This window comes from Bordetella parapertussis (genome assembly GCF_020735925.1).
GTDB classification, from domain to species: domain Bacteria; phylum Pseudomonadota; class Gammaproteobacteria; order Burkholderiales; family Burkholderiaceae_B; genus Bordetella; species Bordetella pertussis.
This window is the reverse complement of the sequence record NZ_CP085971.1, coordinates 2,391,002-2,445,710: the sequence shown is the minus strand read 5'-3', so window position 1 is coordinate 2,445,710 and position 54,709 is coordinate 2,391,002. Positions and strand designations below refer to the sequence as shown.

Sequence of the window (54,709 nt, the reverse complement as noted above, 5' to 3'; positions counted from 1 at the left end):
TCCTGGCAGGGCCCGGCCCAGGCCGCGTTTCCCGACCAGCCCATCAAGCTGGTGGTGCCCTTCGCGCCGGGCGCCACGATCGGCCCGCTCGCGCAGCTGGTGTCCGAGCAACTGTCCAGCGACCTGGGCACGCCGGTGTACACCGAGTTCAAGACCGGCGCCGGCGGCAACATCGGCGCCGATATCGTGGCCAAATCGCCGGGCGACGGCTATACGCTGCTGCTGGGCACGATCAGCATCCTGACCATCAACCCGTCGCTGTACCCGGACTTGCCGTTCGATCCGGTCAAGGACTTCAAGCCGGTGTCGATGCTGGTCACCACGCAGAACATCCTGGTCGTCAACCCCGAGAGCAAGATCCAATCGGTGGCGGATCTGGCCGACTATGCCAGGCAACATCCTGGCCAGGCCACCTTCGGCTCGTCCGGCACCGGCAGCACCATGCACCTGGCGGGCGAACTGTTCAGCACCACGGCGCAGGTCAAGATGACGCACGTCCCGTACCGCGGCGGCGGACCGGCCAGGTCGGACCTGCTGGGCGGGCGGCTGACGCTGATGTTCAGCGACCTGAGCGCGGTCCCCATGGTGCAGGCCGGCAAGCTGCGCGCGCTGGCCGTGACCGGGTCGCAGCGCGACGGCCGCATCCCCGATATCCCGACCATGCAGGAAAGCGGCATGAAAGGCTTCGATGTCGAACCCTGGTATGGCCTGGTGGCGCCCGCGGGCACGCCCGACGCGGTCATCGCCAGGCTCAACGCCAGCGTGCGCAAGGTGTTCGACAAGCAGCAGGTGCGCGACGCGCTGCAGAACATCGGCCTGCGGCCGGCCAGCGACCTGTCGGTGGCGTACATGGCCGGCAAGATCGACAGCGACCTGGGCAAGTGGGCACCCATCGTCAAATCGGTCGACATGAAAACCAACTGATGAGCGGCCCGGCATGAAGACGCAAGCAACAGCCGGCGATGGCGCGGCGGTGGTGGCCATCGCGGGCGGAATGGGCGCGCTGGGCAGGGCGCTGGCGCAGCGGTTCAAGCAGCGCGGCGACCAGGTCGTCGTGCTGGACCAGGCCACCGGCGCCGCCGGCCTGCCGCAGGCGGGCGCCGACCTGGCCTTGCTCGACGTCGATCTCAACGACGTCGCCAGCACGCGCCATGCCTTCGACACGATCGCGCGCCGGTTCGGCCGGCTCGACGCCCTGGTCAGCGTGGCCGGCGGTTTCCATCACGAAACGCTGGCCGAGGGCAAGGTCGAGGCCTGGGACCGCATGTACGCGCTCAATCTGCGCACCGCCGTGGTGGCCTGCCAGGCCGCGCTGCCGCTGATGCTGGCGCGCGGCGCCGGGCATGTCGTGTGCATCGGCTCGGACGCCATCGGGCGCGCGCACGCCGGGCTCGGGGCGTATGCCGCGTCCAAGGCGGGCGTGGCCGAACTGGTCAGGACCCTGGCCGCCGAAACCCGCGACCAGGGCATCGCGGCCAACGCGGTGCTGCCCGGCACCCTGGATACCCCGGGCAATCGGCGCGCCATGCCCGATGCCGATTTTTCCCGCTGGGTGTCGCTCGACGCGGCGGCGGCGCTGATCCTGTTCCTGGCCTCGCCGCTGGCCGCCCAGATCAACGGCGCCTGCATTCCGATCGTGAACCGCTGCTAGAGCGCTATGCGGCGGCGCTGCAGTGGGCCGCCAGCAGCCTGGAGAATACGTGGATGGACGAGGAGGCCGGATTGGACGCGTCGCTCGTGCAATAGAAATCGACCGCCGGCGCGCCCTGCGGCAGCGCAATCTGGCCGATCGTGTCGCGATCGTAGAAATCCGCCAGGAAAGTGGGCACGAAACCCATCCCCATGCCGGCGCTGATCAAGGACGCCACCGTGGCCACGTGGCAGACCTCCTGGCGGCGCAGGGCATGCGCGCCGACCTCCAGCAGGTACCGGTCGACGACCTGCTGGACCGCGTTGGAGTCCGGCAGCGCCCACAGTACGATATCGTGCTGGCGCGCCCAGTCTTCCACCCCCGCGATCTCCAGGCCCGGCGGGATCAGCCTGCCGGGACCGGCCAGCCGCAGCGCCATGCCGAAGATGTACTCGCTCTTGAGCCGCGAGGCGCGGCGCATATAGGTGCCGTAGGTCGCGTCGAGCCTGCCGGTCTCCACCATGTCGTGCAGCACTTCCAGTTCGGCGTCCACGACCTCGCACGAACGGCCCGTGCATTGCTGGAACTCGCGCATCACGGCCGGCAACACCGTGCTGGCGATCAAGGGCGACACCCCGACGCGGATCCCGCCTTGCTGGCGGCGGTTCAGCGCGGACAGCTCCAGCATGCCCTTGTTGAGGCTTTCGACGGCCTGGCGGGCATAGGGCAGGAACTGCGTGCCGGCCTGGGTGAGGGCGGTCGCGCGGTTCGAACGCTCGAACAGCCGGATTCCGACCTGCGTCTCCAGTTCGTTGATCATGGAGCTCAGGCCCGCCTGGGTGACGTGCAGGGTTTCGGCCGCGCGCGTGAAGCTGCGGACCTCGGCGACCAGCAGGAAGGCTTGGAGCTGGCGGGTGGATACTCTCATGTCGGTTGGGCCCATGCTTGTCGGCCCCGTCTTTTATCATGGCGTCGATGCCGCCGGCCAGCCAAGCCTGGGAAGGACGCGGTGTCGGTCGGATTCAACATTCCAACAGGAGCAGTCCGCCTTGTCTCTCTATTACCGGATCAGTTTCGTCCTGAGCGTGCTGGCGCTCGCGGCCTGGGCGATCGCCGTCACGCTCTACAAGGCCCCGCGTCACGGCGACGGCTACGGGCCGGACCCGCTCGGGGTCTTGCTTTTCCTGGCGCTGTGGCCGGTGGGCCTGCTGCTGGCGCATTCCGGTCTGCTGGCGTGCCTGGTGCGCGGCCAGCGGCCCGCGTCGATCCTGCAAGGCCGGCACGGGGTCGCCATCCATCTCGCGCTGGGCGCGGGTTTCCTGGCTTACGCGCTGTACAGGGTCTAGCCGGGCCTGATGGGCTGGCCAGGGCGGGCAGCGAAGCGGCATGCATGCGGGCAACAGTCGATCCGCCGGCGCGCCCATCTCGTACTTTACATAATATACATTATGCGAATTATCGAAAGGCTAGTCCGGGCGCGCAAGCGCCCTGGACCCGGCCTGCGCGCTCAGGTTTCCAGCCGCACATGCTCGATGCGGTGCCGTCCGTTCTTCTTGGCCGCATAGAGCTGCTGATCCACGGCCTTGATGAAGCCGGCCGGCGCCGTCTGCCCGCCGGGCACCACCGTGCCGGCTCCGATGCTGACCGTGACGCGCCGACCGTGCGGCGACAGCGCGTGCACGATGGACTTCTTCTCGATCAATCGCTGGCAGCGCTCGGCGACCTTGCGGGCCACCTCGGCGTCGGCTTCGGGCAGCAGCACGACAAACTCCTCGCCGCCGTAGCGCGCCACGAGATCGCGCGGACCGTCCAGCGCCAGGCTCAGCGTCTGGGCGATCTCCACCAGGCATTCGTCGCCCTGGGTGTGGCCATACAAGTCCGTTGTATTGCTTGAAATAATCGACGTCGAACAACAGCATGGACAGCGGCTGGCGTTCGTGGCGCGCCCGCTCCCACTCCAGGTCGAAACTGCTGTCGAAGCGGCGCCGGTTGGCGATGTTCGTCAAGCCATCCTTGAAGGACAGCACTTCCAGCTCCTTTTGCAGCAGCAGCTTTTCTTCCGTCTTCTTGCGTTCGGTGATGTCGAACATGAAGCCGATCAGCGCCTCTGCCTCGCCCTTGTCGTTGCGCACCACGTGCACCACGTCGCGTATCCACACATAGCCGTTGTCCTTGGTCAGCGCCCGGTAGTCCGCTTCATGGTCCTGGCCGGCCTGGGATTGGGATACGCAGTAATTCACCACGTATTCGCGGTCCTCGGGATGCATGCGCATGGCCCAGTCCTCGACGCTTACCCAGCTGTCGGCGCTCCAGCCCAGCAAGGCCTCGATCTGGGGGCCGATATAGGTGAATTTCATCGTGGCCCAGTCGATCTTCCAGGGAATCGCCTTGGTCGACTCGAGCAAGGTTCGGTACACCGCGCTGTCGTTGAACAGCGTGCTTGCGTCAGGCATATCCAGCCCTTTTCGATACATATTGATACGCTACTGTAGCCCGAAGACGGCGGTTGCGAAAGAGAATTGAACGATCGGTTAGCATGCTGACGTGATGGTTGAATTCATGCATAATCGGTGCGCGTTCCCTGCGAGTCTTTCGTGCCGCCATGGATCGGATGGCGCCCTGGAATGCATCACGACCTGCCTGCATGGGCTGAAAATGCTGTTCGACGGACTGCGCCAGACCCGGCGCGCGCCCGACGACCTGGATGCGCGGCTGCAGAGCCAGCTGGGCGTCTGGCTGGCCTCCACCGGCCTGGGCCGGATCGAATGGGGCGCCAGCCACGGCATCGGCCACCAGCTTGGCGCGGTGGCCGCGGTGCCCCATGGGCATACCTCGTGCGTCATGCTGCACAACGTGATGCGCCATAACCTGTCGCATACCGCCGAGCGGCAGGCGCTGATTTCCGCCACGCTGGGCCAGCCCGGCGTGCCGGCCGCCGACCTGATCGAGGCGCTGGCGCGCGAGCTGGGCATGCCGACGCGGCTGCGCGAAGTGGGGGTCGAGCGGGCGCATTTCGAGGCCATCGCCGCCGGCGGCATGCAGAACATGATGGTCCGCAGCAATCCGCGCCCTATCGCCTCGCCGGCCGATATCGTGGCGATCCTCGAACAGGCGTATTGAGGCGGCGGCGCCGGCTCCCGGCCGGCGCGCGCGGGCACGGGCCTTGCTGACCGGCGGGCGTGAAACGGAACTACGCCCGCAAAAGGAGTACGCTGGACCCAACGAGGCGGGCTCGCCGCCCGCCGTCGTCCGCCCACCGCGATTTGGGGGATACGAGCATGCATGCCCGCGTCCCGAGGCTGGTCGCCGATTTATTGCACCTATTGCGCCTGTTGGGCTGCCTGGCCGCCCTGCTGCTGCCGGCCGCCTGGGACGGCGCGCGCGCGGCCGACAGTGCCGCCCCGGCGCCGCGCACGGCCGTGGTGCTGTCGCTGGACGGGATCGTCGGGCCGGCCAGCGCCGACTACGTGTCGCGCGGTCTGGCCGGCGCCGCCGCGCAGCATGCGCTGGTCGTGCTGCGCATCGACACCCCGGGCGGACTGGAGATGCGTCGATGCGCGAGATCATCCGCGCCATCCTGGCCTCGCCCGTGCCGGTGCTGGCCTATGTGGCGCCGGGCGGCGCCCGGGCGGCCAGCGCGGGGACCTACATCCTGTACGCAAGCCATGTGGCGGCCATGGCGCCGGCCACCAACCTGGGCGCGGCCACCCCGGTGTCGCTGGGCGGCGGCTTCACGCCGTCGGACGACAAGACAGAGCCCGACAAGACGGACGCCAAGGCGCCGGCCGATGGCGGCAAGCCGGCCACGCCGCGCAATGCCGCCGAATACAAGGCCATCAACGACGCGGTGGCCTATATCCGCGCGCTGGCCGATCTGCGCGGCCGCAACGCCGACTGAGCCGAGCAGGCGGTGCGCGAGGCGGCGTCTCTGTCGGCCAGCCAGGCGCTGGCGCGAAATGTGATCGATATCGTGGCCGAGGACACCCCCGCCCTCCTCGCCCAGGCCGACGGCCGCACGGTGCGCGTGGGCGCGGCCAATGTCGTGCTGCACACCAGCGGCCTGGCGCTGGTCGAGCGCGGGCCCGACTGGCGTACGCGCCTGCTGGGCGTGATCACCAATCCCAATCTGGCGCTGATCCTGCTGATGGTGGGCGTGTACGGGCTGATCTTCGAATTCATGAGCCCCGGCGCGCTGTTTCCGGGCGTGCTCGGCGCCATCTGCCTGTTGCTGGGCCTGTATGCCTTGTCGGTGCTGCCGCTGAGCTACGCCGGCGCGGGCCTGGTCGCGCTGGGCGCGGCGTTGATGGTGGCGGAGATCTTCACACCCTCGCTGGGCGCGCTGGGCGTGGGCGGCGCGCTGTCGTTCGTGCTGGGCGCGACCATGCTGGTCGACGCGGATACGCCCGCCTACGCGGTGTCGCTGCCGCTGGTGGGCGGCGTGGCGGTGGCCAGCCTGGGGCTGACTTTCCTGATCGCGCGGCTGGCGCTGCGCTCGCGGCGCGCGCCGCAGGTCAGCGGCGCGCAGGGCCTGGTCGGCCGGCGCGGCCGCGTCCTGAGCTGGGAGTACGATCAGGGTTACGTCGCGGCCGACGGCGAACGCTGGCGCGCGCGCGGCCCGGCCGGCCTGGCCGCCGGCGACGCCGTGACGATCCACGCCGTGCAGGGCGTGACGCTGCATGTGGCGCCGGAGCCGCCGGCGCCGCAAGCGCCCTCCCGCCCGTGACCCGCGGGCGGCCCCCGACTACCCTTTCCTTCCGGAGTGCGCCATGTTCATGAACCTCGCTTTCTACCTCCCCATCCTCGTGCTGTTGCTGGCCCTGATCGCACTGGCCGTGCGCATCCTGCGCGAGTACGAGCGCGGCGTGATCTTCACGCTGGGGCGCTTCACGGGCGTCAAGGGGCCCGGCCTGATCCTGATCATCCCCGTGGTGCAGCAGATGGTGCGGGTCGACCAGCGCACGTCCGTCTTCGACGTTCCCAGCCAGGACGTGATCTCGCGCGACAACGTGTCGGTCAAGGTCAACGCGGTGATCTATTTCCGGGTGATCGATCCGGAGCGCTCGGTGATCCAGGTGGAGAACTTCCGCCAGGCCACCAGCGAGCTGGCCCAGACCACGCTGCGCTCGGTGCTGGGCAAGCACGACCTGGACGAAATGCTGTCCGAGCGCGACAAGCTGAATATCGACATCCAGGAGATCCTCGACGCGCAGACCGATGCCTGGGGCATCAAGGTCGCCAATGTGGAAATCAAGCATATCGACCTGAACGAAAGCATGGTGCGCGTGATCGCGCGCCAGGCCGAGGCCGAACGCGAGCGGCGCGCCAAGGTCATCAACGCCGAGGGCGAGGAGCAGGCCGCGCAGAAGCTGCTGGATGCCGCGCGCACGCTGGCGCAGCAGCCCGAGGCGATGCAGTTGCGCTATCTGAGCACGCTGGCCGTGATCGGCGCGCAGAACAATTCCACCGTGGTGTTCCCCTTCCCCACCGACCTGGCCGGCGCGCTGGGGCGCTGGGCGCAGAAGCAGTAAGGCCCGCCGGCGCTGGCCGTGCGCCGGGCCTACAGCATGTGGGCGAGGAATTCGCGCGTGCGGGGATGCTGCGGCGCGTCGAAGAAGCGGTCGGACGCGGCTTCCTCGAGGATGCGGCCTTCGTCCATGAAGACGACGCGGTGCGCGGCCTTGCGGGCGAAGCCCATCTCGTGGGTGACGACCAGCATGGTCATGTGCTCGTCGGCCAGCTGGCGCATGGTGCGCAGCACTTCGCCCGTGAGCTCGGGGTCGAGCGCCGAGGTGGGCTCGTCGAACAGCATGATGTCCGGCTCCATGGCCAGCGCGCGGGCGATGGCCACGCGCTGCTTCTGGCCGCCCGAGAGCCGGCCGGGGTAGTTGTCGCGCTTGGCCAGCAGGCCGACCTTGCGCAGCAGCTCTTCGGCCTTGGGGATCACGGCGTCGCGGCGCAGGCCCTTGACCGTGACCGGCGCCTCGATCACGTTCTGCAGCACCGTCATGTGCGGAAACAGGTTGAACGACTGGAACACCATGCCCATCTTGCGGCAGAGGCGGCGCACGTCGGCATCGGCGGCGTACTGGCTCTTGCCGCCGGGCACGGCGCGGAAATCCATGCGGTGTCCGATACCGGCAAGCTGGTCGTCACGCTCGAAGCCCACAGCACAGGCGAAATGCTGGAGCGCATCGCCGCCGTGCAGGGCCAGGACGGCGTGCTCGCTTCGGCGATGGTCTATCAACATATCGATACTTTGGACTCGATGAACGAGGAGATTGACGATGTCAATGGCTCGTAGGGATTTCATCAAGCAGACCGCCGCCGCGGCCGCCGCCACCGTGGCCGGGGTGCCGTTGACGGGGTATACCCAGAACATCGTGACCGAGTCCGAGGCCGCCAAGCTCAAGTGGTCCAAGGCGCCCTGTAGATTCTGCGGCACCGGCTGCGGCGTGAACGTGGCCGTCAAGGACAACCAGGTAGTGGCCACGCACGGCGACTTCAACGCCGAGGTCAACAAGGGCCTGAACTGCGTCAAGGGTTATTTCCTGTCCAAGATCATGTACGGCAGCGATCGCCTGACGCAGCCGCTGTTGCGCATTAAGGACGGCAAGTACGCCAAGGACGGCGAGTTCGCGCCCGTGTCCTGGGACCAGGCCTTCGACGTGATGGCCGAGCAGTTCAAGCGGGTGCTCAAGGACAAGGGGCCGGAAGCGGTCGGGATGTTCGGCTCGGGCCAGTGGACCGTGTGGGAAGGCTACGCCGCGCTCAAGCTGATGAAGGCGGGCTTTCGCACCAACAACCTCGACCCCAACGCGCGCCACTGCATGGCCTCGGCCGCGGTGGGTTTCATGCGCACCTTCGGCGCCGACGAGCCGATGGGCTGTTACGACGATATCGAAAACGCCGACGCGTTCGTGCTGTGGGGCTCGAACATGGCGGAGATGCACCCCATCCTGTGGACGCGCGTCACCGACCGGCGCCTGAGCGCGCCGGCCACCAAGGTGGCGGTGCTGTCGACCTTCGAGCACCGCTCGTACGAGCTGGCCGACCTGACGCTGACGTTCGAGCCGCAAAGCGACCTGGCGATCCTCAACTACATCGCCAACCACATCATCCGGACCAAGCGCGTCAACCGCGACTTCGTCGACAAGCACACGGTGTTCCGCGAGGGCAACGCCGATATCGGCTATGGCCTGCGCCCCGAGCACCCGCTGCAGCAGGCGGCCAGGAACGCCGGCGACGCGGGCGGCTCCAAGCCGATCACCTTCGACGACTTCGCGCGCTTCGTCTCCAAGTACGACCTGGAATACACCGCCAAGCTGAGCGGCGTGCCCAAGAACCGCCTGGAGGAGCTGGCCGAGCTGTACGCCGACCCGAAGGTGCGCGTCACCTCGTTCTGGACCATGGGTTTCAACCAGCACACGCGCGGCGTGTGGTGCAACAACATGGTCTACAACATCCATTTGCTGACCGGCAAGATCTCCACCCCGGGCAACAGCCCGTTCTCGCTGACCGGCCAGCCCTCGGCCTGCGGCACCGCGCGCGAGGTGGGCACCTTCTCGCACCGCCTGCCGGCCGACCTGGTGGTCACCAACCCCGAGCACCGCCGCCACGCCGAGGAGATCTGGAAGCTGCCCGACGGCACGATTCCGTCCAAGGTGGGCGCGCACGCCGTGCTGCAGAACCGCATGCTCAAGGACGGCAAGATCAACGCCTACTGGGTGATGGTCAACAACAATATGCAGGCCGCCGCCAACCTGATGAACGAGGGCCTGCCCGGCTACCGCAACCCCGAGAACTTCATCGTGGTGTCCGACGCCTACCCGACGGTCACCACCCTGTCGGCCGACCTGATCCTGCCGGCGGCCATGTGGGTGGAGAAGGAAGGCGCCTACGGCAACGCCGAAAGGCGCACCCAGTTCTGGCACCAGCTGGTCGACGCCCCGGGCCAGGCGCGCTCGGACCTGTGGCAGCTGGTGGAATTCTCCAAGCGCTTCAAGGTCGAGGAAGTCTGGCCGGCCGACCTGCTAGCCAAGAAGCCCGAGTATCGCGGCAAGACGCTCTACGACGTGCTGTTCGCCAACGGCAAGGTCAACCAGTTCCCCAACACCGAGCTGGACCCGGAGTACGCCAACCAGGAGGCGCAGGCCTTCGGCTTCTACCTGCAGAAGGGCCTGTTCGAGGAATACGCCGAGTTCGGCCGCGGCCATGGCCACGACCTGGCGCCGTTCGACGTCTACCACAAGGCGCGCGGCCTGCGCTGGCCGGTGGTCGACGGCAAGGAAACCCTGTGGCGCTACCGCGAAGGGTCCGATCCCTACGTCAAGCCGGGCACGGGTTTCCAGTTCTACGGCAACCCCGACGGCAAGGCGGTGATCTTCGCCCTGCCCTACGAGCCGCCGCCCGAGGCGCCGGACAAGGAGTACCCCTTCTGGCTGTCGACCGGCCGCGTGCTGGAGCACTGGCACTCGGGCTCGATGACGCGGCGCGTGCCCGAGCTGTACAAGGCCTTTCCGGAGGCGGTCTGTTTCATGCACCCCGACGACGCCCAGGCGCTGGGCGTGCGGCGCGGCGTCGAGGTCGAGGTGGTGTCGCGGCGCGGCAAGATGCGCACCCGCGTGGAGACGCGCGGACGCGACAAGCCGCCGCGCGGCCTGGTGTTCGTGCCATGGTTCGACGCCGGCCAGCTGATCAACAAGGTCACGCTGGACGCCACCGACCCGATCTCGTTCCAGACCGACTTCAAGAAATGCGCGGTCAAGATCGTGAAGGTCTGACCAGGACAGGGAGACAGCCATGAGCTTACGCACCGCCGCCATCGTCCTGTCCGTCGCGCTGGGCGCTGCCGCCTGGGCCGCGCCGCCCCTGCCGCTGCAGGACCCCATGCGCGGGCCCACGCCGGTGGCCGACGAGACCAATCCGCCGCTGATGAGCCCGGTCGAGAACAAGGATATCCGCCGCGTGCGGACCTACTCCATGCAGCCGCCGACCATTCCGCACAAGATCGACGGCTACCAGATCGACAAGAATTTCAACCGCTGCCTGGCCTGCCATGCGCGCGTGAACACCGAGGAGACGCAGGCGCCGCCGCTGAGCGTGACCCACTACATGGACCGCGACAGCAACGTGCTGGCCGAGGTGTCGCCGCGCCGCTATTTCTGTGTGCAATGCCACGTGCCGCAGGCCGAAGCGCGCCCGTTGGTGTCCAATACCTTCCAGGATATCGACGTGATCCTCAAGCGCCTGACGGCGCCGAAACCGGACCAGAAATGACGGGCGGGTGCCAGCCATGAGAGAACTCATCAAGCGCTATTGGGACATCATCCGCCGCCCCAGCGTGCATTTCAGCCTGGGCTTTCTGACCGTCGGCGGCTTCGTCGGCGGCATCCTGTTCTGGGGCGCCTTCAACACCGCCATGGAGCTGACCAACACCGAGCAGTTCTGTACCGGCTGCCACGAGATGCGCGACAACGTGTATGCCGAGCTCAAGGGCACCATCCACTACACCAACCGCTCGGGCGTGCGCGCCATCTGCTCGGACTGCCACGTGCCGCACAACTGGACCGACAAGATCGCCCGCAAGACGCAGGCCTCCAAGGAAGTCTGGGGCAAGATCTTCGGCACCATCAATACGCGCGAGAAGTTCGTCGAGAAGCGGCTGGAGCTGGCCCAGCACGAATGGGCGCGCCTGAAGGCCAACGACTCGCTCGAGTGCCGCAACTGCCACAACTACGAATCGATGGACTTCACGCGCCAGAGCATGCGCGCGCAGAACATGCACTCGACCTATCTGGCGGACAAGAGCAAGACCTGCATCGATTGCCACAAGGGCATCGCCCACACGCTGCCGAGGATGCCGCCGGACCAGACCTCGCTGGCGCCGCCCGCGGCAGGCCCGGCGCGCGCGGATACCGGCCATGCAGAACGCTGAGGCCGCGCCCGCCCTGCTGGCCGCGCACGGCCTGGTGGGACGGCGCGGCGGCCGCCGGCCGCTGGACCTGAACCTGCGCCCGGGGCAGCTGGTGCATGTGCGCGGCGCCAACGGCAGCGGCAAGACCAGCCTGCTGCGCACGCTGGCCGGACTGCTGCGGCCGCGGCGCGGCGAGGTGCGCTGGAACGGCGCCGACATCCATGCCGACCTGCCCGGCTACTACCTGCACATGGCGCACCTGGGCCACGACAATGGCTGCAGCGATGCGTTGACCGCGCGCGAGAACCTGCGCTACGCGCTGCACGTGGCCGGCGCCCCGCGCGCCGAGCCGGAACTGGAGCGGGCCTTGCGGGACTGGGGCCTGGCCGCCGGCGCCGACGCGCCGGCCGCGCGCCTGTCGCAGGGCCAGGGCCGCCGGCTGGCGCTGGCGCGCGTGATGCTGTCGCGCAAACGGCTGTGGCTGCTCGACGAGCCCGACGCCGGCCTGGACGCCGCCAGCCTGCAGCGGCTGCACGGCATGCTGGACGCACACCTGGCCGGCGGCGGCGCGGCCGTGCTGGCTTCGCATCGCGGCGGCGGCGCCTGGGCCGGTTGTACGCAAACCCTGGAACTGGACGAATACGCGCATGCTGAAGTCGTTGGCGCAGATTGCCTGGCGTGAGCTCCGGCTGGCCTGGCGCAGGCCGGCCGATACGCTGGGCGCCACGCTGTTTTTCGTGGTGGCGGGCACGCTGTTTCCCTTGGCGCTGGGTCCGGATCCGCAGCTGCTGGCCGCCATCGGCCCGGGCGTGCTGTGGGTGTCGGCCCTGCTAGCGATCCTGCTTTCGCTGCAGCAGCCCTTCGTCCACGACCACGGCAGCGGCGCCCTGGAGCAATTGCTGGTCTCGCCCCATCCCCTGCCGGTGCTGGTCGGCCTGAAGCTGGCGGCGCACTGGCTGGCCACCTGCGCCCCGCTGATCCTGGCCAGCCCTTTCCTGGCGCTGCAGTTCGGGTTGTCGGCCCAGGCGGTCGGCGTGCTGGCGCTGTCGCTGCTGCTGGGTACGCCCACGCTGGCCTTGATAGGCGGGCTGGGCGCGGCCCTGACGCTGGGCCTGCGCGGCGGCGCCCTGCTGCCGCTGGTGGTGCTGCCGCTGTACGTGCCGGTGCTGATCTTCGGCAGCGGCGCCGTGGCCGCCACCGCGTCCGGCCTGGGCGCCTGGCCGCAATTGTCCCTGCTGGGCGCATGCCTGTGCCTGGCGATCCTGTTGTGCCCGTGGAGCGCCTCGGCGGCGCTGCGCGTGGCGTTGGAGTAAGCCCGCCATGTCGAAATCATCGGCCGCCCTGCCCGTGCGCGACCGCCCCGCCGGCGGTCGCGGCTGGCTGCGCTATGCCTCGCCCGCCGTCTTCTACCCCATGGCCGGCCGCTGGGCGCCGCGCCTGGGCGCGCTGGCCGCGCTGCTGGCGGCCGCCGGACTCTACCTGGGGCTGGCGGTGGCGCCGGTCGACAGCCAGCAAGGCGAGGTCTACCGCATCCTGTTCGTGCACGTGGCAGCGGCCTGGATGTCGATGTTCCTGTACCTGGTCATGGCCGGCTATGCCGCGCTGGGGCTGGTCTACAACACGCGGCTGTCGTTCATGATGATGCGGGCGCTGGCGCCCACCGGCGCGCTCTTCACCGCCGCAACCTTGTGGACCGGGGCCTTGTGGGGCAAGCCGACCTGGGGCGCCTGGTGGGTCTGGGACGCGCGCCTGACCTCCGAGCTGATCCTGCTGTTTCTCTACCTGGGCTTCATGGCGCTGCAGGCGGCCGCCGGCGACACGCGGCGCGCCGACCGAGGCGGCGCCATCCTGCTGCTGGTGGGCGTGATCAACATACCCATCATCTATTTCTCTGTGACCTGGTGGAACACCCTGCACCAGGGCGCCTCGATTTCGCTGACCGCCGCGCCCAGCATGGCGCGCATCATGGTGGCGGCCACCCTGTTGATGGTGGCGGCGTTCTGGGCCTACAGCGCCGCCGTGGCGCTGGCGCGCGTGCGCGTCGTCATCGCCGGCCGCGAACCGGCCGCGGCGGCCGGCGGCCCCTTGTCGCGGGAGGGCTCATGAGCTGGGACGCGCTGTTTTCCCTGCAGGGGCACAGCCCCTATATCCTGGCCGCCTATGGCGGCGCCGCGCTGTTGATCGCGGTCGAACTGGCCGTGCTGTGGCGCGCCGCGCGGCGCCCGCCCACCGGAGGCGACGATGACGACGCGTAGAGGCCGCCGCGCGCTGCTGATCGCCGGCGGCGTGGGCCTGCTGGCGCTGGCCGCCGCGCTGGTGCTCAATGCGCTGCGTTCGAACCTGGTGTTCTTTTTCAGTCCCACGCAGGTGCACGCGCACGAGGCGCCGTCCAGCGGCAGCTTCCGCGTCGGCGGCCTGGTGCGCGCCGGCTCGGTCGAACGCGCCGCCGACGGCCTGACCCTGCGTTTCGTCGTCACCGATACGGTGCGCGAGGTGCCGGTGGCCTATACCGGGCTGCTGCCGGCGCTGTTTCGCGAAGGCAAGGGCGTGGTGGTGGCGGGCACCATGGGCGCCGACGGCGTGTTCCGCGCCACCGAGGTGCTGGCCAAGCACAACGAGAACTACATGCCGCCGCAGGCCGCCGACGCACTCAGGCAGGCGGGCGCCCTGCCGAGCGCCACCTTGCAGACGGAGGCGCGATGATCCCGGAAATCGGCCTGTTCAGCCTCATCCTGGCGTTGCTGGTTGCCATCGTGCAGGGCGTGCTGCCGCTGGTGGGCGCATCGACCGGCTGGCAGGCCGGCCTGCGGGTGGCGCGGCCGGCCGCCGTCACCCAATTCTGCCTGGTCACCGTGGCCATGGGCTGCCTGGCGTGGTCGTTCCTGGACAACGATTTCTCGGTGCTGTATGTGGCGGGCAACTCGCACGCCGACCTGCCCGCCGCCTACCGCTTCGCGGCGCTATGGGGCGGCCACGAGGGATCGCTGCTGCTGTGGCTGTACCTGCTGACCGCCTGGACGCTGGCGGTGGCGCTGCACAGCCGCGCGCTGCCGCCGGCCTTCGCGGCGCGCGTGCTGGCCGTCATGGCCTGGATCAGCATCGGCTTCCTGCTGTTCCTGCTGTTCCTGTCCAATCCGTTCGAGCGCCTGATGCCGCCGGCGCAGGCCGGACGCGACTTGAACCCCTTGCTGCAGGATCCGGGCATGATCGTGCATCCGCCCATGCTGTACATGGGCTATGTGGGCTTTTCGGTGGCGTTCGCCTTCGCCATCGCCGCGCTGCTGTCGGGCGAGCTGGACGCCATCTGGGCGCGCTGGGTGCGGCCCTGGACCTTGCTGGCCTGGATGTTCCTGACCATCGGCATCCTGCTGGGCAGCGCCTGGGCCTACTACGTCCTGGGCTGGGGCGGCTGGTGGTTCTGGGATCCGGTCGAGAACGCCTCGTTCATGCCGTGGCTGGCCGGCACGGCGCTGATCCATTCCCTGATCGTCACGGAGCGGCGCGGCGCCTTCCGCAGCTGGACGGTGCTGCTGGCCATCGCGGCGTTCTCGCTGAGCATACTGGGTACTTTCCTGGTGCGCTCCGGCGTGCTGACCTCGGTGCACGCCTTCGCGGTCGATCCCGGCCGCGGGCTGTACATCCTGGGCTTCATGACGCTGATCGTGGGCGGCTCGCTGGCCCTGTACGCCTGGCGCGCGCCCACCGTAGGCCTTGGCGGGGGCTTCGCCCTGCTGTCGCGCGAATCGCTGCTGCTCAGCAACAACGTGGTGCTGGCCGCGGCTACCGGCGCGGTGCTGCTGGGCACGCTGTACCCGGTGGCGCTGGACGTGCTGGACTGGGGCAAGATCTCGATCGGCCCGCCCTACTTCGAGGCGGTGTTCGTGCCGCTGATGACGCCGGCGATCTTCCTGATGGGCGTGGGACCGATGGCGCGCTGGAAGCACAGCGCCGTGCCGGACCTGGCGCAGCGCCTGCGCATTGCCTTCGGCGTGAGCCTGGCCACCGCGCTGACGGTGCCGCTGGCCTGGCCCGGCGCGCGCGCCTGGCCAGGCTCGCCGCTGATCGTATTGGGCCTGTGGCTGGCGGCCTGGTCGGTCGCCAGCGCCGCCGCGCATGCCTGGCAGCGCCTGGCCGACGGCGAAGGCTCGTGGGCGCGGCGCCTGCGCCGCCAGCCGCGCGCCTGGTACGGCATGCTGCTGGCGCACGCCGGCGTGGGCGTGTTCATCGCCGGCGTGACGCTGGCCAATGGCTATGAGGACAAGCAGGAATTGCGCATGGACATCGGCGCCACGCAGGCCGCCGGCGGCTACCAGTTCACCTTCGCCGGTATCGCGCCGGCCGCCGGCCCCAACTACCAGGCCGAACGCGCCCGCTTCGTGGTCACGCGCGACGGCCGGCCGGTGGTCACGCTGCATCCCGAGAAACGCCACTACACGGTGCAGGGCATGCCGCTCAGCCATGCCGCCATCGACACCCGCTTTACCCGTGACCTGTTCGTGGCGCTGGGCGAGCCGGTCGGCCAGCGGGCCTGGACGGTGCGGCTGCAGGTCAAGCCCTTCATGGCCTGGATCTGGTCGGGTTGCGTGCTGATGGCGCTGGGCGGCCTGATGGCGGCAACCGACCGGCGCTACCGCCAGTGGCGCGCCGCCGAAGCGCGCCAAGCGGTGACGGCGGTGGCGCGGGAGGCCGGCTGATGCTGCGCTACCTGTTGCCGCTGGCGGCCTTTCTGGCCATGGCCGCGTTCCTGGCGCTGGGCCTGGGGCGCGACCCGCGCGCCCTGCCCTCGGCCATGCTGGACAAGCCGGCCCCGCCCATCGGCCTGCCGCTGCTGCAAGGCGACGGGCGGCGGCTGGAAGTCGCCCAGCTGCGCGGGCGCGTCTGGGTGCTCAACGTCTGGGCTTCCTGGTGCGCGCCCTGCCGCGAAGAGCTGCCCTTGCTGCAGGAAGTCGGACCGCGCGACGCGGTGCCCATCTACGGGCTCAACTACAAGGACAAGCCCGAGGACGCGCGCGCCTGGCTGGCCCGCCACGGCAATCCGTACGTGGCCTCGGCCAGCGACGTGGACGGCCGCGTCGGCATCGAGTACGGCGTCTATGGCGTGCCGGAAACCTTTGTCATCGACGGGGCCGGCCGCATCCGCTACCGCCAGCTCGGCGTGTTGACGCCGCAGATCTGGCGCGAGCGCCTGCTGCCCGTCATCGAGGGCCTGCGATGAGGCGCGCGGCCCTGCTGCTGGGGTTGTGGCTGCTGCTGGGCGCCCCGGCGGCGGCCGATATCGCGCAGCGCGAGCTGCGCCTGGCGCACTCGCTGCGCTGCCTGGTCTGCCAGAACCAGACCCTGGCCGAATCCAACGCGCCGCTGGCGCACGATATGCGCGCCCTGATCCGCCAGCAGCTGGCCGATGGCCGCAGCGACGAGGAAGTGATGCAGTTCTTCGAGGACCGCTACGGCGATTTCGTGCGCTACGAGCCGCCCTTCAAGCCGGCGACCTGGCTGCTGTGGCTGGGGCCGTTCGCCCTGCTGCTGGCCGGCTTCGTGGTCCTGTGGCGCGCGCTGGCGCGCCGCCCCGGCGCGGCGCCGCTGACCGACGCGCAGCGCGCCCGCGCCGAACGCTTTCTGGACGAGGAATCATGACCGCGCTGTGGCTGATCGTGCTGCTGTTGCTGCTGGCCACGCTGGCGGCGCTGATCCTGCCCATGCTGCGCCGCGAGCGCGCGGCCGGCCCGGCCGACGCGGCGGCCACGGTGCGCGCCTTCTACCAGGCGCAGCGCGCGCAGCTGCAGCGCGAACTGCGCGAGGGCGCCTTGACCGCCCAGGCCCATGCGCGCGCCGAGGAAGAACTGCAGCGCGAATTGCTGCAGGCCCTGGACGCGCGCCGCGACACCGCGCCCGCGCCGGCGCGGCGCGCCAGCCTGGCGGCGGCCTGCGCGCTGAGCGTGGCCGTGCCGGTCGCGGCCATGCTGCTGTACCAGCATCTGGGCGACCCGCGCGCGGCCGCCTCGATGATGCTGGCCGCGCCGCAGGACGCCCACGCCGAGGATGCCGCGCAGGACATGACCCAGGCCATCGGCGCGCTGGCCGAGCGCCTGCGCCGCCAGCCCGACGACGCCGAGGGCTGGTACATGCTGGCGCGCTCGTACGAGACGCTGGGGCGCTATGACGACGCGGTCGCCGCCTATATGGAAACCGTGCGCCTGGTGCCGGACCAGCCGGCGCTGCTGGCCGACCTGGCCGACGCCTTGCTGTCGGCCAATGGCGGCGCGCCCGACGCCAAGTCCGAGCGCGTCATCGCCCAGGCGCTGGCCTTGCAGCCCGACCAGCCCAAGGCGCTGGCGTTGGCAGGCATGGCGGCCTTGCGGCGCGGCGACGCGGCGCAGGCCCTGGCGCACTGGCAGCGCCTCAAGACGCTGCTGCCGCCCGATTCGCCGGCCGCCGCGCAGATCGACAACAACATCGCGCAGGCGCGCGCCATGGCCACGGGCGCGCCGCCCGCGCCCGCGCCGCAGGCGGCGGCGCCGGACAGCCTGGCCGGCCATGCGTCGATCGCCGCGGCGCTGCGCGCGCAGGTGGCCGATACCGATACCGTGTTCATCCTGGCGCGCCCGGCCGACGGCGGGCGCATGCCGCTGGCCATCCTGCGCAAGCAGGTACGCGAGCTGCCGCTGGACTTCACCCTCGACCGCGCCCAGGCCATGTCGCCGGCGGCCACGCTGGCCCAGGCGAGCACGGTGGACGTGGAAATCCGCGTGAGCCGCGCCGGCGCCGCCGAGGCCCGGCCTGGCGACCTGGTCGGCGTGCTGCGCGGCGTGGCGGTGGGCAGCCGCGGCCTGCGATTGGTGGCCGACACGGTGGTGCGCTGACGCGCGCTTGCGCCATTGCCGCCCAGCCCATACAGTGGCGGGGCCGGCGCCTGCCGCCCTGTCCGAGGAATAGCCGCCATGCCGTCTTGCCGTCCACGCCTTGCCCTGGCCTGCCTGGCCGTCCTGCTGGCCGTTCCTGCCGCGCCTGTGCTGGCCGCGCCATCGGGCGCCGCGCCCTGCCCGCCCGCCGCACAGGCCGTCAGCGCGCCGCTGTCGAGCGGCGGCGCGGTCGTCGTCAGCAACGGCGCCTGCGAGCCGGCTTCGATCGGCTCGTACGTCGTCAACCGCTACGACGACCTGGACGCCGGCGCCTTTCGCGCCGGGCTGGCCATCGCGCGCGACGGCGTGCTGGTGGAATGGGCGCTGGACGAACGCCAGGGCAAGCGCGTGCTGCGACTGGTCAGCGAAACCGCCGGTTCGGGCGCGTACCGCAACACGCAATACATCGAACTGACCGGCGACGGCGGGCTGCGCCTGCTCGACAGGCCGTAAGGCAAAGCATTGCGCCGCCCGGGCGCTGAACGGCGCGTCGGCTTGCCCTGCCGCGCCATCGCCCCGAGAATGGCTGCTTCGGACTTTTTCATGCTTTGCAGAAGGAAACCCACATGTCTGCCATCACCCGCATTGCCAGCCCCCTGCCCCTGCCCTTTTCGCGCGCGACCATCGCCGGCGGCTTCCTGTTCCTGTCCGGCCAGATTCCGATGGACGCCAACGGCCAGGTGGTGCGCGGCGATATCCGCGCCCAGACCGACGCCGCCATCGCCCGCATACGCGAAACGCTGGCGCTGGCCGGCGCCGGTCTGCAGGACGTGGTGAAGGTGACGGTGTGGCTGTCCGATCTGGCGCTGTTCGCCGATTTCAACGACGCCTACAAACAGCACTTCCAGGACGGCTTCCCGTGCCGCAGCACCGTCGAAGCCAAGCTGGCCATGGAAGTGGACGTGGAGATCGAGGTCCAGGCCTGGATCGGCGACAAGACGCCGCGCGGCGGCGCGAGCTACACGCCGGGGCCCGTGTCGGAAGCCTAAGCCTGCTTCCCGCGTGCCTGTCCCCGCATGGGGACTGGCTCGCGCTGAATCCGGGGTGCCTGTCCCCGCGGGGACAGGCACACTGCCGTACGCCATGAACGCTAGCCTGCCAAGACGGTATCTGTCCCCGCAGGGACAGGCAGCGCGGGCGACGGGCTACTTCCACGCCTCCTCGCGCTGCTTGACCAGCGCGGTAAGGGTCTGGTTGACCGGGGCCTGGATGCCGGCGCGGGCCGCCTGCCTGGGGATGGCGCCGTTGATGTAGTCGATTTCGCTGACGCGCCGCTGTTCGTGGTCCAGCATGACCGACGGCTTGGCGCCGCGGATGCGTTCGCCGAATGCGCGCACATGCGCCACCGGGTCTTCCACGGCGACCGGCACGCCCAGCGCGCGCGCGACGTTCCAGGCTTCGGTGGCGGCGGCCTGGCTGACCGCGCTGGCATGCGGAGCATCCAGCACTTCGCCGATGGTCAGGCCGGTCAGCGTGCACGGCGCGCTGTAGGCGACGTTGCAGATCAGCTTTTCCCATTGCATGGCCGGCAGGTTGTCGACCGCCTGCGCGTTGTGAAGCCCGCGCCGCGCCACACTTCGGCGATGCCATCCAGCTTCTCGGCGCCGAGGCCGGCGTAGGCGCCCATGCGCACCGCCGACATGCCGTTGTGGTGGACATGGCCCGGACCGCTCAGCGAGGCGCCGAAGGCCGCCGCGATGCCCACGGCCAGGCGCTCGGCGCCGATGGCCTCGGCCACGCTGTCGGCGCTGCCCAGGCCGTTCTGGATGGTCAGCACCAGGGTGTCGGGACCGAGCATGGCGCGCGCCTGCGCCGCGGCGCTGCCGGCCTGGGCCGCCTTGACCGCGATGATGATCAGGTCCACGGGTTCGGCCGGGGCCTCCCGGTAGGCCCGCAGGCGCGCCACGCGGTCGCCGCTGGCGCCTTCGACGCGCAGGCCCTGTTCGGACATGGCCTGGACGTGTTCGGCCCAGCGGTCGACGACGATGACCTCATGGCCGTTGGCCGCCAGCAGGCCGGCGTACACCGAGCCCATCGCACCGCATCCCATAATTGCAATCTTCATGATTTCTTCCTTACGCCTTGCCGTGCGCCAGTACGGAGATGTACGGCGCCAATTCTTGTTTCTGTTCCAGCCCGAAGCCCGGCGCGTCGGTCGGCCGCACCTGGCCTGCGCCCAATGCGCACGCCGCGGGGTAGCCGCCGAAGGGCTGGAATACGCCCGGATAGGCCTCGCAGCCGCCCAGCCCCAATCCGGCGGCGATGTGCAGGTTGATCAGGTGGCCGCCATGCGGGTGCAGGCAGGAGCGCCCGAAGCCGGCCGCCTCGACCGCCGCCATCATGCGCAGGTACTCGGTCAAGCCGTACGACAGCCCCGGGTCCATCTGCAGGATATCGCGGCCGGGCCGCACGCCGGCGAAATGCAGCAGGTTCCTGACGTCGGGCAGCGAGAACAGGTTCTCGCCGGTGGCGATGGTGCCCGCGTAGGCCTGCGCCACCAGGCTGTTCAGGTGGTAATCGAGCGGGTCGCCGATTTCCTCGTACCAGCGCAAGCCATAGGGCTCGAGCGCGCGCGCATAGGCCAGCGCGGTATCCAGGTCGAAGCGTCCGTTGGCGTCGACCGCCAGGTTGGCGCCCTCGCCCGCCACGCCGAGCGCGGCCTCGATGCGGGCCAGGTCGTCGGCCAGCGAGGCGCCGCCGATCTTCATCTTGAACTTGACGAAGCCCTGGTCGAGATAGCCGCGGAACTCGTCGCGCAGCCGCTGCAGCGGATCGCCGCTGTCGTAGTAGTAGCCGCCGGCCGCATAGACCTGGGTGGCGCCGGCTTGCGCCGGCCGTCCGACGTGGCGCGCGATGGTGCAATAGGCGGGCTCGTCGCGCAGCTTGGCGTTCAGGTCCCAGAACGCCAGTTCCAGCGCGCCCACGGCCGCCGCCCGGTCGCCGTGCCCGCCCGGTTTCTCGTTGCGCAGCATGATGGCGCTGGCGCGCGCCGGGTCGAACGCCTGCCCGCCGTCATCGAGCAGCTCGTGCGGCGCGGCCTGCAGCAGGCGCGGGATGAAGCGCTCGCGCATCAGCCCGGGCTGGGCGTAGCGGCCGATCGAATCGAAGGCGTAGCCGATGAGCGGCCGGCCGTCGCGCACGACGTCGCTGACCAGGGCGACCAGCGAGACCGTGTGCTCGGCGAAACTGACCAGCGAGTTGGAGATGTTGCCCTGCAGGGGAACGGCGATTTCTCGTATGGCGGTGATGCGCATGGATACTGGATAGGAAGGGTTACTGGACGGTGATGCCGGCGGCTTGGATGATCTGCGACCAGCGCTGCGTATCGGCCTTGATGAGTTCGGCGAACGCCGCCTGGGTATCGACCACGGGCCAAGCGCCCAGCTCCACCATGCGTTTCTTCATGTCTTCGGTCTGCAAGGCGCTGGCCAGGGCGGCGTGGATCTTCTCCAGCACGGGCGCGGGCGTGCCGGCCGGCGCCAGCAGGCCATACCAGCTGGGCGAATCGAAGTCCTTCACGCCGCCTTCGGCGATGGTGGGCACCTTGGGCGCGCCGGGAAAACGCTGTCCCGAGGTCACCGCGATGGCTTTCAGCTTGCCGTCGCGCAGGAACGGCTCGGCCACCGCCAGGCCGGTGATCAGCAGCGGGATCTGGCCGGACACCACATCGGAGATGGCCTGGGCGCCGCTCTTGTAGGGAATGTGCGTCATGCTCATGCCAGTGGCGCGGTTCAGGCGCTCGCCCACCAGGTGGCCCATGCTGCCCGCGCCGGCGCTGCCGAAGTCCAGGCGCGCGTCGGGCTTGCCGCCCAGCTTCACCAGTTCGGGCAGCGTGTCGGCCTTGACCGCGGGGTTGGCGACCAGCACCAGGGGCACGACCGCGATGCGCGAGATGGGCGCGAAGTCGCTTTCGGGCTTGAATGGCAACTGGCTGTACAGCGTGGGGTTGATGACCAGGGTGGCGTCGGCGGCGAACAGCAGCGTATAGCCGTCGGGCGCGGCCTTGGCCACGGCGTCGCTGCCGATGTTGCCGTTGGCGCCGGGGCGGTTCTCCACGATGACGGTCTGCTTGAGGGCCTCGCCCAGTTGCTGGCCCAGCACGCGGCCGAGGATGTCGGTGGTGCCGCCCGCGCCGAACGGCACGATGAGCCGGATCGGGCGCTCGGGATACGGGGTCGCCGCGCCTGCCGCGGGCACGGCCGCGGCCCACAGGCCCAGCGCCGCGAACAAGGCGGCGGTCTTGCCGCGTACTCGCTTGATGCTATTCATGGTTGTCTCCTCGCTGTGTCGGCGCTACGATGTTTTTCTTAGTGCACACGTTTGCACTAATCGAACTACAATTAGCCAGAGTTAGGGCGTCAATACAACAGAACATACTGGTTTACCCGATACATACTGCCACGATGAAAATTTCATACGTGTGCACCAAGGAGGCAGAATGACCCCGTCCACCCCGTCCGGCGCCGCCAGTGCGCCGCCGCGCACCCTGTTCGACCGCCTGTGGGACAGCCACCACGTGGCCGACCTGCCCGACGGCCGCAGCCTGATCCACATCGACCGGCACCTGCTGCACGATCTTTCCAACCCGCAGGCCTTCTCCGCGCTGCGCGCGCAGGGCCGCACCGTGCACAGTCCGGCGCGCAACGTGGCGATCGCCGACCACATCGTCTCCACCGCGCCCGGGCGGCGCGGCGAACACGTGGACGGCAGCCAGGCGATGATCGATGCGCTGGCCGCCAACGCCGCGCGCACCGGCATCCGCCACTACGGCCCGGACGACCCCGACCAGGGCATCGTGCACGTGATCGCGCCCGAACTGGGCCTGGTGCTGCCGGGCATGACGGTGGCCTGTGGCGACAGCCACACCTCGACGCTGGGGGCGCTGGGCGCCTGGGCCTGGGGCATCGGCACCTCGGAGGCCGAGCATGTGCTGGCGACCCAGACCCTGGCCATGCGCCGCCCGCGCGCGATGCGCCTGACGCTGCAAGGCGCCCTGCCCGCCGGCCTGAGCGCCAAGGACCTGACCCTGCATGTCCTGCGCCAGCTCGGCGTGCGCGGCGCGGCCGTGGGGTTCCTGGAGCTGGCCGGCGAGCCGGTGGCGGCGCTCTCGATGGAAGAACGCCTGACCTTGTGCAACATGGCCATCGAGGCCGGCGCGCGCGCCGCGCTGATCGCGCCCGACGACGTGACCCTGGACTACCTGCGCCGCCATGCCCCCGCGGTGCGTGGCGACGAGGCGGCGCTGGCGGCGTTTCGCGCGCTGCGCAGCGACGCCGGCGCGCGCTAAGAGTCCGAGCGCGCGATCACCCTGGGACTGCAGGCGCCGCAGATGACCTGGGGCGTGAACCCGGCCCAGGTCGTGGACGTGCACGAACCGCTGCCTGATCCGGCCGCCGCCGACGCCGGCGAGCGCGCCGCCATGCAGCAGGCCTATGACTACATGGGCCTGCGGGCGGGCCGTCCGCTGGCGGGCGTGCCGGTGCAGTGGGCGTTCATCGGTTCATGCACCAACGGCAGGCTGTCCGACCTGCAAGCCGCCGCGGCGGTGGCGCGCGGCCGGCGCGTGGCCGCCGGCGTGCGCGCGCTGGTGGTGCCGGGCTCGCAGCGGGTCAAGCGCGCCGCCGAAGCGCTGGGGCTGGACCGCGTGTTCCTCGACGCCGGCTTCGAATGGCGCGAACCGGGCTGCTCGATGTGCGTGGGCATGAACGCCGACAAGGTGCCGGCCGGCCAGCGCTGCGTCTCCACCTCCAACCGCAACTTCGAAGGCCGCCAGGGGCCGGGCGCGCGCACTCACCTGGCCAGCCCGGCCAGCGCCGCGGCCGCCGCCATCGCGGGCGCCATCGTCGATCACAGGGATCTGGTCTAATATGCAAGCCTTCATTCGAGCCCACGGCATCATCCTGCCCATGAACCAGGACCACGTCGACACCGACGCGATCATCCCGCAGCGCTGGCTGGTAACCGTCGAACGCGACGGGCTGGCCGACGGCTTCATGGGCGCCTGGCGCTATGACGAACATGGCCAGCCCCGCCCCGAGTGCGTGCTCAACCAGCCCGCCTACCAGGGCGCGGCCATCGTGCTGGCGCGCGAGAACTACGGTTGCGGCTCGTCGCGCGAACACGCGGTCTGGGCGCACCAGGGATACGGCATACGCGCCATCGTCGCGGCCAGCTATGGCCCCATCTTCCACGAGAACTGCCTCAAGAACGGCCTGCTGCCGATCACCCTGCCCGCGGCCGACGTCGCGACGCTGATGGCCCAGGCGCTGGCCGACCCGGGCTGCGCCTGCGAGGTGGACCTGGTCAGCCAGCGCGTCATCGGCCCGGACGGCCGCGCCTATCCGTTCGAGATCGACGCGGGCCGGCGCCAGTTGCTGCTCGAAGGCGTCGACGACATCGACCTGGCGCTGGCGCGCGCGGCCGACATCGCGGCGTTCCAGCGGCGCCAGCAACAGGATCAGCCATGGCTGGCATAGCGGCGCGCACCAACGTCACCATCAAGGACATCGCGACCCGCCTGAAGCTGTCGCATGCCACGGTGTCGCGCGCGCTGGCCGACCATCCCAAGATCAGCGCCGCCACCAAGGCCAGCGTGCGCGAGGCGGCGCAGGCCATGGGCTACGTGCCCAACGGCACGGCGCAGAACATGCGCACGGCGCACAGCCCGGTGATCGGGCTGATCGTGCCCGACATCCAGAACGATTTCTACGCGGCCGTGGCCAAGATCGTGGCCGACGCGGCGGTGGCGCGCGGCTTCCAGCTGGCGCTGAGCATCACCGAGGACAACCCCGAGCGCGAGTTCAACGACTTGCGCGCGTTCGTGGTGTCGCGCGCGGCCGGCGTGATCATCACGCCCACCATCAAGCCCAAGCCCGAGACCATCGCCCTGCTCAAGGGCGTGCGCGCCATCCAGCTGATCCGCCAGCACGCGGCGGTGGCCGCCGAAGCGGTGGTGATCGACGAACGGGCCGCCACGCGCGCCGCCGCCGAGCACCTGATCCACTACGGCCACCGGCGCATCGCCTATGTCGGCACCACCACGGACCTGAGCCTGGGCGAAGACCGCCTGTCCGGTTTCAGCAGCGCCATGAGCAAGGCCGGGCTGGACGCCAGCCTGACCGCCGTCGGCCCGCCGCGGGTCGAGTTCGCCCATCGCGCCGTGCACGGCCTGATGAGCGGCCCCAAGCCGCCCACCGCGCTGATCATCGGCAGCTCGCGCCTGACCGTCGGCGCGCTCAAGGCGCTGCGCGGCCTGGGCCTGTCTTGCCCGGCCGATGTGTCGGTGGTCGGCTATGGCGACCCCGACTGGTTCGAACTGGTGGGCGATGGCCTGACCACGGTGTCGCCGCCGGTCTATCCCCTGGGCGCCTACGCCATCAATCTGCTGCTGGCGCGCATCCAGGGCGAGGCCGTGCCGGCCGCCGCCGACCCGGCGCACGCGACCGCCTCGCGCTTTCCCGCCACGCTGGCCATCCGCGGTTCGACGCGCCCGCTGGCGCGCTGAGCCGCCCCGCCCCTTCCCTACTGCGCGCGGATGCCCGCCGCGCCTATCTGGTCGAGCGCATGCCGCCGGATATCTTCCGGCCCTGAACGCGCGAGGGACTCAGTCCGCGGCGATGGCCTGGGCCAGCGCCAGCACGCGCTGCGCGTCCTCGACGTGCAGCGCTTCCACCAGCATGCCGTCGACCACGGTCACGCCCGCGCCGCGCGCCTGCGCGTCCTGCCAGGCCGCCATGATGGCGTGCGCGCGCACGACCTCGGCTTCCGACGGTCCGAAGGCGGCGTTGGCGCTGTCGATCTGGCGCGGATGGATCAGCGTCTTGCCGTCGAAGCCCAGGTCGCGGCCCTGCCGGCAGGCGTGGCGCAGGCCTTCGGCGTCGGCCAGGTCCAGGTGCACGCCGTCCAGCGCCAGCAGTCCATGCGCGCGCGCGGCCAGCACCGTCATCGACAGCGCCGCCTGGACTTCGGCGCGCCCCGGCGTGTGGCGCGCATGCAGCGCCTTGACCAGGTCCGACGTGCCCGCCACCAGGGCCCGCAGCGGCGATGGCGCCGATATTGAGGATGGCCAGCGGCGTTTCGATCATGGCCCACCATGCCAGGCCCGGCGCGCCGGCCTCGGCCGCCAGCGCGGCGGCGCGCGCCAGCTGCGCGGGATGTTCGACCTTGGGCAGCAGCATCGCATGCGGACCCAGCGGCGCCAGCGCCCGCACATCGTCCTCGCCCCAGGGCGTGTCCAGGCCATTGACGCGCACGATGACGCTGCGCCGTCCGAAGCCGCCCTCGCGCAAGGCGTGCGTCACCTGGACGCGCGCCTCTTCCTTGGCCGACACCGCGACCGCGTCTTCCAGGTCGAGGATCAGCGCATCGGCGTCGAGTTCGCGGGCGCGCGCCAGCGCGCGCGCGTTGGCGCCGGGGGTGTACAGCACCGAGCGGAAGGGGCGCATGGGGTTCGTGGTTTGCGTAGGGTTCATGGAGGGGGCCGTGGCGGGGTCCGGAATCATGGCGTGGAGGCCGGTTCGCGCAACACCTGCAAGGCGTCGCTGAACCGGCGCAGTTCGGTCAGCAGGCCCTGGGCCATGCTGTCGTGGATGGGTTGGGGCTGGAAGCGGCCGGCCGCGTCCAGGCGCTCGGCCACCATCGGGATGGCCACGTATTCGAAGATGGGCACCATGCGCAAGGTCGTCAGGGTCTGCTTCTCGGCCTGCACGGCGCGCATGCCGCCGGAGACGCCGCCATAGCTGACGAACGCCGCCGGCTTGTAGTTCCACTCTTTGTAGACATAGTTCAGGGCATTGACCAGCGCCGGCGGCGGCCCGTAGTTGTATTCCGGCGTGACGAACACGAACGCGTCGGCGCTGGCCACGCTGCGGCTCCAGGCGCGCGTGTGCGCATGTTCGTATTGCTGCAGCATGGGGTGGCGCGGCTCGTCGTAGAGCGGCAGCCCGACCTGCGCCAGATCTACCAGCGCCACCTCGAAGCCGCCATGCGCCAGGGCCTGGGCGTGGAACCAGTCGGCCACGGCCGGCCCGACCCGCCCGGGCCGCGTGCTGCAGATGATGATGTGGAGTCTGGCCATGTTCGAATCCTCGCGTGTCGCTGCCCCGCCAGGCAGCATAGCAGCAGGCACTCGCCAGCATGCTGCCGAAGCGAAAATGCGGGTAGACTGCGATTCCGGGCCGCGCTGTCCTATTTTCAGAACTATCGAGGGGCGTCCATGCAGGATCTCAACGACCTCTATTATTTCGTACAGACGGTCGATCACCGAGGCTTCGCGCCGGCCGGCCGCGCCCTGGGGATGCCGAAATCCAAGCTGAGCCGGCGCATCGCCGTGCTCGAAGAGCGCCTGGGCGTGCGCCTGATCCAGCGCTCGACGCGCCACTTCTCCGTCACCGACATCGGCCAGACCTATTACGAACACTGCAAGGCCATGCTGGTGGAGGCCGAGGCCGCCCAGGAGGCGATCGACGCGGCCCAGGTCGAGCCGCGCGGCGTGGTGCGGCTGTCCTGTCCCGTGGCCCTGCTGCACACCCATGTCGGCGCCATGCTGGGCGAATTCATGCTGCGCTATCCGCGCGTCACCCTGCACCTGGACGCCAGCAACCGCCGCGTCGACGTGCTGGGCGAAGGCGTGGACGTGGCGATCCGTGTGCGTCCGCCGCCGCTGGAGAACAGCGACCTGGTCATGCGCCCGTTCGCCGACCGCGGCCAATGCCTGGTGGCCAGTCCCGCCCTGCTCGCGCGCCATGGCGCGCCCGCCCTGCCCGCGGACCTGGCCGCCTGGCCCAGCCTGGCGCTGGGCCAGCCGAACCAGCCGCACAGCTGGCTGCTGACCGGCCCGCAAGACGCGCAAGCCACGGTGCCCCTGGCCCCGCGCATGGTCACCACCGACATGCTGGCGCTGCGCAGCGCGGCGGTGGCCGGCGTGGGCGTGGTGCAGCTGCCCTCGATGATGGTGCGCGGCCAGCTGGCCGACGGCACCCTGGTGCGCCTGTTGCCCGAATGGGCGCCGTGCCGCGAATTGATCCACGCGGTATTTCCGTCGCGGCGCGGCCTGCTGTCGTCGGTGCGCACCCTGGTCGATTTCCTGGCCGAGCGCTTCGCGGCCCTGCAGGAAGACTGAACCCGCCATGCAGCAGCTCGGCGCAACGCGGCGCTACGCCGCCTCGGACCTGGTGGGTTTCCTGGCCTGCGAACACCTCACCCAGCTGGACCTGCGCGCGCTCAACGCGGGCCAGGCGCCGGCGGCGGCCGCCGACGAACAGATGGCGCTGGTGCAGGCCAAGGGCCAGGCGCACGAGCAGGCCTGGCTGGAGCGCCTGCGCGCCCGCCACCCCGACCTGGCCGACGTCACGCGCGCCGGCCCGGACCTGGCGGCGCGGCTGGCCGCCACGCGCGCGGCGATGGCCGCGGGCGCCCCGGTCATCTACCAGGCCGCGCTCTGTCACGGCCCCTACGTGGGGCATGCCGATTTCCTGTTGCGCACCGAGTGCCCATCGGCGCTGGGCGACTACGGCTACGAGGCGCTGGACACGAAGCTGGCGCGCAGCCCGCGCGCCAGCTTCGTGCTGCAGCTGTCGTTCTACGCCTGGTTGCTGGAGCATGCGCAAGGCGTCGCGCCGCGCAGCATGCATGTGGTGCTGGGCAGCGGCCGCGAGCTGGCGCTGCGCGTGGCCGACTACGCCCATTACCTGCGGCAGGTCCTGCGGCGCTTCGAGGCCGCGATCGCCGCCGAGCCGGCGCCACCGACCTATCCCGAGCCCTGCGAGCATTGCCCGCAGTGCCGCTGGCGCGTGGGCTGCGAAGCGCGCCGCGTCGCCGACGACCATCTTTCGCTGGTGGCCGGCATGTCGCGCCAGCAGGCCCGGCGCCTGAACGCCCAGGGCGTGGCCACGCTGGCGCAGCTCGGCGCCCTGCCCGAGCACGCGCAGGTGGCCGGCATCGAGGCCGGCACGCTGCAGCGGCTGCGCGCGCAGGCCGCCCTGCAATGGCGTGCCCGCGTCGATGGCGCGCGCCACTACGAGCTGCTGGCGGCGCAGGACGAGGGACCGCGCGGCCTGGCGCGCCTGCCCCGCCCGGACCCCGGCGACATGTTCTTCGACATGGAGGGCGATCCGCTCGAGGACGGCGGCCTCGAGTACCTGTTCGGCCTGTATGTCGTCGACGACGGTGCCGAACGCTTCGTGCCGTTCTGGGCCCACGACCGGCGCCAGGAAAGGCAGGCGTTCGAAGCCTTCATGGATTTCGTGGCCGAACGGCTGCGGCGCCACCCCGATGCGCACATCTATCACTATGCGCCGTACGAGGCCACGGCCTTGAAGAAGCTGATGTCGCTGCACGGCACCCGGGAAGCGGAGGTCGACCACCTGCTGCGCGCCGGCAAGCTGGTGGACCTGTACCGTGTCGTGCGCGAAGGGCTGCGCATCTCCGAGCCCAGCTATTCGATCAAGTACGTCGAGCGCTTCTACCTGCCGCGGCGCGCGGGCGAGGTCACCAATGCCGGCGCCAGCATCGTGTACTACGAGCGCTGGAAAGCCGCCGGCGAGCCGCGCCTGCTGCAGGACATCGCCGACTACAACCGCGACGACGTGGTCTCCACCTGGCGCCTGCGGGACTGGCTGTGCGGCATCCGCCCCGCCGGCCTGCCGTGGCACAACGAGGCCGACCAGCAGGACCTCGATGCCGCGCGGGCGGTCATCGGCGAGATGACCGAGGCCGAGCGCCGCCTGCTGCCCTACCGGGCCGCGCTGGCCGACGATCTGCCGGCCGACGAAGCCGCCTGGTCGCCGCGCGACGCGTTCCGGGCGTTGGCGTGGCACCTGCTGGACTTCCACCGGCGCGAACAGAAGCCCGCCTGGTGGGCCTGGTTCGCCCGCGGCGAAGCCACCGACGGCGAGCTGATCGAGGACGCCGAATGCCTGGGCGGGCTGGTGCGCGACGACGCGGCGCCGCCCGTGCGGCAGGCGCAGTCGTTGCGCTATACCTACCGCTATCCCGCGCAGGAAACCAAGCTGCGCACCGGCGCGCGCTGCACCGACGTGCGCACCGGCGCCAGCCTGGCCAACCTGGTGGTCGACCCGCACGCGCGCCTGGCCAGCTTCACCTGCAGCGCGCGCAAACCCGCGCCGCCGCCGCGCATGGCGCTGGGGCCCGCGGCGCCGGTCAACAGCAAGGAGCTGGTCAACGCGGTGTTCCGCTACGGCGACGCGGTGTGCCGGGCGCCGGACGGCATGTCCACGCCGATGCGCGCCGTGGACGCGCTGCTGCGCCGCGAGCCCCCGCGCATCCGCGGTCTGGCGCGCGGCGCGCCGCTGGTTGCGCCGCACGCCGAGCTGTTGCCCCAGGTGCTGGATGTCGTGGCGCGCATGGACGAAACCACCTTGTTCCTGCAAGGGCCGCCCGGCGCCGGCAAGACCTACACCGGTTCGCGGGTGCTGCTGCAGCTGCTGCGCGCCGGCCGGCGCGTGGCCGTGTCGTCCAACAGCCACCACGCCATCAACAATCTGCTGCGCGGCCTGGAGCGGCTGGCCGAGCGGGAAGGCTTTGCCTTGCGCGGCGCCAAGAAGTCCGCCAGCGCCGGCGACGACAGCTGCCTGGGCGGCAGGCAGATCGAGGATGTGTTCGACAACAAGGACGTCGATCCGGCGCGCCACCAACTGGTGGCCGGCACCGCGTGGCTGTTCGCCCGCCCCGAGTTCGAGCAGGCGTTCGACTATCTGTTCGTCGACGAAGCGGGCCAGGTCAGCCTGGCCAACCTCGTCGCCATGGGCCAGTGCGCGCGCAACATCGTGCTGCTGGGCGACCAGATGCAGCTCGGCCAGCCCAGCCAGGGCACGCATCCGGGCCGTTCGGGCGAATCGGCGCTGGAGTACCTGCTCGACGGCCAGGCCACCATCGCGGCGTCGCAGGGCGTCTTCCTGGACACCTCGTACCGCATGCATCCGGAGATCTGCGGTTTCATTTCCGAAGCCATCTACGACGGCAGGCTGCGCGCGGCGCCGGCCACCGCGGCCCACCGCCTGCTGCTCGACGAGGCGGCCGGCCGCGAACTGCCCGCGCACGGCATCCGCTACGTGCCCGTGCCGCACGACGGCAATACGCAATCCAGCCGCGAGGAAGCCGCGCGCGTGGCCGAACTGTGCGCGCTCCTGCTGCGCCAGCGCTATGTGGGCGAAGCCGGCGCGCCCGCGCCGCTGAGGCTGGACGACATCCTGTTCGTCGCGCCGTACAACGTACAGGTCAATACCCTGCGCGCCGCCCTGCCCGACGGCGCGCGCGTGGGCACGGTCGACAAGTTCCAGGGCCAGGAGGCCCAGGTCGTGATCGTGTCCATGGCGACCTCCAGCGGCGATTACCTGCCGCGCGACCTGGAGTTCCTGTTTAGCCGCAATCGCCTCAATGTGGCGATATCGCGCGCGCGCACGCTGGCCATTCTGGTCGCCAGCCCGGCGCTGACGGCGGTGCGCTGCCGCAGCGCCGAGCAGATGGCCCTGGTCAACACCTTGTGCTGGGTGGCCGAGACGGGCAGCGCGTCGCCCTACCAGGTGTAGCGCATGCCCAGTTGCGCGGAAGCGCCGCGCAGATACTGGCTGTCGATGCTGGTGGCGTAGGCCAGCCTGCCGTAGAGGGCCAGGCTGCGGGCCAGCGTCACGCTGGCGCCGGCCGCCAGTTCGAGCGAGGTCGCGCCGCGCCGCGTATCGACGCTGTCTTCGCCCAGCACGACGGTGTTCTCGCCGCTGAAGGTGCGCCAGAAATTCAGCGCCGCGTAGGGGCGCCACACCTGCGCGGCGGCCGCGTACTCGCCCTGCAGCCGGGCGCCCAGGCGGGCGGTCAGCGCGTTGTCGTCGCGGATGCGCACCTCGGACACGGCGTCCGAGAAGTCGTCGACGCGCGTGCGCTGGTAGATGAGCTGCGCCTGCGGCTCCAGCGTCCAGCGCTCGGACAGCGCCAGCGGGTAGCCGCTTTCCAGCGAAGCCGTGAACGCCTAGCCGCGCGTATCGGCGTCGCGCCCGGCCTTGGAGTCGGTGTCGATGTCCATCCAGGTGTTGGCCAGCACGGTATCCACGTACCACCCGCGCGGGCCGACATAGGTCCAGTAGCCGCCGACGCTGTAGCCGTCGATGGTCAGCCGGCCGGTCGCGGCGTCGCGCTCGCCGCCGGCCGAGCCGTGGGTGTCGCCGCGCGCGTGGCCATAGCCGCCGAACAGCCCGAAGCGGTGCTGTCCGCCGTCCGGGCGCACGCTGCTGTAGAGGTCCTGCCCCAATTGCACGCCGGCCAGGCGGGCGTCGATGCCGGGTTGCGCATCGCCGTCGAGCGCCTGCTTGCTGTTGCCGCCATAGGCGCGCGCCCAGGCCGCGACGCGTTCGCCGTCGCGCGCCAGCAGCGCCTGGTTGCCCTGCCGCTCGTGGAAGGTGCCCAGCTGGGCCAGGCCCATGCGCCGCGCCAGCATGGGAATGCTGCTGTACAGCGCCACCTCGGGCCGGTACAGCGGCGTGTCCTCGATGCTCGGCCGCTCGCCGGTGCGCCGGCCGATGTCGTCGGCGATCGCCTCGGCTTCGGCAAGGCTGCCGGCCAGTTGGTCCTCGACCAGATAGGCGCGCGAGCGCAGGTACCAGCTGTCCGGCGCGGCGCCCGTGGCGTCGCCGCGGTACAGCCTGTACTCGTATGCGCCGGCGTTGAGGGGCGCGGCCAGCGAGAAGGCGCCGGCGTCCGAGCTTGCGCCATTGATGGCCTGGACCACCAGGATGCCGTCGGCCGCGGTCAGCGCGCCCTGCCCGCCCCGGTTGACCACCGTGACCGGGGTGCTGCCGCCGGCGTGCCCGCCATCGATGACCAGCCTGTCCGAGGCGGCCCCGTCGCCGGCCAGCACCGTGTTGACGCGCAGCGCGCCGCCCGCGCCGGTGTAATCGCCGCGCACCGTCAGCGCGCCGTAGCCGCTGCCGTCGTTCGGGCCGGGCCGGATCTCGCCGGCGTTGCGCAATGCGCCGGCCAGCGTGCCGGTGCCGGCCAGCACCGCGCCGGCGGCCAGGCTGTTGGCCGGGCTGGCCAGCGTGCCGGCAAGAAAGAACATCCCGGTGCGCAGGTCCACGCTTTCGGTGAACGCGGCGTCCGAGGTCCAGCGCCAGTCGGCGCCGCGCATGGTCAGGGTGCGGAAGTTGGCGAACCGGTTGTCCACCGTGCCGCTGCCCTCCAGATAGGCATGGCTGGCCGCCCCGCCGCCGTCGGCCAGGCCGGCGATGGCCGAGCCGGTGCGCAGGATCAGCGTGCCCGTGCCCTGGGGGCCCATGTAGACGGCCGTGTCGCGGCCGGCCCCGCCGTGCCCTTGCAGGTAGCCGGCGTTGATGAAGGTATCGTTGCCGTTCTGCCCGCGCAGCGCATACGAGTGATCGCTGAGGATGCGCCCGCCGGGCAGGTTCTCGACGCGGGCATGAAAGCCGTTGGCGTTGGTGGTGTTCACATGCACGCCGTCCGGGCCGAATACGCCGTTGCTGCTGGCGCCGCGCGCATGGATGGTGCCGCTGTTGACCAGTACGTTGGCCGCGGGGCTGCCGCCTTGCAGGTACACGCCCTTGGCGTCGGTGCCGTTGACGGTGATGGCGCCGCTGTTTTCGACGCGGTTGCCCGGGCCGTTGATGGCGATGCCGTGCGCGCTGGCGCCCTGGGTGCGGATGCTGCCGCTGTTGTCGACCAGCGTCCCGGTACTGCCGACGTTGGGCACCGAGATGCCGCGCACGCCGCTGCCCGAGGTCGTGATCGATCCGCGGTTGATCAACTGGTTGTTGTCGCCGAAACCCACCATGGCGCCGCGCGAGGCGCCGGCGCCGCCGGCCATCTGGATCGTGCCCTCGTTGACGATACGGCTGCGGTCATCGACCGACAGCGCCCGCGTGGCGTTGATCGAGAACAGCGCGCCGGGCGCCACCGTGATGGTTACGTCCTGGCTGCCGGCCGCCGCCTCGACCGACTGGTTGACCACGGCGCCGTCGCATTGCACGCTCTGCCCGCTGGCTGGCGCCAGCGTGGGCGCGCAGGCCGCGGCCGCGGGCGTCGCGCCCAAGGATTGCAGCAGGCCGGCGGCGGCCAGCATGGCCGGCAACGGGGCAAGTCGTGCTGGGGTACGGCGTCGGGCGGTACGCATCGGGGCTCCAGTTCGCAACATCTTGCATGGTTTGTGCGAGAGTAGCGGCCGGATACGCGAGAAATGTGTGCAATTTGTAAAAATTACGCCATTTTCTGTCGATTTTGCAGGGGCGCGGGCCCGGCGCTCCGTTGCATCGATGTCACAAGGCCGGCGCCGGTTCAATCATGCGTTTCGTGCACGGCCGCCTCGCCGCGCTTCCAGTAGCTGGCGGCGCGGATGCGGCTTTTGTCCAGCCCGTGCGTGTCGACCAGCGCCTGCCGCACGGCGCGCGCAACGGCCGACTCGGCCGCGGCCCAGGCGTAGCCTTCGCCCGGCGGCAGGCGCAGCGCGCGCACGGCCTCGGGCAGACGGCTGCCGGCCGGCTCGCGCAGCAGCCATTGCACGCTGGCCTGCGCGCGGGTCGACAGCGCCAGCCGGGCCGCGGGGTCGGCGACCTCGATCAGGGCGATGACGGGCTTGCCGGGCGGCAATTCCTCGAGGCGGCGCGCGATCGCCGGCAAGGCGCTTTCGTCGCCCACCAGCAAATGCCAGTCGTATTCGAGCGGGACCACGAACGAGCCGCGCGGCCCGGCCACGCCCAGCTGCTGCCCGGGCTGCGCCCGGGCCGCCCAGCTGGCGGCCGGCCCTTCGCCATGCAGCACGAACTCCAGGTCGAGCTCGCCGGCGCGCGCGTCGTGGCGGCGCGGCGTGTAATCGCGCATGGGCGGGCGGGGTTCGCCCTCGGCGAACACCAGGCCGTCCGGCCCCAGTTCGGGCAGGACCGGCCGCGCCGCGCCAGGCGGCGGGAAGAACACCTTGACGTGGTCGTCGAACGATGCCGAGACGAAGTCGCGCAGAGCGTCGCCGGCCAGGGTGATGCGCGCCAGATGCGGCGTGGGCCGCGTCACGCGCTTGACTTCGAGCAGGCGCATTTTCAGCGGATGGCGTACCCGCTGCACGTTCAGTTCGGTTGGGAGCATTGCAGGTCTTCCAGGGAAATTTGTGTCAGGACGACAGGTCGTCCAGTTCGGCGGCCGCGCGCGCCAGGATGGCGGCCAATTGCCGCTGCCGCGCGGGCGTGGCGTCGGCGTGGCGCGCCAGCGCCTGTTTCAGCGCCATGCGCGCCTGCACGTACTCGGGCAGCCAGCCGGTGGCCAGGTCCTCGCCTTCGGAACCGGTTTCGATGGGCTGCCCGGCCCAGGCGCGCCGCATCCACTCCATCTTGCGCCCGACATGGGCCAGTTGCGCCATCAGCAGCGTGACGCGCTCGCGGTTGGCCTGCAGATGCGCGCGGCCCGGTTCGGCCAGGTGGTAGTGCTTGCGCGCGCCGTCCTGGCTGACCGTGGCGTGGCCGGCCTCTTCCAGCCAGGTCAGGGTCGGATAGACCATGCCCGGGCTGGGCGTATAGAAGCCGCGGCTGCGCGCGCCCAGCGCCTTGATGAGCTCGTAGCCATGGCTGGGGCCTTCTTCGAGCAGCGCCAGGATCATCAACTGCAGGTCGTCGGCCGAAAACTTGCGGCCGCGCCGCCAGTCGGGGCCGTCGCCGCCGGCGCCGTGGCCGCCGCCGTGCCGTCCCCCGGCATGGCCGCCGCCGCGGCCGCCGTGCGCGGACATGGCAAAGACGTGAAATGGATGCATAGGGTCACCTATATCGTAAGATATATGTCTTACGATATATCGACCGCCGCGGCAAGCCGCGCGCAGGCGCCGTCAGGAGAGCAGGAAGCGAACCGAGGCCGCCAGGCGCCTGGCGGGATCGCCCGGCGCGTCGGGCGGCGGCAGGTCGATATCGGGATCGTCGGTATCCGGGTCGACCGGCAGGTCCCCGGGCGGCGAATCGGGCGGGATGGGATCGGGTTTGGGGGGTACGTGACAGCACAGCGTGGCGGACATCGTCGTCTCCTTGGGGCGGGCGCGAACCATCGGGAACCAGCGTAGCGCAAGCGTCGTGCCCGCGCCATCGTGTGGCGGGCACGCGGTTTGCTGGGCTGCGGCATCTCGCCGTCCGGAGCGCCCATGCCGCCAGAACCGATCCGGCTCAGGATCCTGACCGTCAATGCACACAAAGGCTTCACCAGCTTCAACCGCCGTTTCATCCTGCACGAACTGCGCGAGGCCCTGCGCGAGGCACGGCCGGATCTCGTGCTCCTGCAGGAAGTGCTGGGCGAACACCAGCGGCACGCGGCGCGCCACGCGCGCTGGCCGGCGGTCTCGCAATACGAGTTCCTGGCCGACACCCTGTGGAGCGCCTATGCCTATGGCCGCAACGCCGTCTACCCCGATGGCCACCATGGCAACGCCGTATTGTCCAAGTATCCGATCGTCTCGCACCGCAACGAGGACCTAAGCGTGGGCGCGGCGCACGAGCCGCGCGGCATGCTGCACTGCGTGCTGGACGTGCGCGACGCGCCCGCGCCCCTGCATGCGCTGTGCGTGCACCTGGGCCTGCGCGAGGCGCATCGCCAGGAGCAGCTGCGGCGCCTGTGCCAGTACCTGCGCCAGCACGTGCCGGCGCAGGCCGCGGCCCTGCTGGCGGGGGACTTCAACGACTGGCGCCAGCGGGCCGACGCAACGCTGGCGCGCTGCGGGCTGGCCGACGTCCACCGGCTGGCGCTGGGGCACGCGGCGCGTACCTTTCCGGCCGCCTGCCCGCTGCTGCGGCTGGACCGCATCTACGTGCGCAACGTCGCCGGATCCGAGCCGCGCCGCCTGAGCCGGCGTCCATGGTCGCGGCTGTCCGACCATGTGCCGCTGGCCGCCGAGGTGACGTTGTGAGCACGCCCTGGCGCGACGGCAACCGCTTCGCCATTCTCGAGAATGGCGCCAGCTATTTCCCGCGGGTCTACACAGCCATCGGCAAGGCCCGCGAGGAAATCCTCATCGAGACCTTCATCCTGTTCGACGACGCGGTCGGGCGCGAACTGCGCGAGGCGCTGATGGCGGCGGCGCGGCGTGCGCATCGACGTCACGGTCGACGGCTATGGCTCGGACAGCCTGCCGCCGGACTTCATCGCCGGCCTGGTCGAACTGGGCGTGGGGTTCCATGTATTCGATCCGCGCCCGCGCCTGCTGGGCATGCGCACCAATCTGTTTCGCCGCCTGCACCGCAAGATCGTCGCCATCGATGGCACGCTGGCCTACGTCGGCGGCCTGAATTTCTCGGCCGATCATCTCGACGACTACGGCCCCCAGTCCAAGCAGGACTACGCCATCGAAATCGCCGGCCCGCTGGCGGCCGACATCCGCGATTTCGCGCGCGCCGCGCTGGCCGCCGTGCCGCGGCGGCGCTGGCGCCGCGCGCGCCTGGTGGTGCGCGACAACGACCAGCACACCAACGATATCGAGCAAAGCTACCGCGTGGCGATCCGGGCCGCGCGCCGCGACATCGTGATCGCCAACGCGTATTTCTTTCCCGGCTACCGCTTGCTGCGCGACCTGCGCGCGGCGGCCGCGCGCGGGGTGCGCGTGCGCCTGATCCTGCAGGGCGAGCCCGACATGCCCATCGCGCAGCTGGGCGCGCGCCTGCTGTACGACGCCCTGGCCGAGGCCGGCGTGGAAATCCTCGAATACTGCGAGCGTCCGTTGCACGGCAAGGTCGCCAGCATCGACGACGAGTGGGCCACGGTCGGGTCGAGCAACCTCGATCCGTTCAGCCTGGCGCTGAACCTGGAGGCCAATGTCGAGGTGCGCGACAGCGCCTTCGCCAGCGGCCTGCGAGAGCGGCTGGAACGGTTGGCGATCGACCATTGCCGCCCGGCGCCGCAAAGCGATGGCGCAGGGCGCCAGCTGCGGCGGCTGTTCGCCGGCGCGCTGGTCTACCACTTCCTGCGGCGCTTTCCCGCCTGGGCCGGCAGCCTGCCCGCCCACAAGCCCCGCATCCAGACCCTGCGGCCCGATGGCCAGGGCCAACCGGACGAGGCGACATGAGGCACGCGCACCATCATGGACACCGCCGGCGCCGCCTGGGCGCCTGGCTGGCCGGCATCGTCGGCCTGGCCGTCGTCGGGGTATTGCTGTACCAGGCGCGCCGCATCGACTGGCACGCGGTGGCGCGCGCCGCCCACGATATCCCCGGCCCGGCCGTGGCGCTGGCCGCCGCGCTGGCGCTGGCCGGCTACCTGGCCTACGCCGGCTTCGACATCCTGGCGCGCCGCTATGCCGGCCACCGCCTGCCCGCCTGGCAGGTGGCGGCCATCGCCATGACCAGCTATGCGCTCAACCTGAACCTGGGCGTCCTGCTGGGCGGGGTCGCCGTGCGCCTGCGGCTGTACGGGCGCCACGGCTTGCGCACCGCCTGCGGACTGCGCGTGGTGGCGTTCGCCACCGCCACCAATTGGGTGGGCTACGCCTGGCTGGCCGGCGCCCTTCTACTGGCCGGCCAGATGCCCACGCCCGCCGGCTGGCACCTGGGCGCCGGCCTGCTGCGCACCGTGGGCGCGGCGCTGCTGGCCGGCGCGCTGGCCTACCTGTACCTGTGCCGGTACGCGCGGCGGCGCGCCTATACCTTGCGCGGCCACCGCTGGGTGCTGCCCGACCTGCCGACCGCGCTGCGGCAGATGGGCCTGGCCGGCGTGTCGTGGGCCATCATGGGCGGCATCATCTACGTCCTGCTGCAGGGCCGCGCGCCGTATCCGGAAGTCCTGGCCATCCTGTTGTTCAGCAGCATCGCCGCGCTGCTGGCCCACATTCCGGGCGGGCTGGGCGTGATCGAGGCCCTGCTCGCCGCCGCGTTGGCCACCCGCATGCCGGCCAGCGAAAGCCTGGGCGCGGTGCTGATGTACCGCTTGCTGTATGCGTGGATACCGCTGTGCGTGGCGCTGCCGGCCTACCTGGGCGCCGAATGGCGCCACCGGCGCGCGGCGGCCGGTTGAGCCCGGGCACGGCGCTTGCTGCTGCGGCGCTGTTCCCGCTTCCGGATCCGCCCATGAACCCTGCCGCCGCCGTACCGCGCCGTCCCGTCGATCTGGTGGTCGCCCATCCCGGCCGGCGCGACGCGCCGCGCCACGAGCGCGCCAGCCTGCGCGCGCTGGGCCGGGACATCGCCGAGCTGCTGGGCTGCGAGTACGCCGACGCGCTGCCTGCGGCGGCGCGCGACCCGCGCTTGCGCGTGTATTACGTACCTGCGCGCACCCTGCTGGACGGCCGCGCGCTGGCCTTGGGCATCCAGGGCCCGGACGACCTGTTCGGCGGCGTCGCGCCGCATGGCTTCGTCGCCACCAAGGCGATCACCCATGCGTTGCCGCATGACGGCTGCGCCGCCCCTGCGGCCTGGTCGCGCGAACTGGGCGCGCGGCTGTCCGACTGCGTGCTGCCCGGCTGCACGGTCTTCGCGCTGGACGAGGCGCGCCAGGCCGGCGCGCGGATGCTGCGCACCGGTGCGCTGCGCGTCAAGCCGGTGCGCGCCACCGCCGGCCGCGGCCAGCGCAAGGTCGCCGACGCGGCGGCGCTGGACCAGGCGCTGGCCGAACAGGATGCCGGCGAGGTGCGCCGCTATGGCCTGGTGCTGGAGGAACACCTGGAAGACATCTCGACCTACAGCGTCGGCGTGGCGCAGGTGGGCGTCCATCTGGCCAGCTATATCGGCACGCAGTCGCTGACGCTGGACCACGCGGGCCTGGAAGTCTACGGCGGCTCGGACCTGTGGTTCGTGCCGGGTCCCCTGCCCGCCCTGCTGCAGCTGGAACTGGACGCGCCGCGGCGCGCCGCGCTGGAGCATGCCATGCGTTACGACGAACAGGCGTTCGCCTGCTATCCGCGCCTGTACGCGTCGCGCCGCAACTATGACGTGGCGCGCGGCCGCGATGCGCAGGGCCGCTGGCGCACCGGCGTGCTGGAACAATCGTGGCGGGCCGGCGGGGCCAGCCTGACCGAGATCGCCGCGCTGCGCGCGTTCGCGCAGGATGGCGGCCTGCGGCGCGCGCACGCCGCCACCAGCGAACACTACGGTCCGGACCCGGCGCACCCGCCCGGCACGCGCATCGTATTCCACGCCCACGACGCCGAGGTCGGCTTCATTTCCAAGGCCGGCGGCATGACGCAAGACAACGGCACGGACGATGACGACACATAGCGAAACCATCACGATCCCCGTGTTCGACACGCAGGTGGCCGGCACCCTGCTCACGCCGCGCGCCAAGCTGCCCGGCGTGCTGTTCGTCCATGGCTGGGGCGGCAGCCAGCGCTTCGACCTGAGCCGCGCGCGCGACATCGCCGGGCTGGGCTGCATCTGCCTGACCTTCGACCTGCGCGGCCACGCCGCCACCGAGGCGCAGCGGCGCCAGGTCACGCGCGAGGACAGCCTGCGCGACATCATGGCCGCCTATGACGCGCTGATCGCCCACCCAGCCGTCGATACGTCCGCCATCGCGGTGGTGGGCAGCAGCTATGGCGGCTATCTGGCCGCCATCCTGACCACGCTGCGCGCGGTGCGCTGGCTGGCGCTGCACGTGCCGGCGCTGTACCGCGACGACGAATGGGCCCAGCCCAAGCTGCAGCTCGACCGCGCCGCCATCTCCGCCTACCGGCACGCCACCGTGGCGCCGGAGGGCAACCGCGCCTTGAGCGCCTGCTCGTCGTTTCGCGGCGACGTGCTGATCGTGGAGGCCGAGCACGACGACTACATTCCGCACTCGACCATCATGAGCTACCGCGGCGCGTTCCTGCATTCCCACTCGCTGACCCATCGCATCGTCGACGGCGCCGACCACGCGCTGAGCGACAAGCGCTGCCAGCAGGCCTATTCGTCCATCCTGCTGAACTGGGCCACCGAAATGGTGGTGGGCGCGCGGGTGGGCGCGGGCCGGCCCGCCTGAGCGCGCGGGCACGCCGCTTGCCGCCAACTGTCCAGGGAGACGCCATGAACGCCTTGCAACGCACCGCCCTTTACATGCAGGAACAGCGGCTGACGCTGGTTACCGCGGAATCCTGCACGGCCGGCCTGATTGCCTCCTTGCTGGCCGAGGAACCCGGCGCCGGGGCCTTGCTCGACTGCGCCTATGTGGTCTATTCGCCGCGGGCCAAGACCCGCTGCCTGGGCGTGGCGCCCGACATACTGCGCCGCCACAACCTCACCAGCGAAGCCGTGGCGCGCGCCATGGCCCTGGGCGCGGCGCGCCACAGCGACGCCAATGTGGCAATCGCCAACACTGGTGTTGCCGACGAGCCCGCCGATGGCACCCCGGCGGGCACCCAGTGCTATGCGTGGCTGTTCAAGGCCGGCCCGGCCGACGCCCAGCCCACGATCTATACCGAAACGGCGCGGTTCGACGGCGCGCGCAACACCATACGCCGCGACAGCGCCCGCTATGCCTTGCAACGCCTGCCGCATTACCACGCCCTGTGGCGCGTGGCGGGCAACCCGGAGCCCTCGACTATGAAACCTACCCCTACCTCCCACGACCGCAAGCAGGATGACGACACCGAGCGCGAAGCCCAACGCAGCCATGGCAGCCAGCAGTCGCGCACCAAGAAGGACGGCCATGTATCGCAGATAGGCAGCAACCAGGATCAGTCCAGCCAACGCAACCGGGGCCAGGGCGCGCGCCGCTCGTGAGCCCCGCCGCGCCCGCCGCGCTGCGCTATGTGGACGACAGCCGTCCCGGCCTGGCGCGCCGCCGGCTGCCCGGCGGAAAGTTCGCCTACTACGACGCGGACGGCCGCCGGGTGCGCGATCCTGCCACGTTGGCGCGCATCGCGGCGCTGGCCATCCCCCCCGCCTACCGCGAAGTGTGGATCTGCGCGCGGGCCGACGGCCATCTGCAGGCCACCGGACGCGACGCCCGCGGCCGCAAGCAATACCGCTACCACCCCGACTGGCGGGCCTGGCGCGACGCGGCCAAGTACGGCCAGCTGCGCGAGTTCGGCCGCGCCCTGCCGCGCATCCGGCGCCGCGTGGCGCGCGACCTGTCCAGCCGCGGCCTGGCTCCGGACAAGGTCGCCGCCACGGTGGTGCGCCTGCTCGAAACCACGCTGGCGCGGGTCGGCAGCCGCGCCTATGCGCGCGAGAACGGTTCGTTCGGCCTGACCACCGTCACGCGCCGCCATGCCTGGCTGCAGGGCAGCCGGCTGCGCCTGCGCTTCACCGGCAAGAGCGGCGTGGCGCACGATGTCACCGTACGCGACCGCCGCATCGCGCGCGTGGTCAAGCGCTGCCTGGACCTGCCCGGGCAACAGCTGTTCCATTACCTGGACGAGGACGGCGAGCCGCGCCCGGTGGACTCGGAACTGATCAACGCCTATTTGCGCGAGGCCGGCGGCGGCGATTTCACCGCCAAGCACTACCGGACCTGGGCCGCCTCGGCGCTGGCGCTTTCGCTGCTGCTGCGCTGCCCGGCCGAGGGTGCCGCGGCGCGCCGCGCGGCCGTGGTCGAGGTCGTCAAGCTGGTGGCCGCCCGCCTGGCCAACACGCCGGCGGTGTGCCGAGCCTGCTACATCCATCCTGGCATTGTCCAGGCCTACCTGGACGGCGCCTTGCCGGCAGGCGGCGCCGCGCCGGCCGGGCCGCGCGGCCTGGCGGCCGACGAACGCCGCCTGCTGGCCTTCGTGGCGGCCTGGCCGCACTCAGAAAATCGATGAACGCGCGTTCCTGGCGCGTGGCTGCGGCGCCGCACCATCGGCCCAGTTGGACTCGGTCTGGTTGTCCACCGCCGGCCCGTGCTTGTCCGCCTGCGCGCGCGCCGGCGGCTTGGGCGGCAGGTTGGGCACCAGCACCGGGCTACGCGGCGGCAGCACCTTGGCTTGATCGAGTGACGGATCATCGTGCGCGTCGGCGCCGCGCGCGGGTTCGGGCTTGGACATCTTGCACCTCGCGCAAGAGATTGCGTACAGTGCATGGTAGTGGACGGCGCGGCGCGCCGTCATCACGGCTGGTCTCCATTTGCAAGCAAGTCTGAGCGCGGCGTGCCAGGCTCGCCGCTTGCGGCATGCGTGGTTTGCCCCCAGGAGATGGTCATGCTCAATACTCACGTTGTCGAATGCCTGCAGGCCTGCGGCCGTTGCGCCGCCGCGTGCGACTACTGCGCCAGCAGCTGCCTGCGCGAAGGCCACGGCGCCGATATGGCCCGCTGCATCGCGCTGGACCTGGACTGCGCCGCCGCCTGTCGCCTGTGTGCCGCCATGATGGCGCGCGAAAGCGAATTTTCTACACATATGTGCACCTTGTGCGCGCGCATCTGCGAAGTGTGCGGCGACGAGTGCGCCCGCCACGAGCCGCGCCACTGCCAGGAATGCGCCACGGCCTGCCATGCCTGCGCCAGCGCCTGCCGCGCCATGGCCCGGCCCTGAGGCCACGCCCCACCGGCTTCGTCCCGCCCCAACCCCTTCCCCCAACCGGAGCAGCCCGCCATGCCTACTTCCAAGCGCCCCGCCAACTTCCCCGCCGACCCGACCGCGCCCATGTCTGCCGGCGCGCGCCAGCGCTGGCTCGATGAAATCCACGCCACGCTGGACGATCCCCAATACGCCGATATCGAAGAACTGAAGGCCCGCCTGCGGCAACAGCTGGACGCGGCGCGCGAAGCCTGGTCCCAGCTTGCCGATACCACCAGCAGCCTGGCCAGCGAAGCGGCCGACTGCGCCGACGAGTTCGTCCATGCGCGGCCCTGGCAGGCGGTTGGCGTCGCGGCTGGCGTGGGCATGCTGGTGGGCGCCCTGCTGTGCCGACGCTGACCTGGCACGGGCACGCCGTTTGCTGAGCCTGCCGTCCCGACAAGGAGGCATGATGGCCAGAATCGTCTGGAAAGGCGCGATCGCGTTCGGGCTGGTGCACGTACCCATCGTGGTCCATGCGGCAAGCCGCCCCAGCCGGCTCGATTTCGACTGGATCGACCGGCGCGACAATGCGCCGGTGGGCTACCAGCGCATCAACAAGCGCACCGGCCGCGCGATCGACAGCGAGCATATCGTCAAGGGCTACGAATACGAGAAAGGCGAATACGTCTACATGAACGACGAGGATTTCGCCCGTGCCAACGTCGCCGCCACGCAGACCGTGGAGATCCTCGACTTCGTCAAGGCCGAGGAAGTGCCGCTGTATTACTTCGACACGCCATACTACCTGGCGCCCGACCGGCGCGGCGGGCCGGGCTACGCGCTGCTGCACCGCGCCCTGCGCGACAGCGGCCGCATCGGCATTGCCCAGGTCGTGCTGCACACGCGCCAGCACCTGGCGGCCGTGATGCCGGTGGGCGAGGTGCTGATGCTGGTCACCATGCGCTACGCCGACGAGATCGTGCCGGCCGAGGAATTCGGCCTGGATGACGCGGCCACGCACGACAGGCCCGGCGCGCGCGAACTGCGCATGGCCATGCGCCTGCTCGACGACATGACGCGCAAGTGGGACCCCGCGCAATACCGCGACGCCTATCGCGACGACCTGCTGGCCGCCATCGACAGGAAAGTGCGCGCCGGCAAGACGCATGAGCTGGCCGAGCCGGGCGAAGCCGCGCCGCGCGCCAGCGCCAAGGTCATCGACCTGGCGGCCATGCTGCAGCAGAGCCTGGAGCGCGGCAAGCGGCGCGCCGGCGCGCCCGCGGCCCCGGCGAAAAGGGCCGCGTCGGCCCGGAAAGCCACGGCCAAGGGGGCCGCCGCCAAGCGGGCGCGCAAGACGCCCGCGCGGCGCGCCCCGGCCCGCAAGGCGGCCTGACAGGAGAGCACCGCGCCCATGACACAGCCACTGCGGCAGTACCGCGAGAAGCGCGATTTCCGCGCCACCGCCGAACCGGCCGGCGCCGCTCGGCGCCCGCGCGCGGCCGCCCGCGCAAGCGAAGGCCTGTCCTTCGTCATCCAGCGCCATCAGGCGCGCCGCCTGCATTACGATTTCCGGCTCGAAATCGACGGCGTGCTGGTGAGCTGGGCGGTGCCCAAGGGCCCGTCGCGCGATCCTTCCGTCAAGCGCCTGGCCGTGCATGTGGAAGACCATCCGCTCGAGTATGGCGGATTCTCCGGCGACATTCCCAAGGGCCAGTACGGCGCCGGACATGTCGACATCTGGGACAGCGGCGTCTGGATCCCGCGCGGCGATCCGCGCCAGGGCTTGCGGCGCGGCAAGCTGCATTTCGCGTTGCGCGGCCGGCGTCTTGCCGGCGACTGGGTCCTGGTGCGCATGAGCGGCGGGCAGGACCAATGGCTGCTGCGCAAGGAAGACGACGAGGCGGCGGTGCCGGGCGATGACGCCGAACGCGCGCCGGCCACCCCGCCGCCCGCCCCGGCGGCCACGCCGCGCGGGCGCCGCGCCGCGATGCCGCGCACGTTGGCGCCCCAGCTGGCCACGCTGGTGGACAGCCCGCCGCATGGGCCGGGCTGGTCGTACGAGGTCAAGTACGACGGCTACCGCATCCTGGCGGCCTGCTCGGCCGGCGGCGTGCGCCTCGTCAGCCGCGGCAACGAGGATTGGCAGGCTCGCATGGCGCCGCTGGCGCGCGCGCTGGGCGCGCTGAAGCTGGGGCGCGGCTGGCTCGACGGCGAGGTCGTCGTGCTCGACGAACGCGGCGTGGCCGATTTCCAGCTGTTGCAGAATGCGCTGGACGGCCAGGCCGAAGGGCTGGTGTTCGTCGCGTTCGACCTTCCCTTCTGGAATGGCGAGGACCTGCGCGCCCTGCCCCTGCAAGCCAGGCAAGAGCGGCTCGAGGACCTGCTGCGGGAGGTGCCCGAGGACGCGCCGCTGATGCTCACGCAACGGCTGCCGGTGGCCGACGACACCGAAGGCAAGGCGGCCTGGAACGAAGCCTGCCGGCTGAGCCTGGAAGGCCTGATCTGCAAGCGCCTGGACGCGCCTTACCGGTCCGGCCGCTCGCAGAGCTGGCTGAAGCTGAAGTGCCGCCCGCGCCAGGAATTCGTCATCGGCGGCTATACCGAACCGGCCGGCGCGCGCCGCCACCTGGGCGCCTTGCTGGTGGGCCTGCGCGAAGGCCGCCAATTGCGCTATGCGGGCCGCGTGGGTACGGGCTTCGGCGCGGCCACGCTGCGCACGCTGGGCCAGCGGCTGGCGGCGCTGCGCCAGGATGCCAAGCCGTTTTCGGGCGACGTGCCGCGCGGCCGCGGCGACGCCGCCATACATTGGGTCAGCCCCGAGCTGGTGGCCGAAGTGAATTATGCGGGCATCACGCGCGACGGCGCTGCTGCGCCAGGCTTCGTTTGCCGGCCTGCGCGCCGACAAGCCCGCCAGCGAAGTGCGCGGCGAGGTGGCCGGCGGCCAGGGCGGCCACGCCGTCGCGCCGCGCCGGCGATGGCCGCGCCGAGGTGGCCGGCGTGCGCATCTCGCACCCGGACCGGCTGGCCTATCGCGAGCCCGACTACACCAAGCTGCAGCTGGCCGAGTACTACGCGGCCATCGGACCGAATATCCTGCCGCACCTGCGCCAGCGCCGCGTGGCCCTGTTGCGCTGTCCCGACGGCGCCGGCACGACCTGCTTCTTCCAGAAGCACCTGAGCCAGGCGCTGCCTGCCGGCGTGCGGCGCGACGGCGGGCATCTGGTGATCGAATCGCTGCCCGGCCTGATCGCGCTGGTGCAGTATGGCGCCATCGAGTTCCATACCTGGGGCGCCGATACCCGCCATCCCGACACGCCCGACCGGATCACCCTGGACCTGGACCCCGGCCCCGGCGTGGCGTGGCCGGCCATTGTCGAAGGCGCGCAGATGGCCCGCCTGCTGATGCAGGAAGTCGGGCTGGAGCCGTTTCTCAAGACGACCGGCGGCAAGGGCCTGCACCTGGTGGCGCCGCTGCGGCCCACGCAGCCCTGGGACACGGTCAAGGATTTCGCGCGCGCGCTGGCGCGCCAGCTGGCCGTGGCCCTGCCGGACCGGTTCACCGCCAACATGGCCAAGGCCCGGCGCGAGCGGCGCATCTTCGTTGACTACCTGCGCAACGGCAACGGCGCCACCGCGGTGGCCGCCTTCTCGGCGCGGGCGCGCGACGGCGCGCCCGTTTCCATGCCGCTGTCCTGGGACGCGCTGGACGCCGGCGACGATTTGCGCCGCGCGCGCTGGAACATCGCCAATGCGCTGGAGCAGGCCCGGCGCAAACCCGACCCCTGGGCCGACTACGCCGCCAGCCGGCGCACGCTGGGTCCGCGCATGCAGGCGCGGCTGCCGCGCGATTGACCGCAGGCATGCGCGTTGCTGATCGGCGGTGCCGCGCCTCGCGGCGTCGTCACGCATCAGGAGCCCCGCCATGCCCAAGACCCCATCCGACGCGTCCCCCAAGACCCGGCAGGCCGCCGACCGGACCGCCGAGCGCCAGCGCGAGATCCAGCGCGAGCAGGACCAGCGCGACCAGCGCAAGCCCGCGGCAGGCCGGCCAGGCGAGGCGCCGCGCACCGGCGCGCGCGACCATCCCGAGCCGCCCATGCCGCGCCAGCATCTGGCCAAACCCGGCAACGAAGCCGACATGGCGCTGCAGCCGCAGTTCCTGGCGCCGGCCTACCGCGGCAGCGGCAAGCTGGAAGGCCTGGCCGCGCTGGTCACCGGCGGCGACTCCGGTATCGGACGCGCGGTCGCGGTGCTGTATGCGCGCGAAGGCGCCGATGTCGCGATCGTGTACCTGCAGGAGCACGAGGACGCCCGGGAAACCGCCCGCCACGTCGAGGCCGAAGGCCGGCGCAGCCTGCTGATCGCCGGCGACGTGCGCGACCCGGTCTTCTGCGAGGAGGCCGTCGCGCGCACGCTGCGCGAGTTCGGCAAGCTGGACATCCTGGTCAACAACGCCGCCTACCAGGAGCACGCTTCGTCGCTGCAGGACATTACCGACGAGCGCCTGGACGAAACCTTCCGCACCAATATCTACGGCTACTTCCACATGGCGCGCGCCGCGCTGCCCCACTTGAAAGAAGGCGCCAGCATCGTCAACACCGGCTCGGTCACCGGCCTGCGCGGCCATCCCAAGCTGCTGGACTACTCCAGCACCAAGGGCGCCATTCACGCCTTCACCTGGTCGCTGGCGGCCAATGTGGCCGAGCGCGGCATCCGCGTCAACGCCGTGGCGCCCGGACCGGTCTGGACGCCGCTCAATCCCGCCGACCAGGCGCCCGAGCAGATCAAGGACTTCGGCGCCAAGACCGCGCTCAAGCGCGCCGCCCAGCCCGAGGAACTGTCGCCCGCCTATGTGTTCCTGGCCAGCCCGGCCTGCGCCAGCTACATCACGGGCATCGTACTGCCCGTGACGGGCACCCCGGGCGAGTAAGGCCCTAGCGGCCCGGGCGCGTGGCGTCGATGGACGGCGGCGCGCTCGGCGAAGCCGGCGAAGGCGGCGCGGGCTCGCCCGGGCCGCCGGGCGGCAGCTTGCGCGGTTCGGCCTGCGGCGGCGGCCGGGCCAGCCGCCGGGCGTCCTGCAGCAGGTTCTGCAGCATGGGCAGCGTATGCACGGCGAACTCCCGCACCGGCGCCGCTTGCGCCTCCTCGGCCGCCTGCTGGTAGTGCCGCAGCGTTTCCTCGCCCAGGGCCACGCCGGCCCAATGCAGGTACATCCGGTCGAAGGCGGCCTCGCGCTGCTGCGCCAGTTCCTGCAAATGGGTGCGTTGCGTCACGTCGGGGCCGGCCGGCAGCGTCACCGCCTGCGCGTGCGCCACGTCGGCCAGTCCGCGGCCCAGGTCTTGCAGCCGGGCGGCCGCCTGGCGCGCATAGGCCTGGACGTCGCCGCTGGCCCCGTGCTGCCGCGCCAACGCGGCGGCTTGCGCCGAGGTCTGCGCCAGTTGCGCGGCGCGCCGCAGCCATGCTTCGTCGGCCGCCGGGCTGGCCTGCGCCGCCCATATCCCCAGGCACAGCAGGCCGGCCAGCCAACGGGCGGCCAGGGCTAGCCGCCGGCCGCCAGTTGCGGCGGTTGCAAGGGATCGAAGTCTTCCCATTTGCCGTCCACCCAGCGCCCTTGGGCGCGTTCGAGATCCTGGCCGCCGGCATCGCGCAGAAGGGCCAGCGTCCGTTCGGCCTGCACACCGTCCACATGCAAGGCCAGCATCACGCCGGCATGACGCACCGGCGCGTGTTCGTCGGCGCCCGGCGGGCTGGCCGTCGGACTGGCCGTGGCCGGCCGCAACGGCCGGCGGCCGCGCCCGGCCACCCACAGCGCGCCGAACAGCGCGCCCACATAGGCGCCCACGCCCACCGCCGCGACCAGCGCCAGCGCCGTAGCCGCCAGGGCGCTGGCCACCACGCCCGCGATCGCGCCCAGCGCCAGCCCGCCCACCGCGGCGCCAGTGATGGCGCCGTACTGGGCCGGCCCGGCATCGGGGTCGGCGCGCCGGTCCCCGCCCAATGGGTAGCGATCGTGCGCGCCGGCGCTGTTGACGTAGAACGTATGGATATCTTCCTGCGAAACGCCCGCCGCCTGCAAGCGCCCGGCGGCGGCCGCGGCGGCATCGAAAGTCATGAAACGAGCGGCGACGATCATCGACATAGTCCGTCCTCCTGTATCCAGGGCTGCCAGGCCCGCAAGCGGCATGCCTGCAGTGTTCATCCGGCGTCCGGCCGGGGCCAGGTCAGGCGCCAGTAGCGCTCCGGGGCCGCGTCGTCGCCATGCCCAGGCACCAGTCCCAAGGGTTCGAGCTGGCTGTGGTAGGCGGCCACCGCCCGCGTCTTGCTGGCGCCGCGGGCATCGCCCGGCAGGGCCACCGGCGTGGCATACACCTTGCGCCCGTGCAACTGGGTCAGGCGTGCCTGCACCGCGCCGCGGCGGCGCCGGTACAGGACCTCCTCGTAGGCCAGCCAGTCGCAGCCATCGAACAACCCGCGCACCGCCAGCGCGGCGTCGGCCACCCGCACGTGGTCTTCATCGAACAGGCCCAGGGGAATCAGCAAGGCGCCGGGCCTGATCGACTGGACGGCCGCCGCCAGGACTGTGGGCAGCCGCGCCAGCATCGCTTCGCTGCCCGGATACTGGCTGTCGAGCAGGTCCAGGCCCAGGCCTGACGCACCCAGTTCGGCCAGCGCGTTGCGATCCTCCGCCTGGCGCGCCTGCATGGCCTGGTCGGCGCGTTCGAAACCGCAGCGCCGGTCCCAGTCCGGCAAGGCGGCGGCGACGCTGGGCACGCCGGAAAACACCGTCAGCACCGTGGCGCCGGGCGTGGCCGCCAGCAGGCCGCCGCAACTGAATACGGCATCGTCGAAGTGCGGGGACACCACCAGCAGGCGTTGCGCCATGGCCGTGCCCGGGTCAGGGCCGACAAGCCGGCGCCATCCCGCTCCATGGTCCATCGACGGCGCGCTCACAGGTCGCGCCGCTGGCCCGTGGAACGGGGCGTACTGCCCATCGGGCGGAGTGAGAGTATTGCTCGAACATGAGCGCGGCTCCTGAACGAGTGCGCAGGCCGCAAACGCCGTGCCCGTGGCGCCCGCGCGAGCCGGCAGGCGCCGCCGCGCCGCAGGCACGCCGCTTGCAGGGCATGAGGCATCCCCCACTCCGGAGAGCCATCGTGCCCAAGCGTTCACTCTGGCCCGTTTCCCCTCCCGATGCCGAGCCCCGCCCCGGCCTGGGCCCCAGCGACTCATCGGACTCCGCCAGCGACCTGCCCGACGCGGCGGCCGAGACCGACAGCGATACCGGCGGCACCGGCGAGCGCCCCGACGTCGAGTATGACCGGCAACCGCCCGACGGCGCCGATATCGCGCCCGACACGCAGACCGACGCCGGGCATGCCGGGGTTTCCCGCCATCGCCCCGACCCCGTGCGCAACGGCGGGCCGCCGGACCAGTCTTGACCCGGCGTGTAAAAAATCCACTTCGGCCCCAGGCCTGCACAGGAGCGCATCATGGACGTGGACTGGAACGGCATGTTCGCGTTGACCGTACCGCCTCTGGAGCTGTTCCTGCGCGGAACGCTGATCTACTGGTTCCTGCTGGCGCTGTTGCGGCTGGCGGGACGACGCGACATCGGCTCCCTGGGCGTGGCCGACATGCTGGTGCTGGTGCTGATCGCCGACGCGGCGCAAAACGCCATGGCGGGCGAATACAAGTCCGTCACCGACGGCGCCATCCTGCTGCTGACCATCGTGGGCTGGACCGTGGCCATCGACCGCGCCAGTTATTTCCTGCCCGCGGTGGGCCGCGTGCTGGCGCCCTCCACGGTCTGCCTGGTGCGCGACGGCGAGTTGCAGCGGCGCAATATGCGGCGCGAATACATCACCGAAGCTGAACTGATGAGCGAGCTGCGCCTGAAGGGATACGACAGCCTGGACGACGTACACCGCGCCTATATGGAACCCGACGGCAACATCAGCGCGTTGCGTCGGCACGGTTGAGCAGGCCGGCGCCGGGCGCGGCCGTCCCGGTGTCGGCCTGCAGGACCGGCCTACCAGTACGGCTGGCTGGTCGTAATAATCGTAGAGTTCCTCGGCCCAACGCTTGTCCGCCATGCTCGGCCAGTCGTTCTTGTCGAAGCCGCCGGCCTGCCTGAGGCGTTCCTTGGCGATGTCGAGCACGAAGCATTTATGGTCGGTATCCAGCACCAGCGCGCTCCAGGGCAGCGCGAACAGCTTGTCGCCCATGCCCAGCACGCCGCCGAACGACAGCACCGCGTAGGCGACGCGGCCTTGCGGCACATCGATCATGATGTGCTGCACCGAACCGAGATGCTCGCCCTGGGGGTTCAGCACGCGGTTGCCCTCCAGCGTGTCGGCGGCCATGATCTGCGGACCGGGGCCGACGGCGCTGAACTTTGCGCGGCCGACGATGCGCGTCGGCCCGCTGGCTGCGGCGGCCGCGGCCAGCGGCGCCTGTCGGGAAGAGATGTCCATGTCCGGCTCCTTGTTCATGGCGCGGCCGTGGGCGCGACGACGCGAATGCGGTTGTCGATGTCGGCCACGCCCAGGCAGTCGTCCGCGCAGTTCTCGATGGCGTACTTGTCGCGCCGGCGGGCTACCGTCCCGCTCAATTCGACCTGCCCGTCGGTCACCGAGACTGATACATCGCTGACATCCAGGCCGCTGTGCGCCAGGCGTTCGCAGACATCCTCGCGCAAGCGCTCGTCCGAGCGGGTGTAGCCCTTGGGCAGGATGCGGCGGCTGCCTGCGCGGTGCCCGGCGCCGGCCAGGCCGGCCCATTCGCCGCCGTCGCCGTGGTAGCCGCCGTAGTCGCCGGCCAGCGGGCCGTCATGGAATTGCTGCCGCTGCCAGCGCGGGTCCTCGTCGCGGAACCCGCCGTAGCTGCTCTGGCCCGGATCGGCGCTGCGGCTCGTGATAGGTTCGTTCCATTGCGCGCGGCGCGTGCCGGGATAAGGCCCGCCCTGTTCGTATTGCGGGCCGCGGCGGTTCGGCTGGCCGCCCGTTGCGCGATTGGGGCGTTCGCCGTAGGGACGGCCGTAGTCCGGTTCTTCGGCCCCCCAGCGGCCGCTGCCGCGACTGTACTCCTGCGCCTCGGGACGGTCGTTGCCATGCCACGAAGGCCTGCCTTGCCGGACATCGCGGCCGCCCAGCCGGAAGTCGCGCTCGAATTCGTCATGGGGGCCGAAATCGTCATCGCCATACGGCGGCTGGCGTCGGTTGTCGTTACGCATCGCGTTCTCCTGCGTGGTGGGTTGCGGATCGGGCCGGCGGCGCGCGGCCGCCGGGCTTCGTATCCGCTGCGGTGCGCAAGTGCTGTGCCGGCCTTGCCCGCCCTGGCGCGAGAGCGGGCACGGCGCTTGCCGCTCACGCCGGCCGCGGCGGCCATCCCGGCAGCCCACCCAGATCACAGGAGCCCGCATGACGACCGCTTCCCTTCCCTGCGCGCTGCGCAGCGCCCTGCTTGCCCTGCTGCTGGCGGCCTGTTCCGGCCCGGCCAGCGGCAACGACATGGCCCTTGCCGCCCAGATCCGCCAGGCGCTGGTCGAAACGCCCGGCCTGCGTTCCGAAACGGTGCAGGTGCAAAGCCGCAATGGCGCGGTGCGCCTGTCCGGCACGGCCGACACTGACGAGGCCGCTGCGCAAGCGCTGTCGGCGGCCCGCTCGGTGCCCGGCGTGCGCGAAGTACGCAACGAGATCCGCGTACGCGATCCGCTGTAGCCGGGCGCTGTCCGGAACGCTAGCGTCTGCGCCCGCGGTCGGACATGGCGCAGGCGCCCAGCAGCGCGCCCAGCACGATGGCCACCCCGATCAGCTTCCAGCTGTTCTCGTGCACGTACCCGTCGGCGACGCGCGAGGCGCGCTGGTAGCGCTCGACGGCGCTGCGTTCCCAGCCGCCGGCCTGGTCGCGCGCCGCTTCCAGTTGGTGCTTGAGCCGGTCGCGCACCGACTCGAGTTCGGAGCCGCCGTACGACGCGGTCGAACGCAGCAGCGCCTCGGCGCCGGCGATCAATTCATGCAGGCCGGATTTGACCTGCTGTTTCGATTCGCGCATGCGGGCGCGGTCTTCGGTATGTGCATGCATGACGTCTCCTTGCAGAAAATGCCGGCGCCGCCGAGGTGGCGAACGCTCGCCGGCCGCAGTGCGCAAGTCGCGTGCCGCCCCGCGGCACGGCCGTTGCGGTCTCTGTCACAGCTCCCGCGTAGCGCGCCGCCAGACCGCCTCGAAGTCGTTCTCCGACCAGCGGTCTATGCCCGGCGTGCGTTGCGGGCTCAGCCCGGGCATGGGGTTGGAGATGGCGCCCGCTTCGCCCGGGCTGCCGTCGGCCTGCTCTTCGCCCGGCCGCGGCTTTCTTGCCGCGGGCGCCTCGTCGCGGCGTGGCGCGGACGGTTTGGACGATGGAGTATCGTTCGATGCTTTCATGATGCGGCTCCTGCTGATGGCGGAAAGAAAGCGGCATGTCGGCCGGCCTCAGCCGGCCCACCATTGTTTGAGGGTGGCGCGCAGCGCCGCGCCACCGGCCGGGTCCGCCCGCAGCGCCTGTACGTAGGCGCGCACCTGGCGCGCCCGGATGTGCGGCGGCAGCGGCGGCATCTCGGGGTCGGTGAGGACTTCCAGCACCGCCGGGCGTCCGGCGGTCAGCGCCTCGCCCCAGGCCGCGCCGAGATCCTGCGCGCGCTCCACGCGCAAGCCATGCAGGCCCAGCATGCGGGTGTAATCGGCATAGGCGAACGGCGGCAGGCGTTGCGAATCCTCGAAGCGCGGATCGCCGCCCATCACGCGCTGCTCCCAGGTGACGAGGTTGAGATCGCCGTTGTTCAGCACCAGGACCACCAGCGTGGGGTCGGCCCAGGCGCGCCAGCGGTCGGCGATGGTGATCAGCTCGTTGATGCCGTTCATCT

At 71.0% G+C, this 54,709-nt stretch carries 52 protein-coding genes and 10 pseudogenes (2 of these 62 cut by a window edge); 41 read left to right on the top strand and 21 right to left on the bottom strand.

What is annotated here, in order from left to right; all coding sequences use genetic code 11:
- A protein-coding gene (locus LK409_RS11675) for a Bug family tripartite tricarboxylate transporter substrate binding protein (RefSeq protein WP_003817440.1) crosses the window boundary here: on the top strand, positions 1 to 924 show its 3' portion. Its footprint begins 48 nt before the window's first position; 924 of the gene's 972 nt are visible here — the last part of the coding sequence; the start codon falls outside the window, past its left edge; its stop codon occupies positions 922 to 924.
- A 13-nt stretch (positions 925 to 937) separates the two neighbouring features.
- Positions 938 to 1,651 carry an SDR family oxidoreductase gene (locus LK409_RS11670; protein WP_003811458.1) on the top strand — a complete coding sequence of 238 codons (714 nt, stop codon included), beginning with the start codon at positions 938 to 940 and terminating at the stop codon, positions 1,649 to 1,651.
- Between the two features lie 4 nt (positions 1,652 to 1,655).
- Here the strand turns inward: LK409_RS11670 and LK409_RS11665 are convergent, their stop codons facing one another.
- Positions 1,656 to 2,573, bottom strand: coding sequence for a LysR family transcriptional regulator (locus LK409_RS11665; protein ID WP_003811455.1), 918 nt, complete (start codon positions 2,571 to 2,573; stop codon positions 1,656 to 1,658).
- 106 nt (positions 2,574 to 2,679) lie between these two features.
- Here LK409_RS11665 and LK409_RS11660 point away from each other — a divergent pair, with 106 nt between their 5' ends.
- Entirely contained in the window at positions 2,680 to 2,976 is a 297-nt protein-coding gene (locus tag LK409_RS11660; protein WP_003817449.1) for a hypothetical protein, read from the top strand.
- A 161-nt stretch (positions 2,977 to 3,137) separates the two neighbouring features.
- Here LK409_RS11660 and LK409_RS11655 read toward each other — a convergent pair.
- Positions 3,138 to 4,083: pseudogene (locus tag LK409_RS11655) on the bottom strand (diguanylate cyclase domain-containing protein).
- Positions 4,084 to 4,177: 94 nt separating this feature from the next.
- On the opposite strand from LK409_RS11655, the gene LK409_RS11650 reads away from it, so the two are divergent.
- From LK409_RS11650 to LK409_RS11640, 3 genes and pseudogenes are all read left to right on the top strand, one after another.
- A complete protein-coding gene (locus LK409_RS11650; RefSeq protein WP_311136341.1) occupies positions 4,178 to 4,750 on the top strand; it encodes a dehydroquinate synthase/iron-containing alcohol dehydrogenase family protein in 573 nt (190 codons plus the stop codon).
- A 59-nt stretch (positions 4,751 to 4,809) separates the two neighbouring features.
- A pseudogene (locus LK409_RS11645) lies at positions 4,810 to 6,353 on the top strand (NfeD family protein).
- Positions 6,354 to 6,396: 43 nt separating this feature from the next.
- Positions 6,397 to 7,158, top strand: coding sequence for a slipin family protein (locus LK409_RS11640; protein WP_003811441.1), 762 nt, complete (start codon positions 6,397 to 6,399; stop codon positions 7,156 to 7,158).
- Between the two features lie 29 nt (positions 7,159 to 7,187).
- Here the strand turns inward: LK409_RS11640 and LK409_RS11635 are convergent.
- Positions 7,188 to 7,742 (bottom strand): annotated as a pseudogene (locus LK409_RS11635) (amino acid ABC transporter ATP-binding protein); the annotation flags it as partial.
- On the opposite strand from LK409_RS11635, the gene LK409_RS22810 reads away from it, so the two are divergent.
- The 15 genes from LK409_RS22810 to LK409_RS11560 all read left to right on the top strand — a co-directional run bounded on the left by LK409_RS22810 (position 7,659) and on the right by LK409_RS11560 (position 19,431).
- Complete coding sequence (locus tag LK409_RS22810) at positions 7,659 to 7,931, top strand: chaperone NapD (protein WP_049788764.1); 273 nt, start codon at positions 7,659 to 7,661, stop codon at positions 7,929 to 7,931. The pseudogene LK409_RS11635 and the gene LK409_RS22810 overlap by 84 nt on opposite strands.
- Entirely contained in the window at positions 7,915 to 10,410 is a 2,496-nt protein-coding gene (gene napA, locus LK409_RS11625) for a periplasmic nitrate reductase subunit alpha (protein WP_010928685.1), read from the top strand. Before LK409_RS22810 ends, napA begins: the two co-directional genes overlap by 17 nt.
- A 19-nt stretch (positions 10,411 to 10,429) precedes the next feature.
- On the top strand, positions 10,430 to 10,906 hold the full coding sequence (locus tag LK409_RS11620; protein WP_003811425.1) for a nitrate reductase cytochrome c-type subunit: 477 nt from the start codon (positions 10,430 to 10,432) through the stop codon (positions 10,904 to 10,906).
- A gap of 16 nt (positions 10,907 to 10,922) precedes the next feature.
- The gene (locus LK409_RS11615; protein WP_041937229.1) at positions 10,923 to 11,564 is read left to right on the top strand and encodes a cytochrome c3 family protein; all 642 of its coding nucleotides are present in this window, start codon (positions 10,923 to 10,925) and stop codon (positions 11,562 to 11,564) included.
- Positions 11,551 to 12,225: a heme ABC exporter ATP-binding protein CcmA gene (gene ccmA / locus LK409_RS11610; protein WP_010928683.1), complete on the top strand. Its 675-nt coding sequence runs from the start codon at positions 11,551 to 11,553 to the stop codon at positions 12,223 to 12,225. The genes LK409_RS11615 and ccmA overlap by 14 nt, the downstream gene beginning before the upstream one ends.
- The gene (gene ccmB, locus LK409_RS11605) at positions 12,191 to 12,856 is read left to right on the top strand and encodes a heme exporter protein CcmB (RefSeq protein WP_010928682.1); all 666 of its coding nucleotides are present in this window, start codon (positions 12,191 to 12,193) and stop codon (positions 12,854 to 12,856) included. Before ccmA ends, ccmB begins: the two co-directional genes overlap by 35 nt.
- 7 nt (positions 12,857 to 12,863) lie before the next feature.
- Complete coding sequence (gene ccmC, locus LK409_RS11600; RefSeq protein ID WP_003811417.1) at positions 12,864 to 13,649, top strand: heme ABC transporter permease CcmC; 786 nt, start codon at positions 12,864 to 12,866, stop codon at positions 13,647 to 13,649.
- Positions 13,646 to 13,798, top strand: a complete 153-nt coding sequence (locus LK409_RS11595; RefSeq protein WP_010928680.1) for a heme exporter protein CcmD — start codon at positions 13,646 to 13,648, stop codon at positions 13,796 to 13,798. Before ccmC ends, LK409_RS11595 begins: the two co-directional genes overlap by 4 nt.
- Positions 13,785 to 14,246: a cytochrome c maturation protein CcmE gene (gene ccmE / locus LK409_RS11590; RefSeq protein ID WP_010928679.1), complete on the top strand. Its 462-nt coding sequence runs from the start codon at positions 13,785 to 13,787 to the stop codon at positions 14,244 to 14,246. Before LK409_RS11595 ends, ccmE begins: the two co-directional genes overlap by 14 nt.
- A complete protein-coding gene (locus tag LK409_RS11585; RefSeq protein WP_010928678.1) occupies positions 14,243 to 16,237 on the top strand; it encodes a heme lyase CcmF/NrfE family subunit in 1,995 nt (664 codons plus the stop codon). The genes ccmE and LK409_RS11585 overlap by 4 nt, the downstream gene beginning before the upstream one ends.
- A complete protein-coding gene (locus LK409_RS11580) occupies positions 16,237 to 16,758 on the top strand; it encodes a DsbE family thiol:disulfide interchange protein (protein ID WP_003811410.1) in 522 nt (173 codons plus the stop codon). The genes LK409_RS11585 and LK409_RS11580 overlap by 1 nt, the downstream gene beginning before the upstream one ends.
- A complete protein-coding gene (locus LK409_RS11575; RefSeq protein WP_010928677.1) occupies positions 16,755 to 17,177 on the top strand; it encodes a cytochrome c-type biogenesis protein in 423 nt (140 codons plus the stop codon). The genes LK409_RS11580 and LK409_RS11575 overlap by 4 nt, the downstream gene beginning before the upstream one ends.
- Positions 17,174 to 18,403 (top strand): c-type cytochrome biogenesis protein CcmI, encoded by a 1,230-nt coding sequence (gene ccmI / locus LK409_RS11570; RefSeq protein WP_010928676.1) that lies wholly within the window; start codon positions 17,174 to 17,176, stop codon positions 18,401 to 18,403. The genes LK409_RS11575 and ccmI overlap by 4 nt, the downstream gene beginning before the upstream one ends.
- A 78-nt stretch (positions 18,404 to 18,481) precedes the next feature.
- Positions 18,482 to 18,895 (top strand): PliI family lysozyme inhibitor of I-type lysozyme, encoded by a 414-nt coding sequence (locus LK409_RS11565; protein ID WP_010928675.1) that lies wholly within the window; start codon positions 18,482 to 18,484, stop codon positions 18,893 to 18,895.
- Positions 18,896 to 19,008: 113 nt separating this feature from the next.
- Positions 19,009 to 19,431 carry a RidA family protein gene (locus LK409_RS11560; RefSeq protein WP_003811403.1) on the top strand — a complete coding sequence of 141 codons (423 nt, stop codon included), beginning with the start codon at positions 19,009 to 19,011 and terminating at the stop codon, positions 19,429 to 19,431.
- Between the two features lie 156 nt (positions 19,432 to 19,587).
- Here LK409_RS11560 and LK409_RS22805 read toward each other — a convergent pair.
- From LK409_RS22805 to LK409_RS11540, 3 genes and pseudogenes are all read right to left on the bottom strand, one after another.
- Positions 19,588 to 20,507 (bottom strand): annotated as a pseudogene (locus LK409_RS22805) (ketopantoate reductase family protein).
- Between the two features lie 10 nt (positions 20,508 to 20,517).
- Positions 20,518 to 21,696, bottom strand: coding sequence for a mandelate racemase/muconate lactonizing enzyme family protein (locus LK409_RS11545; protein WP_003811400.1), 1,179 nt, complete (start codon positions 21,694 to 21,696; stop codon positions 20,518 to 20,520).
- 19 nt (positions 21,697 to 21,715) lie between these two features.
- Positions 21,716 to 22,711: a Bug family tripartite tricarboxylate transporter substrate binding protein gene (locus LK409_RS11540; protein WP_003811399.1), complete on the bottom strand. Its 996-nt coding sequence runs from the start codon at positions 22,709 to 22,711 to the stop codon at positions 21,716 to 21,718.
- A gap of 169 nt (positions 22,712 to 22,880) precedes the next feature.
- Between LK409_RS11540 and LK409_RS11535 the strand changes: the two are divergent.
- From LK409_RS11535 to LK409_RS11525, 3 genes and pseudogenes are all read left to right on the top strand, one after another.
- Positions 22,881 to 24,308, top strand: a pseudogene (locus tag LK409_RS11535) (3-isopropylmalate dehydratase large subunit).
- A gap of 1 nt (position 24,309) precedes the next feature.
- Positions 24,310 to 24,918: a 3-isopropylmalate dehydratase small subunit gene (leuD, locus tag LK409_RS11530; protein ID WP_010928674.1), complete on the top strand. Its 609-nt coding sequence runs from the start codon at positions 24,310 to 24,312 to the stop codon at positions 24,916 to 24,918.
- Entirely contained in the window at positions 24,906 to 25,946 is a 1,041-nt protein-coding gene (locus tag LK409_RS11525) for a LacI family DNA-binding transcriptional regulator (RefSeq protein ID WP_003811393.1), read from the top strand. The genes leuD and LK409_RS11525 overlap by 13 nt, the downstream gene beginning before the upstream one ends.
- Before the next feature lie 99 nt (positions 25,947 to 26,045).
- Here the strand turns inward: LK409_RS11525 and LK409_RS11520 are convergent.
- Positions 26,046 to 26,943 (bottom strand): annotated as a pseudogene (locus LK409_RS11520) (HpcH/HpaI aldolase/citrate lyase family protein).
- Positions 26,940 to 27,518, bottom strand: coding sequence for an NADPH-dependent FMN reductase (locus tag LK409_RS11515; RefSeq protein WP_003811381.1), 579 nt, complete (start codon positions 27,516 to 27,518; stop codon positions 26,940 to 26,942). The pseudogene LK409_RS11520 and the gene LK409_RS11515 overlap by 4 nt, the downstream one beginning before the upstream one ends.
- 138 nt (positions 27,519 to 27,656) lie before the next feature.
- Here LK409_RS11515 and LK409_RS11510 point away from each other — a divergent pair, with 138 nt between their 5' ends.
- Both LK409_RS11510 and LK409_RS11505 read left to right on the top strand, forming a co-directional pair.
- Positions 27,657 to 28,562 (top strand): LysR family transcriptional regulator, encoded by a 906-nt coding sequence (locus tag LK409_RS11510; protein ID WP_010928673.1) that lies wholly within the window; start codon positions 27,657 to 27,659, stop codon positions 28,560 to 28,562.
- 7 nt (positions 28,563 to 28,569) lie between these two features.
- Positions 28,570 to 31,989, top strand: a complete 3,420-nt coding sequence (locus LK409_RS11505; RefSeq protein WP_010928672.1) for a TM0106 family RecB-like putative nuclease — start codon at positions 28,570 to 28,572, stop codon at positions 31,987 to 31,989.
- Here LK409_RS11505 and LK409_RS11500 read toward each other — a convergent pair.
- From LK409_RS11500 to LK409_RS11485, 4 genes and pseudogenes are all read right to left on the bottom strand, one after another.
- Positions 31,977 to 34,577: pseudogene (locus LK409_RS11500) on the bottom strand (BP1344/BB2830 family autotransporter). The gene LK409_RS11505 and the pseudogene LK409_RS11500 overlap by 13 nt on opposite strands.
- A gap of 161 nt (positions 34,578 to 34,738) precedes the next feature.
- Entirely contained in the window at positions 34,739 to 35,539 is an 801-nt protein-coding gene (locus tag LK409_RS11495; protein WP_010928671.1) for a siderophore-interacting protein, read from the bottom strand.
- A gap of 25 nt (positions 35,540 to 35,564) precedes the next feature.
- On the bottom strand, positions 35,565 to 36,197 hold the full coding sequence (locus LK409_RS11490) for a PadR family transcriptional regulator (RefSeq protein WP_010928670.1): 633 nt from the start codon (positions 36,195 to 36,197) through the stop codon (positions 35,565 to 35,567).
- A 72-nt stretch (positions 36,198 to 36,269) separates the two neighbouring features.
- Positions 36,270 to 36,452, bottom strand: coding sequence for a hypothetical protein (locus tag LK409_RS11485; protein ID WP_370448370.1), 183 nt, complete (start codon positions 36,450 to 36,452; stop codon positions 36,270 to 36,272).
- Positions 36,453 to 36,575: 123 nt separating this feature from the next.
- On the opposite strand from LK409_RS11485, the gene LK409_RS11480 reads away from it, so the two are divergent.
- The 7 genes and pseudogenes from LK409_RS11480 (at position 36,576) to LK409_RS11450 (ending at position 43,133) form a co-directional block, all read left to right on the top strand.
- Positions 36,576 to 37,334 carry an endonuclease/exonuclease/phosphatase family protein gene (locus tag LK409_RS11480; protein WP_010928668.1) on the top strand — a complete coding sequence of 253 codons (759 nt, stop codon included), beginning with the start codon at positions 36,576 to 36,578 and terminating at the stop codon, positions 37,332 to 37,334.
- Positions 37,331 to 38,486, top strand: a pseudogene (gene clsB, locus LK409_RS11475) (cardiolipin synthase ClsB). Before LK409_RS11480 ends, clsB begins: the two are co-directional and overlap by 4 nt.
- The gene (locus LK409_RS11470) at positions 38,483 to 39,430 is read left to right on the top strand and encodes a lysylphosphatidylglycerol synthase domain-containing protein (RefSeq protein WP_010928667.1); all 948 of its coding nucleotides are present in this window, start codon (positions 38,483 to 38,485) and stop codon (positions 39,428 to 39,430) included. Before clsB ends, LK409_RS11470 begins: the two are co-directional and overlap by 4 nt.
- 53 nt (positions 39,431 to 39,483) lie before the next feature.
- Positions 39,484 to 40,629 (top strand): DUF3182 family protein, encoded by a 1,146-nt coding sequence (locus LK409_RS11465; RefSeq protein ID WP_010928666.1) that lies wholly within the window; start codon positions 39,484 to 39,486, stop codon positions 40,627 to 40,629.
- Complete coding sequence (locus LK409_RS11460; RefSeq protein ID WP_010928665.1) at positions 40,616 to 41,371, top strand: alpha/beta hydrolase family protein; 756 nt, start codon at positions 40,616 to 40,618, stop codon at positions 41,369 to 41,371. The genes LK409_RS11465 and LK409_RS11460 overlap by 14 nt, the downstream gene beginning before the upstream one ends.
- Before the next feature lie 44 nt (positions 41,372 to 41,415).
- On the top strand, positions 41,416 to 42,111 hold the full coding sequence (locus LK409_RS11455) for a CinA family protein (RefSeq protein WP_076879822.1): 696 nt from the start codon (positions 41,416 to 41,418) through the stop codon (positions 42,109 to 42,111).
- Positions 42,108 to 43,133, top strand: a complete 1,026-nt coding sequence (locus LK409_RS11450; protein WP_010928663.1) for a DNA topoisomerase IB — start codon at positions 42,108 to 42,110, stop codon at positions 43,131 to 43,133. Before LK409_RS11455 ends, LK409_RS11450 begins: the two co-directional genes overlap by 4 nt.
- Here the strand turns inward: LK409_RS11450 and LK409_RS11445 are convergent.
- Positions 43,119 to 43,418, bottom strand: a complete 300-nt coding sequence (locus LK409_RS11445) for a hypothetical protein (protein WP_010928662.1) — start codon at positions 43,416 to 43,418, stop codon at positions 43,119 to 43,121. The genes LK409_RS11450 and LK409_RS11445 overlap by 15 nt on opposite strands.
- A 90-nt stretch (positions 43,419 to 43,508) precedes the next feature.
- Between LK409_RS11445 and LK409_RS11440 the strand changes: the two genes are divergently transcribed.
- From LK409_RS11440 to LK409_RS11420, 5 genes and pseudogenes are all read left to right on the top strand, one after another.
- Entirely contained in the window at positions 43,509 to 43,841 is a 333-nt protein-coding gene (locus LK409_RS11440) for a four-helix bundle copper-binding protein (RefSeq protein WP_041937414.1), read from the top strand.
- 60 nt (positions 43,842 to 43,901) lie between these two features.
- Positions 43,902 to 44,225 (top strand): DUF883 family protein, encoded by a 324-nt coding sequence (locus LK409_RS11435; protein ID WP_003817524.1) that lies wholly within the window; start codon positions 43,902 to 43,904, stop codon positions 44,223 to 44,225.
- A 49-nt stretch (positions 44,226 to 44,274) separates the two neighbouring features.
- Positions 44,275 to 45,201 carry a non-homologous end joining protein Ku gene (gene ku / locus LK409_RS11430; protein ID WP_076879821.1) on the top strand — a complete coding sequence of 309 codons (927 nt, stop codon included), beginning with the start codon at positions 44,275 to 44,277 and terminating at the stop codon, positions 45,199 to 45,201.
- 18 nt (positions 45,202 to 45,219) lie between these two features.
- Positions 45,220 to 47,660: pseudogene (gene ligD, locus LK409_RS11425) on the top strand (DNA ligase D).
- A 70-nt stretch (positions 47,661 to 47,730) separates the two neighbouring features.
- Positions 47,731 to 48,738 (top strand): SDR family oxidoreductase, encoded by a 1,008-nt coding sequence (locus tag LK409_RS11420; RefSeq protein ID WP_010928659.1) that lies wholly within the window; start codon positions 47,731 to 47,733, stop codon positions 48,736 to 48,738.
- Positions 48,739 to 48,742: 4 nt separating this feature from the next.
- On the opposite strand, the gene LK409_RS11415 is transcribed toward LK409_RS11420, so the two are convergent.
- From LK409_RS11415 to LK409_RS11405, 3 genes are read right to left on the bottom strand one after another with little or no spacing between them, the layout of a single operon-like run.
- The gene (locus tag LK409_RS11415; protein WP_226376550.1) at positions 48,743 to 49,399 is read right to left on the bottom strand and encodes a DUF4142 domain-containing protein; all 657 of its coding nucleotides are present in this window, start codon (positions 49,397 to 49,399) and stop codon (positions 48,743 to 48,745) included.
- Positions 49,348 to 49,947, bottom strand: coding sequence for a hypothetical protein (locus tag LK409_RS11410; RefSeq protein ID WP_010928657.1), 600 nt, complete (start codon positions 49,945 to 49,947; stop codon positions 49,348 to 49,350). The genes LK409_RS11415 and LK409_RS11410 overlap by 52 nt, the downstream gene beginning before the upstream one ends.
- A gap of 56 nt (positions 49,948 to 50,003) precedes the next feature.
- Positions 50,004 to 50,690 carry a PIG-L deacetylase family protein gene (locus LK409_RS11405; RefSeq protein ID WP_225665624.1) on the bottom strand — a complete coding sequence of 229 codons (687 nt, stop codon included), beginning with the start codon at positions 50,688 to 50,690 and terminating at the stop codon, positions 50,004 to 50,006.
- A 272-nt stretch (positions 50,691 to 50,962) separates the two neighbouring features.
- Between LK409_RS11405 and LK409_RS11400 the strand changes: the two genes are divergently transcribed.
- Together LK409_RS11400 and LK409_RS11395 are read left to right on the top strand one after the other, a co-directional pair.
- Positions 50,963 to 51,247 carry a hypothetical protein gene (locus LK409_RS11400; RefSeq protein WP_226376549.1) on the top strand — a complete coding sequence of 95 codons (285 nt, stop codon included), beginning with the start codon at positions 50,963 to 50,965 and terminating at the stop codon, positions 51,245 to 51,247.
- Between the two features lie 51 nt (positions 51,248 to 51,298).
- Positions 51,299 to 51,787 carry a DUF421 domain-containing protein gene (locus LK409_RS11395; protein ID WP_003817532.1) on the top strand — a complete coding sequence of 163 codons (489 nt, stop codon included), beginning with the start codon at positions 51,299 to 51,301 and terminating at the stop codon, positions 51,785 to 51,787.
- 50 nt (positions 51,788 to 51,837) lie between these two features.
- Here LK409_RS11395 and LK409_RS11390 read toward each other — a convergent pair.
- Positions 51,838 to 52,282: pseudogene (locus LK409_RS11390) on the bottom strand (PRC-barrel domain-containing protein).
- A gap of 14 nt (positions 52,283 to 52,296) precedes the next feature.
- Positions 52,297 to 53,040 (bottom strand): BON domain-containing protein, encoded by a 744-nt coding sequence (locus tag LK409_RS11385; protein ID WP_010928655.1) that lies wholly within the window; start codon positions 53,038 to 53,040, stop codon positions 52,297 to 52,299.
- Between the two features lie 187 nt (positions 53,041 to 53,227).
- On the opposite strand from LK409_RS11385, the gene LK409_RS11380 reads away from it, so the two are divergent.
- Positions 53,228 to 53,527: a BON domain-containing protein gene (locus tag LK409_RS11380; protein WP_010928654.1), complete on the top strand. Its 300-nt coding sequence runs from the start codon at positions 53,228 to 53,230 to the stop codon at positions 53,525 to 53,527.
- Between the two features lie 19 nt (positions 53,528 to 53,546).
- Here LK409_RS11380 and LK409_RS11375 read toward each other — a convergent pair whose 3' ends face one another.
- The 3 genes from LK409_RS11375 to LK409_RS11365 form a co-directional block, all read right to left on the bottom strand.
- The gene (locus tag LK409_RS11375) at positions 53,547 to 53,891 is read right to left on the bottom strand and encodes a DUF883 family protein (RefSeq protein ID WP_003811342.1); all 345 of its coding nucleotides are present in this window, start codon (positions 53,889 to 53,891) and stop codon (positions 53,547 to 53,549) included.
- A gap of 105 nt (positions 53,892 to 53,996) precedes the next feature.
- Entirely contained in the window at positions 53,997 to 54,230 is a 234-nt protein-coding gene (locus LK409_RS11370) for a hypothetical protein (RefSeq protein ID WP_010928653.1), read from the bottom strand.
- A gap of 48 nt (positions 54,231 to 54,278) precedes the next feature.
- On the bottom strand, positions 54,279 to 54,709 hold the 3' end of the coding sequence (locus LK409_RS11365) for a thiamine pyrophosphate-requiring protein (RefSeq protein ID WP_010928652.1). Its footprint extends 1,336 nt past the window's final position; the window shows 431 of its 1,767 coding nt (coding positions 1,337-1,767); the start codon falls outside the window, past its right edge; the stop codon is at positions 54,279 to 54,281.

Coding starts and splice junctions, on each gene's coding strand:
- LK409_RS11670 (WP_003811458.1), top strand. CDS start 938: ATGAAGACGCAAGCAACAGCCGGCGATGGCGCGGCGGTGGTGGCCATC.
- LK409_RS11665 (WP_003811455.1), bottom strand. CDS start 2,573: ATGGGCCCAACCGACATGAGAGTATCCACCCGCCAGCTCCAAGCCTTC.
- LK409_RS11650 (WP_311136341.1), top strand. CDS start 4,178: ATGGTTGAATTCATGCATAATCGGTGCGCGTTCCCTGCGAGTCTTTCG.
- LK409_RS11640 (WP_003811441.1), top strand. CDS start 6,397: ATGTTCATGAACCTCGCTTTCTACCTCCCCATCCTCGTGCTGTTGCTG.
- napA (WP_010928685.1), top strand. CDS start 7,915: ATGTCAATGGCTCGTAGGGATTTCATCAAGCAGACCGCCGCCGCGGCC.
- LK409_RS11620 (WP_003811425.1), top strand. CDS start 10,430: ATGAGCTTACGCACCGCCGCCATCGTCCTGTCCGTCGCGCTGGGCGCT.
- LK409_RS11615 (WP_041937229.1), top strand. CDS start 10,923: ATGAGAGAACTCATCAAGCGCTATTGGGACATCATCCGCCGCCCCAGC.
- ccmA (WP_010928683.1), top strand. CDS start 11,551: ATGCAGAACGCTGAGGCCGCGCCCGCCCTGCTGGCCGCGCACGGCCTG.
- ccmB (WP_010928682.1), top strand. CDS start 12,191: ATGCTGAAGTCGTTGGCGCAGATTGCCTGGCGTGAGCTCCGGCTGGCC.
- ccmC (WP_003811417.1), top strand. CDS start 12,864: ATGTCGAAATCATCGGCCGCCCTGCCCGTGCGCGACCGCCCCGCCGGC.
- LK409_RS11595 (WP_010928680.1), top strand. CDS start 13,646: ATGAGCTGGGACGCGCTGTTTTCCCTGCAGGGGCACAGCCCCTATATC.
- ccmE (WP_010928679.1), top strand. CDS start 13,785: ATGACGACGCGTAGAGGCCGCCGCGCGCTGCTGATCGCCGGCGGCGTG.
- LK409_RS11585 (WP_010928678.1), top strand. CDS start 14,243: ATGATCCCGGAAATCGGCCTGTTCAGCCTCATCCTGGCGTTGCTGGTT.
- LK409_RS11580 (WP_003811410.1), top strand. CDS start 16,237: ATGCTGCGCTACCTGTTGCCGCTGGCGGCCTTTCTGGCCATGGCCGCG.
- LK409_RS11575 (WP_010928677.1), top strand. CDS start 16,755: ATGAGGCGCGCGGCCCTGCTGCTGGGGTTGTGGCTGCTGCTGGGCGCC.
- ccmI (WP_010928676.1), top strand. CDS start 17,174: ATGACCGCGCTGTGGCTGATCGTGCTGCTGTTGCTGCTGGCCACGCTG.
- LK409_RS11565 (WP_010928675.1), top strand. CDS start 18,482: ATGCCGTCTTGCCGTCCACGCCTTGCCCTGGCCTGCCTGGCCGTCCTG.
- LK409_RS11560 (WP_003811403.1), top strand. CDS start 19,009: ATGTCTGCCATCACCCGCATTGCCAGCCCCCTGCCCCTGCCCTTTTCG.
- LK409_RS11545 (WP_003811400.1), bottom strand. CDS start 21,696: ATGCGCATCACCGCCATACGAGAAATCGCCGTTCCCCTGCAGGGCAAC.
- LK409_RS11540 (WP_003811399.1), bottom strand. CDS start 22,711: ATGAATAGCATCAAGCGAGTACGCGGCAAGACCGCCGCCTTGTTCGCG.
- leuD (WP_010928674.1), top strand. CDS start 24,310: ATGCAAGCCTTCATTCGAGCCCACGGCATCATCCTGCCCATGAACCAG.
- LK409_RS11525 (WP_003811393.1), top strand. CDS start 24,906: ATGGCTGGCATAGCGGCGCGCACCAACGTCACCATCAAGGACATCGCG.
- LK409_RS11515 (WP_003811381.1), bottom strand. CDS start 27,518: ATGGCCAGACTCCACATCATCATCTGCAGCACGCGGCCCGGGCGGGTC.
- LK409_RS11510 (WP_010928673.1), top strand. CDS start 27,657: ATGCAGGATCTCAACGACCTCTATTATTTCGTACAGACGGTCGATCAC.
- LK409_RS11505 (WP_010928672.1), top strand. CDS start 28,570: ATGCAGCAGCTCGGCGCAACGCGGCGCTACGCCGCCTCGGACCTGGTG.
- LK409_RS11495 (WP_010928671.1), bottom strand. CDS start 35,539: ATGCTCCCAACCGAACTGAACGTGCAGCGGGTACGCCATCCGCTGAAA.
- LK409_RS11490 (WP_010928670.1), bottom strand. CDS start 36,197: ATGCATCCATTTCACGTCTTTGCCATGTCCGCGCACGGCGGCCGCGGC.
- LK409_RS11485 (WP_370448370.1), bottom strand. CDS start 36,452: ATGTCCGCCACGCTGTGCTGTCACGTACCCCCCAAACCCGATCCCATC.
- LK409_RS11480 (WP_010928668.1), top strand. CDS start 36,576: ATGCCGCCAGAACCGATCCGGCTCAGGATCCTGACCGTCAATGCACAC.
- LK409_RS11470 (WP_010928667.1), top strand. CDS start 38,483: ATGAGGCACGCGCACCATCATGGACACCGCCGGCGCCGCCTGGGCGCC.
- LK409_RS11465 (WP_010928666.1), top strand. CDS start 39,484: ATGAACCCTGCCGCCGCCGTACCGCGCCGTCCCGTCGATCTGGTGGTC.
- LK409_RS11460 (WP_010928665.1), top strand. CDS start 40,616: ATGACGACACATAGCGAAACCATCACGATCCCCGTGTTCGACACGCAG.
- LK409_RS11455 (WP_076879822.1), top strand. CDS start 41,416: ATGAACGCCTTGCAACGCACCGCCCTTTACATGCAGGAACAGCGGCTG.
- LK409_RS11445 (WP_010928662.1), bottom strand. CDS start 43,418: ATGACGGCGCGCCGCGCCGTCCACTACCATGCACTGTACGCAATCTCT.
- LK409_RS11440 (WP_041937414.1), top strand. CDS start 43,509: ATGCTCAATACTCACGTTGTCGAATGCCTGCAGGCCTGCGGCCGTTGC.
- LK409_RS11435 (WP_003817524.1), top strand. CDS start 43,902: ATGCCTACTTCCAAGCGCCCCGCCAACTTCCCCGCCGACCCGACCGCG.
- ku (WP_076879821.1), top strand. CDS start 44,275: ATGATGGCCAGAATCGTCTGGAAAGGCGCGATCGCGTTCGGGCTGGTG.
- LK409_RS11420 (WP_010928659.1), top strand. CDS start 47,731: ATGCCCAAGACCCCATCCGACGCGTCCCCCAAGACCCGGCAGGCCGCC.
- LK409_RS11415 (WP_226376550.1), bottom strand. CDS start 49,399: ATGGGAAGACTTCGATCCCTTGCAACCGCCGCAACTGGCGGCCGGCGG.
- LK409_RS11410 (WP_010928657.1), bottom strand. CDS start 49,947: ATGTCGATGATCGTCGCCGCTCGTTTCATGACTTTCGATGCCGCCGCG.
- LK409_RS11405 (WP_225665624.1), bottom strand. CDS start 50,690: ATGGCGCAACGCCTGCTGGTGGTGTCCCCGCACTTCGACGATGCCGTA.
- LK409_RS11395 (WP_003817532.1), top strand. CDS start 51,299: ATGGACGTGGACTGGAACGGCATGTTCGCGTTGACCGTACCGCCTCTG.
- LK409_RS11385 (WP_010928655.1), bottom strand. CDS start 53,040: ATGCGTAACGACAACCGACGCCAGCCGCCGTATGGCGATGACGATTTC.
- LK409_RS11380 (WP_010928654.1), top strand. CDS start 53,228: ATGACGACCGCTTCCCTTCCCTGCGCGCTGCGCAGCGCCCTGCTTGCC.
- LK409_RS11375 (WP_003811342.1), bottom strand. CDS start 53,891: ATGCATGCACATACCGAAGACCGCGCCCGCATGCGCGAATCGAAACAG.
- LK409_RS11370 (WP_010928653.1), bottom strand. CDS start 54,230: ATGAAAGCATCGAACGATACTCCATCGTCCAAACCGTCCGCGCCACGC.